This window comes from Pseudomonas baetica (genome assembly GCF_051216495.1).
Classification (GTDB): Bacteria; Pseudomonadota; Gammaproteobacteria; order Pseudomonadales; family Pseudomonadaceae; genus Aquipseudomonas; species Aquipseudomonas baetica_B.
In genome coordinates this window covers 1-44,611 of the sequence record NZ_JBPKAM010000053.1, presented here as the reverse complement: position 1 = coordinate 44,611, position 44,611 = coordinate 1, and the positions used below count along the sequence as shown (strand labels likewise).

Annotated in this window: 52 protein-coding genes, 4 tRNA genes and 1 rRNA gene; 55 read left to right on the top strand and 2 right to left on the bottom strand. The window is 56.1% G+C overall.

Going from position 1 to position 44,611, the window contains the following annotated elements; all coding sequences use genetic code 11:
• The 50 genes from rrf to bfr all read left to right on the top strand — a co-directional run.
• Nucleotides 1–73 (top strand): 5S ribosomal RNA (gene rrf / locus ACSFE6_RS19060); the annotation flags it as partial.
• Nucleotides 74–207: 134 nt separating this feature from the next.
• Nucleotides 208–1,167: a bifunctional biotin--[acetyl-CoA-carboxylase] ligase/biotin operon repressor BirA gene (birA, locus tag ACSFE6_RS19055; protein ID WP_435429044.1), complete on the top strand. Its 960-nt coding sequence runs from the start codon at nucleotides 208–210 to the stop codon at nucleotides 1,165–1,167.
• Nucleotides 1,157–1,906, top strand: coding sequence for a pantothenate kinase (locus ACSFE6_RS19050; RefSeq protein ID WP_435429043.1), 750 nt, complete (start codon nucleotides 1,157–1,159; stop codon nucleotides 1,904–1,906). Before birA ends, ACSFE6_RS19050 begins: the two co-directional genes overlap by 11 nt.
• A 7-nt stretch (nucleotides 1,907–1,913) precedes the next feature.
• Nucleotides 1,914–2,354, top strand: coding sequence for a hypothetical protein (locus ACSFE6_RS19045; RefSeq protein WP_435429042.1), 441 nt, complete (start codon nucleotides 1,914–1,916; stop codon nucleotides 2,352–2,354).
• A 143-nt stretch (nucleotides 2,355–2,497) separates the two neighbouring features.
• Nucleotides 2,498–2,582, top strand: a tRNA-Tyr gene (locus ACSFE6_RS19040).
• A 23-nt stretch (nucleotides 2,583–2,605) separates the two neighbouring features.
• Nucleotides 2,606–2,679: transfer RNA gene (locus ACSFE6_RS19035), tRNA-Gly, on the top strand.
• Between the two features lie 26 nt (nucleotides 2,680–2,705).
• A tRNA-Thr gene (locus ACSFE6_RS19030) sits at nucleotides 2,706–2,781 on the top strand.
• Nucleotides 2,782–2,951: 170 nt separating this feature from the next.
• Nucleotides 2,952–3,027 (top strand) — tRNA-Trp (locus ACSFE6_RS19025).
• A 45-nt stretch (nucleotides 3,028–3,072) separates the two neighbouring features.
• On the top strand, nucleotides 3,073–3,441 hold the full coding sequence (secE, locus tag ACSFE6_RS19020) for a preprotein translocase subunit SecE (RefSeq protein WP_435429041.1): 369 nt from the start codon (nucleotides 3,073–3,075) through the stop codon (nucleotides 3,439–3,441).
• A 9-nt stretch (nucleotides 3,442–3,450) separates the two neighbouring features.
• Nucleotides 3,451–3,984 carry a transcription termination/antitermination protein NusG gene (nusG, locus tag ACSFE6_RS19015; RefSeq protein ID WP_007984405.1) on the top strand — a complete coding sequence of 178 codons (534 nt, stop codon included), beginning with the start codon at nucleotides 3,451–3,453 and terminating at the stop codon, nucleotides 3,982–3,984.
• Between the two features lie 117 nt (nucleotides 3,985–4,101).
• A complete protein-coding gene (gene rplK, locus ACSFE6_RS19010) occupies nucleotides 4,102–4,533 on the top strand; it encodes a 50S ribosomal protein L11 (protein ID WP_007933726.1) in 432 nt (143 codons plus the stop codon).
• Nucleotides 4,533–5,228 carry a 50S ribosomal protein L1 gene (gene rplA, locus ACSFE6_RS19005; RefSeq protein WP_435429040.1) on the top strand — a complete coding sequence of 232 codons (696 nt, stop codon included), beginning with the start codon at nucleotides 4,533–4,535 and terminating at the stop codon, nucleotides 5,226–5,228. The genes rplK and rplA overlap by 1 nt, the downstream gene beginning before the upstream one ends.
• Nucleotides 5,229–5,428: 200 nt before the next feature.
• Nucleotides 5,429–5,929, top strand: coding sequence for a 50S ribosomal protein L10 (gene rplJ / locus ACSFE6_RS19000; RefSeq protein WP_028944939.1), 501 nt, complete (start codon nucleotides 5,429–5,431; stop codon nucleotides 5,927–5,929).
• Nucleotides 5,930–6,007: 78 nt separating this feature from the next.
• A complete protein-coding gene (gene rplL, locus ACSFE6_RS18995) occupies nucleotides 6,008–6,373 on the top strand; it encodes a 50S ribosomal protein L7/L12 (RefSeq protein WP_007957596.1) in 366 nt (121 codons plus the stop codon).
• A gap of 219 nt (nucleotides 6,374–6,592) precedes the next feature.
• Complete coding sequence (gene rpoB / locus ACSFE6_RS18990; RefSeq protein ID WP_433737379.1) at nucleotides 6,593–10,666, top strand: DNA-directed RNA polymerase subunit beta; 4,074 nt, start codon at nucleotides 6,593–6,595, stop codon at nucleotides 10,664–10,666.
• Between the two features lie 64 nt (nucleotides 10,667–10,730).
• Nucleotides 10,731–14,930 (top strand): DNA-directed RNA polymerase subunit beta', encoded by a 4,200-nt coding sequence (gene rpoC, locus ACSFE6_RS18985; protein WP_435429039.1) that lies wholly within the window; start codon nucleotides 10,731–10,733, stop codon nucleotides 14,928–14,930.
• Between the two features lie 216 nt (nucleotides 14,931–15,146).
• Nucleotides 15,147–15,518, top strand: a complete 372-nt coding sequence (rpsL, locus tag ACSFE6_RS18980; RefSeq protein ID WP_003186084.1) for a 30S ribosomal protein S12 — start codon at nucleotides 15,147–15,149, stop codon at nucleotides 15,516–15,518.
• Nucleotides 15,519–15,626: 108 nt separating this feature from the next.
• On the top strand, nucleotides 15,627–16,100 hold the full coding sequence (rpsG, locus tag ACSFE6_RS18975; protein ID WP_007957592.1) for a 30S ribosomal protein S7: 474 nt from the start codon (nucleotides 15,627–15,629) through the stop codon (nucleotides 16,098–16,100).
• A 30-nt stretch (nucleotides 16,101–16,130) separates the two neighbouring features.
• Complete coding sequence (gene fusA, locus ACSFE6_RS18970; protein WP_435429038.1) at nucleotides 16,131–18,236, top strand: elongation factor G; 2,106 nt, start codon at nucleotides 16,131–16,133, stop codon at nucleotides 18,234–18,236.
• 30 nt (nucleotides 18,237–18,266) lie between these two features.
• Entirely contained in the window at nucleotides 18,267–19,460 is a 1,194-nt protein-coding gene (gene tuf / locus ACSFE6_RS18965; protein ID WP_010220303.1) for an elongation factor Tu, read from the top strand.
• A 157-nt stretch (nucleotides 19,461–19,617) separates the two neighbouring features.
• Nucleotides 19,618–19,929 carry a 30S ribosomal protein S10 gene (gene rpsJ / locus ACSFE6_RS18960; RefSeq protein ID WP_003186070.1) on the top strand — a complete coding sequence of 104 codons (312 nt, stop codon included), beginning with the start codon at nucleotides 19,618–19,620 and terminating at the stop codon, nucleotides 19,927–19,929.
• Between the two features lie 80 nt (nucleotides 19,930–20,009).
• A complete protein-coding gene (gene rplC / locus ACSFE6_RS18955) occupies nucleotides 20,010–20,645 on the top strand; it encodes a 50S ribosomal protein L3 (RefSeq protein ID WP_435429037.1) in 636 nt (211 codons plus the stop codon).
• Between the two features lie 12 nt (nucleotides 20,646–20,657).
• Nucleotides 20,658–21,260 (top strand): 50S ribosomal protein L4, encoded by a 603-nt coding sequence (gene rplD / locus ACSFE6_RS18950; RefSeq protein ID WP_007924200.1) that lies wholly within the window; start codon nucleotides 20,658–20,660, stop codon nucleotides 21,258–21,260.
• On the top strand, nucleotides 21,257–21,556 hold the full coding sequence (gene rplW / locus ACSFE6_RS18945) for a 50S ribosomal protein L23 (RefSeq protein WP_002555488.1): 300 nt from the start codon (nucleotides 21,257–21,259) through the stop codon (nucleotides 21,554–21,556). Before rplD ends, rplW begins: the two co-directional genes overlap by 4 nt.
• 14 nt (nucleotides 21,557–21,570) lie before the next feature.
• A complete protein-coding gene (gene rplB / locus ACSFE6_RS18940) occupies nucleotides 21,571–22,395 on the top strand; it encodes a 50S ribosomal protein L2 (RefSeq protein WP_007924198.1) in 825 nt (274 codons plus the stop codon).
• A gap of 16 nt (nucleotides 22,396–22,411) precedes the next feature.
• Nucleotides 22,412–22,687: a 30S ribosomal protein S19 gene (gene rpsS, locus ACSFE6_RS18935; RefSeq protein ID WP_002555486.1), complete on the top strand. Its 276-nt coding sequence runs from the start codon at nucleotides 22,412–22,414 to the stop codon at nucleotides 22,685–22,687.
• Nucleotides 22,688–22,698: 11 nt separating this feature from the next.
• Nucleotides 22,699–23,031: a 50S ribosomal protein L22 gene (gene rplV / locus ACSFE6_RS18930; protein WP_003103908.1), complete on the top strand. Its 333-nt coding sequence runs from the start codon at nucleotides 22,699–22,701 to the stop codon at nucleotides 23,029–23,031.
• 13 nt (nucleotides 23,032–23,044) lie between these two features.
• Nucleotides 23,045–23,731, top strand: a complete 687-nt coding sequence (gene rpsC / locus ACSFE6_RS18925; RefSeq protein WP_007924192.1) for a 30S ribosomal protein S3 — start codon at nucleotides 23,045–23,047, stop codon at nucleotides 23,729–23,731.
• Nucleotides 23,732–23,743: 12 nt separating this feature from the next.
• Complete coding sequence (gene rplP, locus ACSFE6_RS18920; RefSeq protein WP_003228729.1) at nucleotides 23,744–24,157, top strand: 50S ribosomal protein L16; 414 nt, start codon at nucleotides 23,744–23,746, stop codon at nucleotides 24,155–24,157.
• Entirely contained in the window at nucleotides 24,157–24,348 is a 192-nt protein-coding gene (rpmC, locus tag ACSFE6_RS18915; RefSeq protein WP_002555481.1) for a 50S ribosomal protein L29, read from the top strand. The genes rplP and rpmC overlap by 1 nt, the downstream gene beginning before the upstream one ends.
• A 2-nt stretch (nucleotides 24,349–24,350) precedes the next feature.
• A complete protein-coding gene (gene rpsQ, locus ACSFE6_RS18910) occupies nucleotides 24,351–24,617 on the top strand; it encodes a 30S ribosomal protein S17 (RefSeq protein WP_003176419.1) in 267 nt (88 codons plus the stop codon).
• Nucleotides 24,618–24,640: 23 nt separating this feature from the next.
• Nucleotides 24,641–25,009 (top strand): 50S ribosomal protein L14, encoded by a 369-nt coding sequence (gene rplN, locus ACSFE6_RS18905; RefSeq protein ID WP_002555479.1) that lies wholly within the window; start codon nucleotides 24,641–24,643, stop codon nucleotides 25,007–25,009.
• A gap of 11 nt (nucleotides 25,010–25,020) precedes the next feature.
• A complete protein-coding gene (gene rplX / locus ACSFE6_RS18900; protein WP_003186046.1) occupies nucleotides 25,021–25,335 on the top strand; it encodes a 50S ribosomal protein L24 in 315 nt (104 codons plus the stop codon).
• 22 nt (nucleotides 25,336–25,357) lie between these two features.
• The gene (gene rplE / locus ACSFE6_RS18895) at nucleotides 25,358–25,897 is read left to right on the top strand and encodes a 50S ribosomal protein L5 (RefSeq protein WP_003194642.1); all 540 of its coding nucleotides are present in this window, start codon (nucleotides 25,358–25,360) and stop codon (nucleotides 25,895–25,897) included.
• 13 nt (nucleotides 25,898–25,910) lie between these two features.
• Complete coding sequence (gene rpsN, locus ACSFE6_RS18890; RefSeq protein WP_027617689.1) at nucleotides 25,911–26,216, top strand: 30S ribosomal protein S14; 306 nt, start codon at nucleotides 25,911–25,913, stop codon at nucleotides 26,214–26,216.
• A 209-nt stretch (nucleotides 26,217–26,425) separates the two neighbouring features.
• A complete protein-coding gene (gene rpsH, locus ACSFE6_RS18885; RefSeq protein WP_003228724.1) occupies nucleotides 26,426–26,818 on the top strand; it encodes a 30S ribosomal protein S8 in 393 nt (130 codons plus the stop codon).
• 12 nt (nucleotides 26,819–26,830) lie between these two features.
• The gene (gene rplF, locus ACSFE6_RS18880) at nucleotides 26,831–27,364 is read left to right on the top strand and encodes a 50S ribosomal protein L6 (RefSeq protein ID WP_011336170.1); all 534 of its coding nucleotides are present in this window, start codon (nucleotides 26,831–26,833) and stop codon (nucleotides 27,362–27,364) included.
• A gap of 10 nt (nucleotides 27,365–27,374) precedes the next feature.
• Nucleotides 27,375–27,725, top strand: coding sequence for a 50S ribosomal protein L18 (gene rplR / locus ACSFE6_RS18875; RefSeq protein WP_003186037.1), 351 nt, complete (start codon nucleotides 27,375–27,377; stop codon nucleotides 27,723–27,725).
• 3 nt (nucleotides 27,726–27,728) lie between these two features.
• The gene (rpsE, locus tag ACSFE6_RS18870; RefSeq protein WP_248800143.1) at nucleotides 27,729–28,229 is read left to right on the top strand and encodes a 30S ribosomal protein S5; all 501 of its coding nucleotides are present in this window, start codon (nucleotides 27,729–27,731) and stop codon (nucleotides 28,227–28,229) included.
• A gap of 2 nt (nucleotides 28,230–28,231) precedes the next feature.
• On the top strand, nucleotides 28,232–28,408 hold the full coding sequence (gene rpmD, locus ACSFE6_RS18865) for a 50S ribosomal protein L30 (RefSeq protein WP_003176408.1): 177 nt from the start codon (nucleotides 28,232–28,234) through the stop codon (nucleotides 28,406–28,408).
• A 3-nt stretch (nucleotides 28,409–28,411) separates the two neighbouring features.
• Nucleotides 28,412–28,849 (top strand): 50S ribosomal protein L15, encoded by a 438-nt coding sequence (gene rplO / locus ACSFE6_RS18860; RefSeq protein WP_011336169.1) that lies wholly within the window; start codon nucleotides 28,412–28,414, stop codon nucleotides 28,847–28,849.
• Nucleotides 28,850–30,178 carry a preprotein translocase subunit SecY gene (gene secY / locus ACSFE6_RS18855; protein WP_003228718.1) on the top strand — a complete coding sequence of 443 codons (1,329 nt, stop codon included), beginning with the start codon at nucleotides 28,850–28,852 and terminating at the stop codon, nucleotides 30,176–30,178.
• A 27-nt stretch (nucleotides 30,179–30,205) separates the two neighbouring features.
• Nucleotides 30,206–30,322, top strand: a complete 117-nt coding sequence (gene rpmJ, locus ACSFE6_RS18850) for a 50S ribosomal protein L36 (RefSeq protein ID WP_002555468.1) — start codon at nucleotides 30,206–30,208, stop codon at nucleotides 30,320–30,322.
• Between the two features lie 130 nt (nucleotides 30,323–30,452).
• The gene (rpsM, locus tag ACSFE6_RS18845; RefSeq protein WP_009045849.1) at nucleotides 30,453–30,809 is read left to right on the top strand and encodes a 30S ribosomal protein S13; all 357 of its coding nucleotides are present in this window, start codon (nucleotides 30,453–30,455) and stop codon (nucleotides 30,807–30,809) included.
• A 30-nt stretch (nucleotides 30,810–30,839) separates the two neighbouring features.
• Complete coding sequence (gene rpsK / locus ACSFE6_RS18840; protein ID WP_002555466.1) at nucleotides 30,840–31,229, top strand: 30S ribosomal protein S11; 390 nt, start codon at nucleotides 30,840–30,842, stop codon at nucleotides 31,227–31,229.
• Nucleotides 31,230–31,247: 18 nt separating this feature from the next.
• Nucleotides 31,248–31,868 carry a 30S ribosomal protein S4 gene (rpsD, locus tag ACSFE6_RS18835; protein ID WP_085718224.1) on the top strand — a complete coding sequence of 207 codons (621 nt, stop codon included), beginning with the start codon at nucleotides 31,248–31,250 and terminating at the stop codon, nucleotides 31,866–31,868.
• Between the two features lie 22 nt (nucleotides 31,869–31,890).
• Nucleotides 31,891–32,892, top strand: a complete 1,002-nt coding sequence (locus ACSFE6_RS18830; RefSeq protein WP_007924176.1) for a DNA-directed RNA polymerase subunit alpha — start codon at nucleotides 31,891–31,893, stop codon at nucleotides 32,890–32,892.
• A gap of 42 nt (nucleotides 32,893–32,934) precedes the next feature.
• Nucleotides 32,935–33,321: a 50S ribosomal protein L17 gene (gene rplQ / locus ACSFE6_RS18825; protein ID WP_024778333.1), complete on the top strand. Its 387-nt coding sequence runs from the start codon at nucleotides 32,935–32,937 to the stop codon at nucleotides 33,319–33,321.
• 204 nt (nucleotides 33,322–33,525) lie between these two features.
• On the top strand, nucleotides 33,526–34,980 hold the full coding sequence (locus ACSFE6_RS18820) for a catalase (RefSeq protein ID WP_435429036.1): 1,455 nt from the start codon (nucleotides 33,526–33,528) through the stop codon (nucleotides 34,978–34,980).
• A 148-nt stretch (nucleotides 34,981–35,128) separates the two neighbouring features.
• Nucleotides 35,129–35,596 (top strand): bacterioferritin, encoded by a 468-nt coding sequence (gene bfr / locus ACSFE6_RS18815; RefSeq protein WP_435429035.1) that lies wholly within the window; start codon nucleotides 35,129–35,131, stop codon nucleotides 35,594–35,596.
• A gap of 65 nt (nucleotides 35,597–35,661) precedes the next feature.
• On the opposite strand, the gene uvrA is transcribed toward bfr, so the two are convergent.
• The gene (uvrA, locus tag ACSFE6_RS18810; protein WP_435429034.1) at nucleotides 35,662–38,496 is read right to left on the bottom strand and encodes an excinuclease ABC subunit UvrA; all 2,835 of its coding nucleotides are present in this window, start codon (nucleotides 38,494–38,496) and stop codon (nucleotides 35,662–35,664) included.
• Between the two features lie 191 nt (nucleotides 38,497–38,687).
• Between uvrA and ACSFE6_RS18805 the strand changes: the two genes are divergently transcribed.
• Nucleotides 38,688–40,085 (top strand): MFS transporter, encoded by a 1,398-nt coding sequence (locus ACSFE6_RS18805; RefSeq protein WP_435429033.1) that lies wholly within the window; start codon nucleotides 38,688–38,690, stop codon nucleotides 40,083–40,085.
• Nucleotides 40,086–40,094: 9 nt separating this feature from the next.
• Nucleotides 40,095–40,610 (top strand): single-stranded DNA-binding protein, encoded by a 516-nt coding sequence (locus ACSFE6_RS18800; RefSeq protein ID WP_095197174.1) that lies wholly within the window; start codon nucleotides 40,095–40,097, stop codon nucleotides 40,608–40,610.
• A gap of 101 nt (nucleotides 40,611–40,711) precedes the next feature.
• On the opposite strand, the gene ACSFE6_RS18795 is transcribed toward ACSFE6_RS18800, so the two are convergent.
• The gene (locus tag ACSFE6_RS18795; RefSeq protein WP_435429032.1) at nucleotides 40,712–41,263 is read right to left on the bottom strand and encodes a cysteine hydrolase family protein; all 552 of its coding nucleotides are present in this window, start codon (nucleotides 41,261–41,263) and stop codon (nucleotides 40,712–40,714) included.
• Nucleotides 41,264–41,365: 102 nt separating this feature from the next.
• On the opposite strand from ACSFE6_RS18795, the gene ACSFE6_RS18790 reads away from it, so the two are divergent.
• The 3 genes from ACSFE6_RS18790 to ACSFE6_RS18780 all read left to right on the top strand — a co-directional run bounded on the left by ACSFE6_RS18790 (nucleotide 41,366) and on the right by ACSFE6_RS18780 (nucleotide 44,500).
• Complete coding sequence (locus tag ACSFE6_RS18790; protein ID WP_435429031.1) at nucleotides 41,366–42,358, top strand: GlxA family transcriptional regulator; 993 nt, start codon at nucleotides 41,366–41,368, stop codon at nucleotides 42,356–42,358.
• A gap of 284 nt (nucleotides 42,359–42,642) precedes the next feature.
• The gene (locus ACSFE6_RS18785; RefSeq protein ID WP_435429030.1) at nucleotides 42,643–43,752 is read left to right on the top strand and encodes a DUF3182 family protein; all 1,110 of its coding nucleotides are present in this window, start codon (nucleotides 42,643–42,645) and stop codon (nucleotides 43,750–43,752) included.
• A complete protein-coding gene (locus ACSFE6_RS18780; RefSeq protein ID WP_435429029.1) occupies nucleotides 43,742–44,500 on the top strand; it encodes an alpha/beta hydrolase family protein in 759 nt (252 codons plus the stop codon). Before ACSFE6_RS18785 ends, ACSFE6_RS18780 begins: the two co-directional genes overlap by 11 nt.
• Nucleotides 44,501–44,611: the final 111 nt, after the last annotated feature.

Here is a 44,611-nt window from a genome sequence, read left to right as displayed (position 1 = left end):
ACTCAGAAGTGAAACGATGCATCGCCGATGGTAGTGTGGGGTTTCCCCATGTGAGAGTAGGTCATCGTCAAGATTAAATTCCGAAACCCCAATTGCGAAAGCAGTTGGGGTTTTGTTTTGCCCGCAGAAAAGCCACGGCTACTGGATTTCTATGCAATAGCTCGGCGCGTGGCTATCATGCGGGCCTCATTGTGAGGCGAGACCTGCATGCTGACGTTGTTAAAGCTTCTTAAAGATGGCCGATTCCATTCGGGTCAGGCATTGGGCGCAGCCCTGGGTGTCAGTCGTAGCGCCGTATGGAAGCAGCTTCAGCATTTAGAGGCTGAGTTGGGCCTGTCTATTCATAAGGTTCGTGGGCGCGGCTATCAATTATCCGCACCAATCTCGTTGCTTGATCCTCGTGAAATCAGTGCCCAAGCACTTTCCTGTGATTGGCCAGTCCAGGTTTTTGATTCAATTGACTCCACGAACGCCGAGGCACTGCGGGCAATTGAGCGGGGGCAGGTTGCGCCATTTCTTGTGCTTGCGGAGCGGCAGACGGCGGGCCGCGGGCGGCGTGGTCGCAAGTGGGTTAGTCCATTCGCGGAAAACGTCTATTACAGCCTGGTGCTTCGCATTGATGGTGGGATGCGCCAACTGGAGGGTTTGAGTCTCGTCGTTGGGCTTGCTGTGTTGCAGGCGCTGCGTGAGCTCGGTATCGCATCCGCTGGATTGAAGTGGCCAAACGATGTCCTTGTGGGGCAGAAAAAAATTGCGGGAATATTGCTGGAGTTGGTCGGCGATCCTGCTGACGTGTGTCACGTGGTTCTAGGGGTGGGAATCAATGTGAACATGCAGTCCGCTGACGAGGTGGATCAGCAATGGACTTCCATGCGGCTCGAGTCTGGCAAGTTGTTTGATCGCAACCACTTGGTCGCCAGGTTAGGGGAGATGCTGCAGCGATACCTGACTCGTCATCAGGCGGGCGGTTTTTTGGCCATCCAGTCCGAGTGGGAGCAAAATCACCTCTGGCAGGGGCGAAGCGTGTCGTTGATTGCCGGTGTCAATCAAATTGATGGTGAGGTGCTTGGCATTGATGGCCAGGGCGCCTTGCGCCTGAAGGTGGATGGTGTGGAGAAAGTCTTCAGTGGTGGTGAGTTGAGCCTGAGGTTGCGTGATGATTCTTGAGCTCGATTGTGGGAATAGTTTCATTAAATGGCGTGTGCTTGCCGTAAATGCCGGGCGGCTGCTTGGTGAGGGGGTCGTCGATTCCAATCTCGCATTGCTTGAGGGGTTGGGGCAGCTCAAAGGGCTTTCCCTCACGTTTTGCCGGTTGGTGAGTGTAAGGACCGTGGATGAGACCGGTGCGCTGACGTCTTTGCTGAGGGACACCTTCGGCATACCGGTTGTGTGCGCAACGCCTGCACGCGAAATGTCAGGCGTGCGCAATGGGTATGAGGAGTTTGAGCGGCTGGGTCTGGATCGGTGGCTTGCAATGCTTGGAGGCTTTCATCTGGCTTCAGGTGCGTGCCTGGTGCTCGACTTCGGTACGGCCGTGACCGCTGATTTTATCGCGGCGGATGGGGAGCACCTGGGTGGGTTCATCTGTCCGGGTATGCCGTTGATGCGCAACCAACTGCGCACCCACACTCGCAAGATTCGTTATGGGGACCTCGCGGCTGAGCAGGCTCTGGAAAGTCTTGTTCCAGGTCGTGCGACTGTTGAGGCTGTAGAGCGCGGTTGTTTATTGATGTTGCGCGGCTTCGTGCTGACTCAGCTCGAGTTGGCGCGCAGTTACTGGGGTGAGGACTTTGTCGTATTCCTCACTGGGGGGGATGCAAACCTGGTTTCTGAGGTCGTGCCTCAGGCTAGAGTGGTTCCGGACTTGGTGTTTGTCGGATTGGCCATGGCCTGTCCCTTGTCCTGAGGTTTTTATGCGTTGGTTGTTTCTGCTGCTGCTTGTCCTCAATGGTTTCTACTACATCTGGCATCAACAAGAGGCCCCGCTGCGCGCGAAGGATGTCACGCCCTTGAGCTTGTATCGCGGGTCTCAGCAAGATATCCGTCTGTTGAGCGAAGCAAATGACGTACCCAAAGACAAGGGCAAAGTCACCTCGACAGACAATGGCTGCCTTTATCTGGGGGGATATACACGCCAGGAGTCCGCGCAGGCGGTTGAGCGGCGGTTGAGCGGAATGGAGGTCAAATTCCAGTCTCTGCCAAGAGCGGGGTCGGAAAGTGCCGGGTATTGGTTGCGTATTGCCCCGGAAAGCCGGCGTTGGCTGGACGATCTTCAGCTGATAAACCTTTCTAAAGAATTCAATGAGTTAAAACATAAAATAATGCCGTGCGAGGGGGTTGCACCCATCGAATAGTTTGCATAGAATGGCGCCCGCTCCACAGCGAACACCGGAAACGGTTAGCGATGTGAGGCGAGGTCAACGCAGCTAAGCTCAGGTTTTTAATGAGAAAAATGCTTGACAGAAGGCTGGCATGATGTAGAATGCCGGCTCGCTTAGGAGGGGTTCCCGAGCGGCCAAAGGGATCAGACTGTAAATCTGACGTCTACGACTTCGAAGGTTCGAATCCTTCCCCCTCCACCATTTTAGCGAGAGCTGCAAGCCTCGCGGGTATAGTTTAGTGGTAGAACCTCAGCCTTCCAAGCTGATGATGCGGGTTCGATTCCCGCTACCCGCTCCAAGTTTGCAGGTTTTGCACAGTGTTTCGCTCTTGTAGCTCAGTTGGTAGAGCACACCCTTGGTAAGGGTGAGGTCAGCGGTTCAAATCCGCTCAAGAGCTCCATATAACAAGGCAGATATGAAAATATCTGCCTTTGTTTTAAGTGGTTGGGGTTGTCTTTGGTTGTTCGTGTCGGTGATTTTTGATCGTGCGAGTGTCGTAATCAGGGCTGCCGAGTAAGTTGTTGTAAAGTCTCCTTCGGGCCGGCATAATGGTCGGCCTGATTTTGTTTTAGGTCAGTAGCTCAATTGGCAGAGCGACGGTCTCCAAAACCGTAGGTTGGGGGTTCGATTCCCTCCTGACCTGCCAGATTCACTCGGTGTATCTGGCTTTCTTTTCACAGGATCTTCATAGATGACTCCTAAGGCTGAAGTTCAAGGCTCTCGCTTCGATCTCCTCAAGTGGCTGGTAGTGGTCGCTTTGGTGGTTGTTGGCGTTGTTGGAAATCAGTATTTCTCTGCCTCGCCGATCCTGTACCGTGTACTCGCTTTGCTTGCTATCGCTGCTGTTGCTGCCTTTGTAGGCCTGCAGACCGCGAAGGGCAAGTCTTTCTTTGTACTGGTTAAGGAAGCTCGCACCGAGATTCGTAAAGTCGTTTGGCCAACTCGCCAAGAAACTACGCAGACCACGCTGATTGTTGTGGCTGTAGTTCTTGTTATGGCGTTGCTGTTGTGGGGGCTAGATTCCCTGCTCGGCTGGCTTGTTTCCTTGATCGTCGGCTAAGGGTGTCCCGTGGCTAAGCGTTGGTATGTTGTGCATGCTTACTCCGGTTACGAGAAGCATGTAATGCGCTCGCTGATCGAGCGCGTAAAGCTGGCTGGCATGGAAGATGGCTTCGGCGAAATTCTGGTTCCCACTGAAGAAGTGGTTGAGATGCGCAACGGCCAGAAGCGCAAAAGCGAGCGTAAATTCTTCCCTGGTTACGTGCTGGTTCAGATGGATATGAATGAGGGTACTTGGCACTTGGTCAAGGACACTCCTCGGGTGATGGGTTTTATCGGTGGTACTGCCGATAAGCCTGCGCCAATCACTGATAAAGAGGCAGAGGCGATTCTGCGTCGCGTTGCCGACGGTAGCGACAAGCCGAAGCCGAAGACGTTGTTCGAGCCGGGCGAATCGGTGCGAGTCAATGACGGTCCGTTTGCGGACTTTACCGGTGTTGTTGAAGAAGTTAACTACGAAAAGAGCCGGATTCAGGTCGCGGTGCTCATTTTCGGTCGCTCTACTCCGGTAGAGCTGGAGTTCAGTCAGGTCGAAAAGGTCTAACTGAGCAAGCATCCCAACCCCGCAGCCTTAGGCTGTGGGGTTTTGTCGTCACTGGGATAAACGCGCAAGTAACCGGGGAGCCTTTCGAGGCGTTTGAACCCGTAATTGGAGTGCCTCATGGCCAAGAAGATTACCGCTTACATCAAGCTGCAAGTGAAGGCCGCTCAGGCTAACCCAAGCCCACCTGTTGGTCCTGCTCTGGGTCAGCACGGCGTGAACATCATGGAATTCTGCAAGGCATTCAACGCCCGTACTCAGGGTCTTGAGCCAGGTCTGCCGACTCCAGTGATCATCACTGTCTACAGCGACCGTAGCTTCACTTTCGAAACCAAATCCACCCCTGCTTCGGTTCTGCTGAAGAAGGCGGCCGGTCTGACCAGCGGTTCCGCTCGTCCGAACACCGTTAAGGTTGGCACTGTTACTCGTGCTCAGCTGGAAGAAATCGCGAAAACCAAAAACGCGGATCTGACTGCAGCTGATATGGAAGCAGCCGTGCGTACTATCGCCGGTTCTGCTCGTAGCATGGGCCTTAACGTGGAGGGTGTGTAATGGCTAAGCTGACCAAGCGTCAAAAGGCTATCGCCGAGAAAATCGAAGCAGGCAAGGCCTACAACTTCGAAGAGGCCGCAAATCTGCTGGCTTCGCTGCCAGCTGCCAAGTTCGTCGAGTCGTTTGACGTCGCCGTGAACCTGGGTGTTGACCCGCGTAAATCCGACCAGGTCGTTCGTAGCGCTACTGTGCTGCCGCACGGTACTGGCAAGACCGTTCGCGTTGCTGTCTTCACTCAGGGTCCAGCTGCTGAAGCCGCTCTGGCTGCCGGCGCTGACCGCGTAGGCATGGATGAGCTGGCTGCCGAAATGAAAGGCGGCGACCTGAACTATGACGTAGTAATTGCATCCCCGGATGCCATGCGCGTTGTGGGTCAGTTGGGTCAGATCCTCGGTCCACGTGGCCTGATGCCTAACCCTAAAGTCGGCACCGTAACCCCAGACGTAGCTACCGCGGTTAAAAACGCCAAGGCTGGTCAGGTTCGTTATCGCACCGACAAAAACGGCATCATCCACACTTCCGTTGGCAAGATCGGCTTCGACGCCGTCAAGCTGAAGGAAAACGTTGAAGCCCTGATCGCTGATCTGAAGCGTATCAAGCCAGCTTCCTCGAAAGGTATTTACGTCAAGCGCGTTACCCTGAGCACCACCATGGGCCCAGGTCTGGTCATCGACCAGAGCTCGCTGGACGCGTAAGACAAAAATTGGTGCAAGCGATTGCGCCAGTTTGAAAAAATTGGGGTCCCTGCCTGGCGGGGGCTATCCAAGACCGTAGGCGACGCAAGTCTTAAACCATAAGCCTACGCAGATGGTGCTCCCGATTCCTTACCGAATCAGACACCAAAACGACATCCGGTTCCGACTGGATGAAACGGTAACAAGCAGGAGTTTTACCCGTGGCAATTAAACTCGAAGACAAGAAGGCCATCGTCGCTGAAGTCAACGAGGCTGCCAAAGTCGCTCTGTCTGCTGTCGTGGCTGATGCCCGTGGCGTGACTGTAGGCGCAATGACCGGACTCCGTAAAGAGGCTCGTGAAGCTGGTGTATACGTGCGTGTCGTACGTAATACCCTGCTCAAGCGCGCTGTTGCTGACACTGAATTCAGTGTTCTCAACGACGCCTTCACCGGCCCGACCCTGATCGCATTCTCCAACGAACACCCGGGCGCTGCTGCTCGTCTGTTCAAAGAGTTCGCCAAGGGTCAGGACAAGTTCGAGATCAAGGCAGCTGCGTTCGACGGCAAGTTCCTTGCCGCTAACGAAATCGACGTGTTGGCTACCCTGCCGACTCGCGACGAAGCTATTGCGAAGCTGATGAGCGTGATCCAAGGCGCTACCAGCAAGCTGGCTCGTACTTTGGCAGCTATTCGCGACCAGAAAGAAGCTACTGCTGCCTAAGGCACAGAAAGCACTTTCGAAATCATACGTTTAATTTGATAGCTGCGTAGGCTGTCACCCCAATACAGGATTTAAGTCATGTCTCTGACTAACGAGCAAATCATCGAAGCAATCGGCCAGAAAACCGTTCTGGAAGTTGTTGAGCTGATCAAAGCAATGGAAGAAACCTTCGGCGTGACCGCTGCTGTTGCTGCTGCTGGTCCAGCTGCTGCTGCCGCTGTTGTTGAAGAGCAAACCGAATTCAACGTTGTTCTGGTTGAAGCCGGCGAGAAGAAAGTAAACGTGATCAAGGCAGTTCGTGAACTGACCGGTCTGGGCCTGAAAGAAGCCAAAGAGAAAGTAGACGGCGCTCCTCAGGTTGTAGCTGAAGGCGTTTCGAAAGAAGCTGCTGAAGACGCTAAGAAGAAGCTGGAAGAAGCAGGCGCTAAAGTCGAGCTGAAGTAAGCATCGACTTTGCGTTTCCAGCCCGAGCGTTAAGCGAAAGGCTGATGGCTGGTGGCTCTTGCCACCGGCCTTTTTCCGTTATTGGCAGTCGACTGGGTCGTTGCTGATAACGAGCTGTAACCACCCGATGCGGTGGCGCAAACCATGGGGTTTGCACGATTTTCTGGCTGCTCCCGTCGGGAGGGCCAAACAAGCAGGTGACCAAGCTGGGGAACGCTGATGGCTTACTCATATACTGAGAAAAAACGTATCCGCAAGGACTTTAGCAAGTTGCCGGACGTCATGGATGTGCCTTACCTCCTGGCCATCCAGCTGGATTCGTATCGTGAATTCTTGCAAGCGGGAGCGACTAAAGATCAGTTCCGCGACGTGGGCCTGCATGCGGCCTTCAAATCCGTTTTCCCGATCATCAGCTACTCCGGCAATGCTGCGCTGGAGTACGTCGGTTATCGCCTGGGCGAACCGGCATTTGATGTCAAAGAATGCGTATTGCGCGGTGTAACTTACGCCGTACCTTTGCGGGTGAAAGTGCGCCTGATCATTTTCGACAAAGAATCGTCGAACAAAGCGATCAAGGACATCAAAGAGCAAGAAGTCTACATGGGTGAAATCCCACTGATGACTGAGAACGGTACCTTCGTTATCAACGGTACCGAGCGTGTAATCGTTTCCCAGCTGCACCGTTCCCCGGGCGTGTTCTTCGACCACGACCGTGGCAAGACGCATAGCTCCGGTAAACTGCTTTACTCCGCGCGCATCATTCCTTACCGCGGTTCGTGGCTGGACTTCGAGTTCGACCCGAAGGACTGCGTATTCGTGCGTATCGACCGTCGTCGCAAGCTGCCTGCATCGGTACTGCTGCGCGCGCTGGGCTATACCACTGAAGAAGTGCTGGACGCGTTCTACACCACCAACGTATTCCATGTGAAAGGCGAGAGCCTGAGCCTGGAGCTGGTGCCTCAGCGCCTGCGCGGTGAAATTGCGGTTCTGGACATCCAGGACGACAAAGGCAAGGTTATTGTCGAGCAAGGTCGTCGTATTACCGCTCGCCACATCAACCAGCTGGAAAAAGCCGGGATCAAAGAGCTGGATGTGCCTCTGGACTACGTCCTGGGTCGCACTACAGCCAAGGTCATCGTGCATCCGGCAACCGGCGAAATCCTGGCAGAGTGCAATACCGAGCTGAGCACCGAGATCCTGGCGAAAGTCGCCAAGGCCGGCGTTGTTCGCATCGAGACTCTGTACACCAACGATATCGACTGTGGTCCATTCGTCTCTGATACGCTGAAGATCGACTCCACCAGCAACCAACTGGAAGCACTGGTCGAGATCTATCGCATGATGCGTCCTGGCGAGCCGCCAACCAAAGACGCCGCCGAGACACTGTTCAACAACCTGTTCTTCAGTCCTGAGCGCTATGACCTGTCTGCGGTCGGCCGGATGAAGTTCAACCGTCGTATCGGTCGTACCGAGATCGAAGGTTCGGGCGTGCTGTGCAAGGAAGACATCGTTGCGGTACTGAAGACTCTGGTCGACATTCGTAACGGTAAAGGCATCGTCGATGACATCGACCACCTGGGTAACCGTCGTGTTCGCTGCGTAGGCGAAATGGCCGAGAACCAGTTCCGTGTTGGTCTTGTACGTGTAGAGCGTGCGGTCAAAGAACGTCTGTCGATGGCTGAAAGCGAAGGCCTGATGCCGCAAGACCTGATCAACGCCAAGCCAGTGGCTGCAGCGGTGAAGGAGTTCTTCGGTTCCAGCCAGTTGTCCCAGTTCATGGACCAGAACAACCCGCTGTCCGAGATCACCCACAAGCGTCGTGTTTCTGCACTCGGCCCTGGCGGTCTGACTCGTGAGCGTGCGGGCTTCGAAGTTCGTGACGTACACCCGACTCACTACGGTCGTGTATGCCCGATTGAAACGCCGGAAGGTCCGAACATCGGCCTGATCAACTCCCTGGCTGCTTATGCGCGCACCAACCAGTACGGCTTCCTCGAAAGCCCGTACCGCGTGGTGAAAGAGGGTGTGGTTACCGACGACATCGTGTTCCTGTCTGCCATTGAAGAAGCCGATCACGTGATCGCGCAGGCTTCGGCGACCATGAACGAGAACAAGGTTCTGATCGACGAGCTGGTAGCTGTTCGTCACCTGAACGAATTCACCGTGAAGGCGCCGGAAGACGTCACCTTGATGGACGTATCGCCGAAGCAGGTAGTTTCGGTTGCTGCGTCGCTGATTCCGTTCCTCGAGCACGACGACGCCAACCGTGCGTTGATGGGTTCGAACATGCAGCGTCAAGCTGTACCGACCCTGCGTGCTGACAAGCCGCTGGTAGGTACCGGCATGGAGCGTAACGTAGCCCGTGACTCCGGCGTTTGTGTCGTGGCTCGTCGTGGCGGCGTGATCGACTCCGTCGACGCCAGCCGTATCGTGGTTCGTGTTGCCGATGACGAAGTTGAAACCGGTGAAGCCGGTGTCGACATCTACAACCTGACCAAGTACACCCGCTCCAACCAGAACACCTGCATCAACCAGCGTCCGCTGGTGCGTAAAGGTGATCGGGTTCAGCGCAGTGACATCATGGCCGACGGCCCGTCCACCGACATGGGTGAACTGGCTCTGGGTCAGAACATGCGCATCGCGTTCATGGCATGGAACGGCTTCAACTTCGAAGACTCCATCTGCCTGTCCGAGCGTGTGGTTCAGGAAGACCGCTTCACCACGATCCACATCCAGGAACTGACCTGTGTGGCCCGTGACACCAAGCTTGGCCCAGAGGAAATCACTGCCGACATCCCGAACGTGGGTGAGGCGGCACTGAACAAACTGGACGAAGCCGGTATCGTTTACGTAGGTGCTGAAGTTGGCGCAGGCGATATTCTGGTCGGTAAGGTCACTCCGAAAGGCGAGACCCAACTGACTCCGGAAGAAAAACTGCTGCGTGCGATCTTCGGTGAAAAGGCCAGCGACGTTAAAGACACCTCCCTGCGCGTACCTACCGGTACCAAGGGTACTGTCATTGACGTACAGGTCTTCACCCGCGATGGCGTTGAGCGTGATGCTCGTGCCCTGTCGATCGAGAAGTCCCAGTTGGACGAGATCCGCAAGGACCTGAACGAAGAGTTCCGTATCGTTGAAGGAGCTACTTTCGAACGTCTGCGCTCCGCTCTGGTCGGCCACAAAGCCGAAGGCGGCGCCGGTCTGAAGAAAGGCCAGGACATCACCGACGAAGTCCTCGACGGTCTTGAGCACGGCCAGTGGTTCAAACTGCGCATGGCTGAGGACGCGCTGAACGAGCAGCTCGAGAAGGCCCAGGCCTACATCGTTGATCGTCGCCGTCTGCTGGACGATAAGTTCGAAGACAAGAAGCGCAAACTGCAGCAGGGCGATGACCTGGCTCCGGGCGTACTGAAAATCGTCAAGGTTTACCTGGCAATCCGTCGTCGCATCCAGCCGGGCGACAAGATGGCCGGTCGTCACGGTAACAAGGGTGTGGTCTCCGTGATCATGCCGGTTGAAGACATGCCGCACGATGCCAATGGCACCCCGGTCGACGTCGTCCTCAACCCGCTGGGCGTACCTTCGCGTATGAACGTCGGTCAGATCCTTGAAACCCACCTGGGCCTCGCGGCCAAAGGTCTGGGCGAGAAGATCAATCGCATGGTTGAAGAGCAGCGTAAAGTTGCTGAGCTGCGCACCTTCCTGGATGAAATCTACAACCAGATCGGTGGTCGCAACGAAGCGCTGGATACGTTCTCCGACCAGGAGATCCTGGATCTGGCTCAAAACCTGCGCGGCGGCGTACCGATGGCCACTCCGGTGTTCGACGGTGCCAAGGAAAGCGAAATCAAGGCCATGCTGAAACTGGCAGACCTGCCAGAAAGCGGCCAGATGCAGCTGACCGATGGCCGTACCGGCAACAAGTTCGAGCGCCCGGTCACCGTTGGCTACATGTACATGCTGAAGCTGAACCACTTGGTAGACGATAAGATGCACGCTCGTTCTACCGGTTCGTACAGCCTGGTTACCCAGCAGCCGCTGGGTGGTAAGGCGCAGTTCGGTGGTCAGCGTTTCGGGGAGATGGAGGTCTGGGCACTGGAAGCATACGGTGCCGCATACACTCTGCAAGAAATGCTCACAGTGAAGTCGGACGATGTGAACGGTCGGACCAAGATGTACAAAAACATCGTGGACGGCGATCACCGTATGGAGCCGGGCATGCCCGAGTCCTTCAACGTGTTGATCAAGGAAATTCGTTCCCTCGGCATCGATATCGATCTGGAAACCGAATAACACGTGACGCGAATCGAGAGCGGGGCAGGATTGCCCGCTCTCTGCTCCGCCAGGAGGAAAGGCCTTGAAAGACCTACTGAATTTGCTGAAAAACCAGGGTCAAGTCGAAGAGTTCGACGCCATCCGCATCGGATTGGCATCGCCTGAGATGATCCGCTCGTGGTCGTTCGGTGAAGTTAAAAAGCCGGAAACCATCAACTACCGTACGTTCAAGCCTGAGCGTGACGGTTTGTTCTGCGCCAAAATCTTTGGCCCGGTAAAGGATTACGAGTGCCTGTGCGGTAAGTACAAGCGCTTGAAGCACCGCGGTGTGATCTGCGAGAAGTGCGGCGTTGAAGTTGCGCTGGCAAAAGTTCGTCGTGAGCGCATGGCGCACATCGAACTGGCTTCGCCGGTCGCCCACATCTGGTTCCTGAAGTCGCTGCCGTCCCGTATCGGCCTGCTGATGGACATGACCCTGCGTGATATCGAACGCGTTCTCTACTTCGAGAGCTACGTCGTTATCGATCCAGGCATGACTACCCTTGAAAAAGGTCAGCTGCTGAACGACGAGCAGTACTTCGAAGCACTGGAAGAGTTCGGCGACGACTTCGATGCCCGTATGGGGGCCGAGGCTGTCCGTGAACTTTTGCACGCTATCGATCTGGAGCACGAGATTGGTCGCCTGCGTGAAGAGATTCCGCAAACCAACTCTGAAACCAAAATCAAGAAGCTGTCCAAGCGTCTGAAGTTGATGGAGGCCTTCCAGGGTTCCGGCAACCTGCCAGAGTGGATGGTGCTGACCGTTCTGCCGGTTCTGCCGCCAGATCTGCGTCCACTGGTCCCGCTGGATGGCGGTCGCTTCGCGACTTCCGACCTCAACGATCTGTATCGTCGAGTGATCAACCGTAACAACCGCTTGAAGCGTCTGCTTGATCTGTCCGCTCCGGACATCATCGTACGCAACGAAAAGCGTATGTTGCAGGAAGCCGTCGACGCACTGCTCGACAACGGTCGTCGTGGTCGCGCTATCACCGGTTCCAACAAGCGTCCTCTGAAATCCCTGGCCGACATGATCAAGGGTAAGCAAGGTCGTTTCCGTCAGAACTTGCTCGGTAAGCGTGTTGACTACTCCGGTCGTTCGGTAATTACCGTAGGTCCGACCCTGCGTCTGCACCAGTGCGGCCTGCCGAAGAAAATGGCTCTCGAGCTGTTCAAACCGTTCATTTTCGGCAAGCTGGAAATGCGTGGTCTGGCGACCACCATCAAAGCGGCCAAGAAAATGGTCGAGCGCGAGCTGCCGGAAGTGTGGGACGTTCTCGCTGAAGTGATTCGCGAACACCCGGTTCTCCTCAACCGTGCACCAACCCTTCACCGTCTGGGTATCCAGGCGTTTGAACCGGTACTGATCGAAGGTAAGGCTATCCAGCTGCACCCTCTGGTCTGTGCCGCGTACAACGCCGACTTCGACGGTGACCAAATGGCCGTGCACGTACCGCTGACACTGGAAGCCCAGTTGGAAGCGCGTGCGTTGATGATGTCGACCAACAACATTCTGTCGCCAGCCAACGGTGAGCCAATCATCGTTCCGTCGCAGGACGTTGTATTGGGTCTGTACTACATGACTCGTGAAGCGATCAACGCCAAGGGCGAAGGTCGTGTGTTCGCGGATCTGCAAGAAGTTGACCGTGTGTTCCGTGCTGGCGAAGCCGCGCTGCATGCGAAAGTCAAAGTGCGGATCAACGAAACCGTCAACGATCGTGATGGCGGCAGCGTGACCAATACCCGCATCGTCGACACCACTGTCGGCCGTGCGTTGTTGTTCCAGGTTGTGCCAAAAGGTCTGTCCTTCGACGTCGTCAACTTGCCGATGAAGAAAAAGGCGATCTCCAAGCTGATCAACCAGTGCTATCGCGTGGTTGGTCTGAAAGAGACCGTGATCTTCGCTGACCAATTGATGTACACCGGTTTTGCCTACTCGACCATTTCCGGCGTTTCCATCGGTGTTAACGACTTCGTTATTCCGGATGAAAAGGCACGCATCATCGGTACTGCTACCGACGAAGTGAAAGAGATCGAAAGTCAGTACGCCTCCGGCCTGGTAACCCAGGGCGAGAAGTACAACAAAGTGATCGACCTTTGGTCCAAGGCGAACGACGAAGTTTCCAAGGCGATGATGGCCAACCTCTCGAAAGAGAAAGTCATCGACCGTCATGGCGTCGAAGTCGACCAGGAATCCTTCAACTCGATGTACATGATGGCCGACTCGGGTGCGCGGGGTTCCGCAGCACAGATTCGTCAGCTGGCCGGCATGCGTGGCCTGATGGCCAAGCCGGACGGTTCCATCATCGAAACGCCGATTACTGCGAACTTCCGTGAAGGTTTGAGCGTACTTCAGTACTTCATCTCCACTCACGGTGCTCGTAAGGGTCTGGCGGATACCGCGTTGAAAACCGCGAACTCCGGTTACCTGACTCGTCGTCTGGTAGACGTGGCGCAAGATCTGGTTGTAACCGAGATCGATTGCGGCACTGAACACGGCCTGCTGATGACTCCGCACATTGAAGGCGGTGACGTTGTAGAGCCACTGGGTGAGCGCGTATTGGGTCGTGTTATCGCCCGTGACGTATTCAAGCCAGGTACCGAGGACGTCATCGTTCCTGCCGGCACTCTGGTAGACGAGAAGTGGGTTGAATTCATCGAGCTGAACAGCATCGACGAAGTGATCGTGCGTTCGCCGATCAGCTGTGAAACCCGCTACGGCATTTGCGCCAAGTGCTACGGCCGTGATCTGGCTCGTGGTCACCAGGTGAACATCGGTGAATCGGTCGGCGTTATCGCTGCCCAGTCTATCGGTGAGCCGGGTACCCAGCTGACGATGCGTACGTTCCACATCGGTGGTGCGGCAAGCCGAACCTCCGCAGCCGACAGCGTTCAGGTGAAGAATGGCGGTACTGTCCGTCTGCACAACCTGAAACACGTTGAGCGAGTGGATGGTCACCTGGTTGCAGTGTCCCGTTCCGGTGAGCTGGCCATCGCTGATGACTTCGGTCGTGAGCGTGAGCGTTACAAGCTGCCGTACGGTGCGGTGATTTCGGTGAAAGAAGGTGACAAGGTCGACGCTGGCGCAATCGTGGCCAAGTGGGACCCGCACACTCACCCGATCGTTACCGAAATGAAAGGTACCGTGACCTACGTGGGCATGGAAGAAGGCATCACGATCAAGCGTCAGACTGACGAATTGACCGGTATGACCAACATTGAAGTACTCGATCCTAAAGATCGTCCAGCTGCCGGCAAGGACATCCGTCCAGCCGTGAAGATGGTCGACGACAACGGCAAGGATCTGTTGCTGCCAGGCACTGACGTTATCGCTCAGTACTTCCTGCCAGCCAACGCCCTGGTCGGTGTGGCGGACGGTGCGAAAATTGCGATCGGTGATGTTATCGCTCGTATTCCGCAAGAGACTTCCAAGACTCGCGACATCACCGGTGGTCTGCCGCGTGTTGCCGACTTGTTCGAAGCTCGTCGTCCGAAAGAGGCTTCGATTCTGGCTGAAGTCAGCGGCACCATCGCGTTCGGTAAAGAGACCAAGGGCAAGCGCCGTCTGGTTATCACCCCGAATGACGGTAGCGATCCGTACGAAGAGCTGATTCCGAAGTGGCGCCACCTGAACGTCTTCGAAGGCGAACAAGTGAACCGCGGCGAAGTTATCTCCGACGGGCCGAGCGATCCACACGACATCCTGCGTCTGCTGGGTGTGAGTGCGCTGGCCAAGTACATCGTTAACGAGATCCAGGACGTTTACCGTCTGCAAGGCGTGAAGATCAACGACAAGCACATCGAGACCATCCTGCGTCAGATGCTGCGTAAAGTTGAGATCTCCGAGTCTGGCGATTCCAGCTTCATCAAGGGCGACCAGATGGAACTGACTCACGTACTGGTAGAGAACGAGCGTCTGAACGCGGAAGACAAGTTTGTCGCCAAGTTCACCCGCGTTCTGCTGGGTATCACCAAGGCGTCGTTGTCCACCGAATCGTTCATCTCGGCGGCTTCCTTCCAGGAAACCACTCGCGTACTGACCGAAGCAGCGGTAACCGGCAAGCGTGACTACCTGCGCGGCCTGAAAGAAAACGTGGTCGTGGGTCGTCTGATCCCGGCCGGTACCGGTCTGGCTTATCACAGCGAGCGTAAGCGTCGCCGTGATGCAGACAAACCGTTGCGCGTAAGCGCCAGTGAAGTGGAAGCTGCACTGACCGAAGCGCTGAACTCGAGCGGTAACTGAGTTCTGCGGTAAATGAGCGTAAGGCCCTGGTCGCTCCGTTCATCGAATCGAGACTGTTTGTCGAGATTGGATGAGCGGGGAGGGCGGGGCCTTGCCTTGACTGGGGGCAAGATCCTCTTTAGACTCTTGTACCCCTAAATTTGGCGGGGATTCGTTCCTGCCATTTTGCTTTTCTTGCAAGACAATAGCGTCGCAAGACAACAGTGGAGCTAGTAGATGGCAACTATCAACCAGCTGGTACGTCAGCCGCGCAAGCGTATCGTCGAGAAATCCGACGTTCCTGCGCTGCAGAACTGCCCGCAACGTCGTGGCGTGTGCACCCGTGTGTACACCACCACGCCGAAAAAACCTAACTCGGCACTGCGTAAAGTATGCCGTGTGCGTCTGACCAACGGTTTCGAGGTTTCCTCGTACATCGGCGGTGAAGGCCACAACCTGCAAGAGCACAGCGTGGTACTGATCCGCGGCGGTCGTGTAAAAGACTTGCCAGGTGTTCGTTACCACACCGTTCGCGGTTCTTTGGATACTTCCGGCGTTAAAGGGCGTAACCAGGGTCGTTCGAAGTACGGTACCAAGCGTCCGAAGTAATCGGCCGCTCTGCAGTTATCTATTTTATTGAGTCGATAAGAGTAAGGTCGGGCACGCATCCTAAGGATCTGTCCCGAGCTAACCTGAAGACCGCTTGAGGGCTTATCAATGCCAAGACGTCGCGTAGCAGCAAAGCGTGAGATTCTGGACGATCCGAAATACGGAAGCCAAATCCTCGCCAAATTCATGAACCACGTTATGGAAAGCGGCAAGAAAGCCGTTGCCGAGCGTATCGTTTATGGTGCCCTGGAAACCGTTGCGGCTCGCAAGACCGGCACCGATCCCCTGGAACTCTTCGAAAAAGCACTCGACGCCATCGCTCCGCTGGTCGAAGTGAAGTCGCGCCGCGTTGGTGGTGCTACTTACCAGGTTCCGGTCGAGGTTCGTCCTTCCCGTCGTAACGCGCTGGCAATGCGCTGGCTGGTAGACTTCGCCCGCAAGCGCGGCGAGAAGTCCATGGCTCTGCGCTTGGCTGGCGAGTTGCTGGATGCTGCTGAAGGTAAGGGTGCTGCTGTTAAGAAGCGTGAAGACGTGCACCGTATGGCCGAAGCTAACAAAGCTTTCTCGCACTACCGCTTCTAATTTTAGCTTCACTAATTTTGCGAGGGCTTTATGGCTCGTACTACTCCGATTAGCCGCTACCGTAACATCGGTATCGTCGCTCACGTGGATGCTGGTAAAACCACCACCACCGAGCGCGTCCTTTTTTACACCGGCAAAAGTCACAAAATGGGCGAGGTGCATGACGGCGCCGCGACCACAGACTGGATGGTGCAGGAGCAGGAGCGTGGTATTACCATTACTTCTGCTGCTATCACCGCCTTCTGGAAGGGTTCCGAGAAGCAGTACCCACACGAGCATCGTTTCAACGTAATCGATACCCCGGGCCACGTAGACTTCACCATTGAAGTAGAGCGTTCCCTGCGCGTACTCGACGGCGCTGTCGTTGTGTTCTGCGGTACTTCGGGTGTTGAGCCTCAGTCGGAAACCGTATGGCGTCAAGCCAACAAGTACGGCGTTCCACGTCTTGTTTACGTAAACAAGATGGACCGTGCTGGTGCCAACTTCCTGCGCGTGATCGGTCAGATCAAACAGCGCCTGGGTCACACTCCGGTGCCGATCCAGCTGGCTATCGGTTCGGAAGACAACTTCCAGGGTCAGATCGATCTGATCAACATGCAAGCTGTCTACTGGAACGACTCTGACAAGGGCATGGTTCCAGTTCGCAAGGAAATCCCTGCTGAGCTGCTGGAGCTGGCTGAAGAGTGGCGCAGCAACATGGTTGAGGCTGCGGCCGAAGCCAGCGAAGAGCTGATGAACAAGTACCTGGAAGGTGAAGAGCTGTCGATCGCAGAGATCAAGGCCGCTTTGCGTCAGCGTACTATCGCCGGTGAAATCGTTCTGGCTGTTTGCGGTTCTTCCTTCAAGAACAAGGGTGTTCCCCTGGTTCTCGACGCCGTTATCGACTTCCTGCCTGCTCCTACCGACATTCCTGCTATCAAGGGTTCCAACCCGGATAACGAGGAAGAGGAAATGGAGCGTCACGCGAGCGACGACGAGCCGTTTGCGGCCTTGGCGTTCAAGATCGCTACCGACCCATTCGTGGGTACTTTGACCTTCGTCCGTGTTTACTCGGGCGTGTTGAACTCCGGCGACGGCGTGATCAACTCGGTTAAAGGCAAGAAAGAGCGCGTGGGTCGTATGGTGCAAATGCACGCAAACGCCCGTGAAGAGATCAAGGAAGTGCGCGCTGGCGACATCGCGGCCCTGATCGGCATGAAGGACGTCACCACTGGTGAGACTTTGTGCAACGCTGACAAGCCAATCATCCTGGTTCGCATGGATTTCCCGGAGCCGGTTATCTCGGTTGCCGTAGAGCCTAAGACCAAGGATGACCAGGAAAAAATGGGTATCGCTCTGGGCAAGCTTGCTCAGGAAGACCCGTCTTTCCGCGTCAAGACTGATGAAGAGACTGGTCAAACGATCATCTCCGGCATGGGCGAGCTGCACCTGGACATCCTGGTTGACCGGATGCGCCGTGAGTTCAACGTCGAAGCCAACATCGGTAAGCCTCAGGTTTCCTATCGTGAGCGCATCACGAAGAGCTGCGAAATCGAAGGCAAGTTCGTTCGTCAATCCGGTGGTCGTGGCCAGTTCGGTCATTGCTGGATCCGTTTTGCACCTGCTGACGAAGGTCAGGAAGGTCTGCAATTCCTGAACGAGGTAGTGGGCGGTGTGGTTCCTAAGGAATACATCCCGGCGATCCAGAAGGGTATCGAAGAGCAGATGAAAAACGGCGTTGTTGCCGGTTATCCGCTGATCGGCCTGAAGGCTACCGTGTTTGATGGTTCTTACCACGACGTCGACTCCAACGAGATGGCGTTTAAGGTGGCTGCTTCCATGGCGACCAAGCAACTGGCCCAGAAGGGCGGTGGTGAGTTGCTCGAGCCGATCATGGCGGTAGAGGTTGTTACGCCTGAAGACTATATGGGTGATGTGATGGGCGACCTTAATCGTCGTCGTGGCATGATCCAGGGTATGGAAGACACAGTGTCCGGCAAGGTAATTCGTGCCGAAGTTCCGCTGGGTGAGATGTTCGGTTATGCAACCGACGTTCGTTCCATGTCCCAGGGTCGCGCAAGCTACTCTATGGAATTCAAAAAATACGAAACAGCTCCGTCGCACATCGTCGAAACTGTAACCAAAAAACAAGGCTGATTCAGTCCTTTAGGCAAGGAGTTAATTGTCGTGGCTAAAGAAAAATTTGATCGTTCCCTACCGCACGTCAACGTTGGCACCATCGGTCACGTTGACCACGGTAAAACCACTCTGACCGCTGCTCTGACTCGCGTCTGCTCCGAAGTTTTCGGTTCGGCCGTAGTTGAGTTCGACAAGATCGACAGCGCTCCAGAAGAAAAAGCTCGCGGTATCACCATCAACACCGCGCACGTCGAGTACAACTCGAACATTCGTCACTACGCTCACGTTGACTGCCCAGGTCACGCTGACTACGTGAAGAACATGATCACCGGTGCTGCCCAGATGGACGGCGCGATCCTGGTTTGCTCGGCCGCTGATGGTCCGATGCCACAAACCCGTGAGCACATCCTGCTGTCCCGTCAGGTAGGCGTTCCGTACATCGTGGTTTTCCTGAACAAGGCTGACCTGGTAGACGACGCAGAGCTGCTGGAACTGGTTGAGATGGAAGTTCGCGACCTGCTGTCCACCTACGACTTCCCAGGCGACGACACCCCGATCATCATCGGTTCGGCTCGTATGGCGCTGGAAGGCAAAGACGACAACGAAATGGGCACTACCGCTGTTAAGAAGCTGGTAGAAACTCTGGACAGCTACATCCCAGAGCCAGAGCGTGCTATCGACAAGCCGTTCCTGATGCCAATCGAAGACGTGTTCTCGATCTCCGGTCGCGGTACTGTTGTAACTGGTCGTATCGAGCGCGGTATCGTTCGCGTACAAGACGCACTGGAAATCGTTGGTCTGCGTGACACCACCACCACCACCTGCACCGGTGTTGAGATGTTCCGCAAGCTGCTGGACGAAGGTCGTGCTGGCGAGAACTGCGGCGTTCTGCTGCGTGGTACCAAGCGTGATGACGTTGAGCGTGGTCAGGTTCTGGTTAAGCCGGGTTCGGTTAAGCCGCACACCAAGTTCACCGCAGAAGTTTACGTTCTGAGCAAGGAAGAAGGCGGTCGTCACACTCCGTTCTTCAAAGGCTACCGTCCACAGTTCTACTTCCGTACTACTGACGTGACCGGTAACTGCGAGCTGCCAGAAGGCGTTGAAATGGTAATGCCAGGTGACAACATTCAGATGACTGTTACCCTGATCAAAACCATCGCAATGGAAGACGGTCTGCGCTTCGCTATCCGTGAAGGCGGCCGTACCGTTGGTGCTGGTGTTGTAGCCAAAATCATCGAGTAATCTCTTTATTGAGATAGCTTCGATGCTTTGAAAAAGCCCCCGCTCAGCGGGGGCTTTTTTATTGGGTTGACACCTATCTGGGGCGTCTATAGAATTGCGCCTCCTTTTAACGGGCGTATTGCGCCCGGTGGGAATAGCAGCCGGAGTCTGAAATCCAATGCAAAATCAGCAAATCCGTATCAGGTTGAAGGCTTTCGACCATCGCCTGATCGACCAATCAACCCAGGAAATCGTGGAAACCGCGAAACGTACTGGTGCTCAAGTGCGTGGTCCAATTCCACTGCCTACCCGTAAAGAGCGGTTCACCGTTCTGGTCTCCCCGCACGTCAATAAAGACGCGCGTGACCAGTACGAGATCCGTACTCATAAGCGCGTTCTGGACATCGTTCAGCCAACGGATAAAACCGTTGATGCTCTTATGAAGCTCGATCTTGCGGCCGGTGTGGAAGTGCAGATCAGCCTCGGCTAAGACTCGGTCTTAGTCGTGTAACGCTCTGAAATGGGCGGCCATAGCGGGTGAAAGCCCCGTACACTCATGAGGTTTACAACATGACTATTGGTGTAGTCGGTCGAAAAGCGGGTATGACCCGTATTTTCACCGAAGAAGGTGTCTCCATTCCGGTCACGGTCATTGAGATCGAGCCGAATCGCGTCACCCAGTTCAAAACTGAAGAGACCGATGGCTATCGTGCAGTGCAAGTCACTGTCGGCGAGCGTCGCGCTTCGCGTGTAACAGCAGCTCAAGCTGGCCACTTCGCCAAGGCGAACGTTGCCGCTGGTCGTACCGTAATGGAATTCCGCCTTGAAGAAGGCGAGTACCAGGCCGGCGATCTGATCAACGCTGAAATCTTCGCCGCTGGTCAACTGGTTGATGTGACCGGTCAGTCCAAAGGTAAAGGCTTCCAGGGTACGATCAAGCGTTGGAACTTCCGCGGGCAAGATAACACCCACGGTAACTCCGTATCCCACCGCGTTCCAGGCTCTATCGGCCAGTGCCAGACTCCTGGTCGTGTATTCAAGGGCAAAAAAATGTCCGGTCATATGGGCGCTGAGCGCGTGACCGTGCAGTCCCTCGAAGTAGTGCGCGTGGACGCTGAACGCAATCTGTTGTTGGTCAAGGGCGCTGTTCCTGGCGCTACTGGCGGCAACGTGGTTGTACGTCCAGCAGCCAAGGCTCGCGGTTAAGGGGAAGCTGACATGCAATTAAATGTAAATGACGCTCAAGCGATCGAAGTTTCCGAACTGACATTTGGCGGCGAATTCAACGAGACGCTGGTTCACCAAGCAGTCGTGGCCTACATGGCCGGCGGCCGTCAGGGTAGCAAGCAGCAGAAGACCCGTTCCGACGTTTCCGGTGGCGGCAAGCGCCCGTGGCGTCAGAAAGGTACTGGCCGTGCTCGTGCCGGTACTATCCGTAGCCCAATCTGGCGTGGCGGCGGTACCACTTTCGCAGCTCGTCCTCAGGATCACTCCCAGAAGCTGAACAAGAAGATGTATCGCGCAGCAATGCGTTCCATCCTTGCTGAGCTGGTGCGTACTGATCGTTTGGTCGTGGTTCAGGATTTCGCTGTTGAAACCCCGAAAACCAAAGACCTGCTGGGCAAGCTGAACAACATGAGCCTGACCGATGTTTTGATCGTGTCGGACGCTGTTGATCAGAACCTGTACCTGGCTGCTCGCAACCTGCCGCACGTTGATGTACGTGATGTGCAAGGTTCCGATCCAGTTAGTCTGATCGCATACGACAAGGTGTTGATCACCGTGTCGGCCGTGAAGAAATTCGAGGAGCTGCTGGGATGAACCAGGAACGCGTATTTAAAGTTCTGCTTGGCCCGCACGTTTCCGAGAAGGCTACGGTTCTGGCAGACAAGAAAGGCCAGTTCGTTTTCAAGGTTGCGACTGATGCAACCAAGCTGGAAATCAAGAAGGCCGTCGAAAGCCTGTTCAGCGTGAAAGTGGAGCGCGTTACTACCCTGAATGTTCTGGGTAAGAGCAAGCGCACCGCTCGCGGTCTGGGCAAGCGTAATGACTGGAAGAAGGCAGTTATCTCCCTTCAGCCAGGCCAAGATCTCGATTTCAGCAGCAGTGCTGAGTAAGGAAGGGGTGCATCATGGCAATCGTTAAATGCAAACCGACTTCCCCTGGCCGCCGTTTTGTGGTCAAGGTGGTCAACCAGGAGCTGCATAAAGGCGCTCCTCACGCACCGCTGCTCGAGAAGAAGTCGAAGTCTGGTGGTCGTAACAACAATGGCCGCATTACCACTCGTCACGTTGGTGGTGGTCATAAGCAGCATTATCGTCTGGTCGACTTCCGTCGTAACGACAAAGATGGCATCGCTGCCACTGTCGAGCGTATTGAATACGATCCAAACCGTACTGCTCACATCGCTCTGCTGCTGTACGCAGATGGCGAGCGTCGCTACATCATCGCCCCTAAAGGCGTGAGCGCTGGTGACCAGCTGATCGCAGGTGCTCTGGCACCGATCAAGCCGGGTAACGCTCTGCAACTGCGTAACATTCCAGTTGGTAGCACCGTACACGGCATCGAATTGAAGCCAGGTAAAGGCGCTCAGATCGCTCGTTCCGCTGGTGCTTCGGCTCAGCTGATCGCTCGTGAAGGTGTCTACGTGACCCTGCGTCTGCGTTCTGGTGAGATGCGTAAAGTGCTGGCTGAATGCCGTGCGACCCTGGGTGAAGTCTCGAACTCCGAGCACAGCCTGCGTTCGCTGGGTAAAGCTGGTGCCAAACGCTGGCGTGGCGTTCGCCCAACCGTTCGTGGTGTTGCCATGAACCCGGTTGACCACCCACATGGTGGTGGTGAAGGTCGTACCTCTGGTGGTCGTCATCCGGTATCGCCATGGGGCTTCCCGACTAAGGGCGCGAAGACTCGTGGTAATAAGCGTACCGACAAAATGATCGTCCGTCGTCGCAAGTAAATAGAGGGATACGACAGTGCCACGTTCTCTGAAAAAAGGTCCTTTTATCGATCTTCACCTACTGAAGAAGATCGAAGTGGCGGCGGAAAAGAACGATCGCAAACCAGTGAAAACCTGGTCGCGCCGTTCGATGATCCTGCCACAAATGGTCGGTCTGACCATTGCAGTACACAACGGTCGTCAGCACGTCCCAGTTCTCGTGAACGAAGACATGGTCGGCCACAAACTGGGCGAGTTCGCCGGTACCCGCACTTATCGCGGGCACGTGGCAGACAAGAAAGCCAAGCGTTAAGGGGTTAGGAAATGGAAGTAGCCGCTAAGTTGTCGGGCGCTCGAATCTCCGCCCAGAAAGCCCGCTTGGTCGCCGACCAGATCCGCGGGAAGAAGGTGGGCGAAGCGCTCAACCTGTTGGCTTTCAGCAGTAAGAAAGCCGCCGAGATCATGAAGAAAGTGCTGGAGTCGGCCGTAGCCAACGCCGAGCATAACGAAGGCGCAGACGTTGATGACCTGAAGGTCAGCACCGTTTTCGTTAACGAAGGGCGTTCGCTGAAGCGCATCATGCCGCGTGCCAAAGGCCGTGCTGATCGCATCGTCAAGCGGTCTTGCCATATCACTGTCAAGGTTGCTGACAAGTAACGGAGTCGAAGAGATGGGTCAGAAAGTACATCCCATTGGCATTCGCCTGGGAATCGTCAAGGAGCACACCTCCGTCTGGTACGCAGACGGTCGGACTTATGCGGACTATTTGCTCGCAGATCTGAATGTGCGTGAGTATCTCCAAGACAAACTAAAAAGCGCGTCCGTAAGCCGTATCGATATCCATCGTCCGGCCCAAACTGCACGCATCACCATCCACACCGCTCGTCCAGGTATCGTTATCGGGAAGAAAGGTGAAGATGTTGAGAAGCTGCGTCAGGACCTGACCAAGCAAATGGGTGTGCCTGTGCACATCAATATCGAAGAGATCCGCAAGCCGGAGCTCGACGGTATGCTGGTTGCGCAGAGCGTAGCTCAGCAGCTGGAGCGTCGCGTAATGTTCCGTCGCGCCATGAAGCGCGCTGTACAGAACGCCATGCGCATTGGTGCCAAAGGCATCAAAATCCAAGTGAGCGGTCGTCTCGGCGGTGCTGAAATCGCACGTACTGAATGGTATCGCGAAGGTCGTGTGCCACTGCACACCCTGCGTGCCGATATCGACTATGCCACCTACGAAGCTCACACCACTTACGGTGTGATCGGTGTGAAGGTTTGGATCTTCAAGGGCGAAGTAATTGGTGGTCGCCAAGAAGAACTGAAACCACAAGCACCAGCGCCTCGTAAAAAAGCTGCTAAGTAAGGGGTACGCAAAATGTTGCAACCAAAGCGTACGAAGTTCCGCAAGCAGATGACCGGCCACAACCGTGGTCTGGCACTGCGCGGTAGCAAGGTCAGCTTCGGCGAGTTCGCGCTGAAGTCTGTTGCCCGCGGTCGTCTCACCGCTCGTCAGATCGAGTCAGCGCGTCGTGCTCTGACCCGTCACGTAAAGCGTGGCGGCAAGATCTGGATCCGTGTATTCCCGGACAAGCCGATCTCCAAGAAGCCTCTCGAAGTGCGGATGGGTAAAGGTAAGGGTAACGTGGAATACTGGGTTGCCCAGATTCAGCCAGGCAAAGTCCTGTATGAAATCGAGGGTGTTTCTGAAGAGCTGGCGCGTGAGGCTTTCGCCCTGGCTGCTGCAAAGCTGCCGCTCGCCACCTCCTTTGTTAAACGGACGGTGATGTGATGAAAGCGAATGAACTTCGTGAAAAATCCGCACAGCAGCTGAACGAGCAACTGCTCGGCTTGCTGCGCGACCAGTTCAATCTGCGCATGCAGAAAGCAACTGGCCAGTTGGGGCAGTCTCATCTGCTCTCGCAAGTTAAGCGTGACATCGCTCGCGTGAAGACTGTGCTCAACCAGCAGGCAGGTAAGTAATCATGGCTGAAGCCGAAAAGACTGTCCGTACGCTGACTGGCCGTGTTGTCAGCGACAAGATGGACAAAACCATCACCGTTCTGATCGAGCGTCGCGTTAAGCACCCGATCTACGGTAAATACGTTAAGCGTTCGACTAAGCTGCACGCGCACGACGAAACCAATCAGTGCCACATCGGCGACAAAGTCACTATTCGTGAAACTCGTCCTTTGGCCAAGACCAAGTCTTGGGCGCTGGTTGATGTTCTCGAACGCGCTGTGGAAGTCTAAGGACTAGGGGTCGGAGAAATTATATGATTCAGACTCAATCCATGCTCGATGTGGCCGATAACAGCGGCGCTCGCCGCGTTATGTGCATCAAGGTGCTGGGTGGCTCCCATCGTCGTTACGCTGGTATCGGTGACATCATCAAGGTTACCGTCAAGGAAGCAATTCCTCGCGGTAAAGTGAAAAAAGGCCAAGTGATGACTGCTGTTGTAGTCCGCACTCGTCACGGCGTACGTCGTGCTGATGGCTCCATTATCCGCTTTGATGGCAACGCTGCTGTTCTTCTGAACAACAAGCAAGAGCCGATCGGCACCCGTATCTTTGGGCCAGTGACCCGTGAACTTCGTACTGAGAAGTTCATGAAGATCGTCTCGCTCGCCCCAGAAGTGCTGTAAGGAGATCCGACATGCAAAAGATTCGTCGTGACGACGAGATCATCGTGATCGCCGGCAAAGACAAAGGTAAGCGCGGTAAGGTGCTGAAGGTTCTTGCTGACAACCGTCTGGTTGTTGGTGGTCTGAACCTGGTCAAGCGTCATACCAAGCCTAACCCGATGTCGGGCGTACAGGGCGGTATCGTCGAGAAAGAAGCGCCTCTGCACGCTTCCAACGTCGCCATCTTCAACGGCGAAACCAACAAGGCTGACCGCGTTGGTTTCAAAGTAGAAGACGGTAAGAAAATTCGTGTCTTCAAGTCGACCCAAAAAGCGGTTGATGCTTGAACACTGCTAGGTAGATAAGACCATGGCACGACTGCAAGAGATTTACCGGAAGGAAATCGCCCCCAAGCTTAAGGAAGAACTTAAGCTCGGGAACGTGATGGAAGTTCCGCGCGTCACCAAAATTACCCTGAACATGGGTCTGGGCGAAGCGATCGGCGACAAGAAAGTCATCGAGCACGCTGTTGCTGACCTGGAAAAGATCACCGGCCAGAAAGTCGTTGTGACCTACGCTCGCAAATCCATCGCAGGCTTTAAAGTCCGTGAAGGTTGGCCGATCGGCGTCAAAGTGACCCTGCGCCGTGAGCGTATGTACGAGTTCCTGGATCGTCTGCTGTCGATCTCCCTGCCTCGGGTTCGCGACTTCCGCGGCCTGAATGCCAAGTCCTTCGATGGTCGTGGTAACTACAGCATGGGCGTGAAAGAGCAGATCATCTTCCCGGAAATCGACTACGACAAGATCGATGCTCTCCGCGGTCTGGACATTACCCTGACCACCACTGCCAAGAACGATGACGAAGGCCGCGCTCTGCTGCGTGCTTTCAAATTCCCGTTCCGCAACTGATTGGAGTAGGAAAATGGCCAAGAAGAGCATGAAAAACCGTGAGCTGAAGCGTCAGCTCACCGTTGCCAAGTACGCCAAGAAGCGTGCAGCACTGAAAGCAATCATCGTTGATCTGAACGCAAGTCCAGAAGCGCGTTGGGAAGCTACAGTTGCTCTGCAGAAGCAGCCACGTGACGCCAGCGCTTCGCGCATGCGTAACCGCTGCCGCCTGACTGGTCGTCCGCACGGCGTTTACCGCAAGTTCGGCCTCGGCCGTAACAAACTGCGTGAAGCGGCAATGCGTGGTGACGTACCAGGTCTGGTTAAAGCCAGCTGGTAAGTACTGTCAAAGTCTCGGTGTTCAGGTTTGCAAGATCCTGACCACCGGTGGCCTTGAATCTGAATCAAGCCCCTTTTGGGGCTTGATTCATTTCTGGGGTGTGTCTAGAATACCCGGCTCGCCTGAGCCCGTGTTTTTTATGCCCGGAGATTCTCGGCGACACGTAGTAGCCGCAAGGCTAATTTTTCTGTATTAGGAGCGTCTAGCCCATGAGTATGCAGGACCCGTTAGCGGACATGCTAACTCGAATCCGTAATGCCCAGATGGCTGAAAAGTCCGTCGTAAGCATGCCATCTTCCACGTTGAAGGTAGCTGTTGCCAAAGTCCTGAAGGACGAAGGTTACATCGCGGGTTATCAGATCAGCAGCGAAACCAAGCCACTGCTGTCTATCGAGCTGAAATACTTCGAAGGCCGTCCGGTAATCGAAGAAGTGAAGCGCGTTAGCCGTCCAGGCCTGCGTCAGTACAAGTCCGTCGAAGATCTGCCGAAAGTTCGTGGCGGTCTCGGTGTGTCTATCGTCTCCACCAACAAGGGTGTGATGACTGATCGTGCTGCGCGCGCTGCCGGTGTCGGCGGCGAAGTTCTTTGCACTGTGTTCTAAGGGGGGATAAGCATGTCTCGCGTCGCTAAGAACCCCGTTAAGCTGCCAGCCGGTGTCGAAGTCAAATTCGCAGGCCAACAGCTTTCGGTGAAGGGTGCCAAGGGCACTCTCGAACTGAACGTCCATTCGTCCGTTGAAGTCGTTGAAGAAGCTGGTGAGCTGCGTTTCGCTGCTCGCAATGGCGATCAACAGACTCGCGCGATGGCTGGTACCACTCGTGCGTTGGTAAACAACATGGTCCAGGGCGTAAGCCAAGGCTTCGAGCGCAAGCTCCAGCTGGTCGGTGTTGGTTACAAAGCGCAAGCAAAAGGTCAGGTGCTGAACCTGGCTCTTGGCTTCTCGCACCCAGTGGATTACGAACTGCCGGAAGGCATCACCGCTGAGACTCCTAGCCAGACCGATATCCTGATCAAGGGCATCGACAAGCAGCTGGTAGGTCAAGTGGCCGCCGAGATCCGCGACTTCCGTCCACCAGAGCCGTACAAAGGCAAAGGTGTGCGCTACGCGGACGAAGTCGTCCGTCGTAAAGAAGCCAAGAAGAAGTAGGGCATAGCAAATGACCGACAAAAAAGTTACTCGACTGCGTCGCGCTCGCAAAGCACGCCTGAAAATGCACGAACTCGAAGTCGTGCGTCTCTGCGTGTTCCGCTCTTCGCAGCACATCTACGCCCAGGTCATTTCGGCCGACGGCAACAAAGTCCTGGCAAGCGCCTCGACTTTGGATAAAGAACTGCGTGATGGCGCCACTGGCAACATCGACGCGGCCACTAAGGTTGGCCAGCTGGTCGCTACGCGTGCTAAGGCCGCTGGCGTCTCGCAGGTGGCTTTCGACCGCTCTGGCTTCAAGTACCATGGCCGCGTTAAAGCGCTGGCTGATGCTGCTCGTGAAGCTGGGCTGGAGTTCTAAGTTATGTCAAATAACGACCAAAAGCGCGACGAAGGCTACATCGAGAAGCTGGTTCAAGTTAACCGCGTAGCCAAAACCGTTAAAGGCGGCCGTATCTTCACTTTCACCGCGTTGACCGTGGTTGGTGATGGTAAAGGGCGTGTTGGCTTCGGCCGTGGCAAGTCGCGTGAAGTGCCTGCTGCGATCCAGAAGGCAATGGAAGCTGCTCGCCGCAACATGATCCAGGTTGATCTGAACGGCACCACCCTGCAGTACGCAATGAAGTCCGCTCACGGCGCTTCGAAGGTGTACATGCAGCCTGCTTCTGAAGGTACCGGTATCATCGCTGGCGGCGCAATGCGTGCCGTTCTCGAAGTTGCTGGCGTTCAGAACGTTCTGGCCAAGTGCTATGGCTCGACTAACCCGGTAAACGTGGTTCACGCCACTTTCAAAGGTTTGAAGGCTATGCAATCCCCTGAGTCCATTGCTGCCAAGCGCGGCAAAACTGCAGCGGAGATCATGTAATCATGGCTACCGTAAAAGTTACGCTGATCAAAAGCATGACCGGCCGTATCCCTAACCACAAACTGTGCGTTAAGGGTCTGGGTCTGCGTCGCATCGGTCACACTGTAGAAGTTCAGGATACTCCCGAGAATCGCGGGATGATCAACAAGGCTTACTACATGCTGCGTGTCGAGGGTTAATCGATGAAACTCAATGATCTGAGTCCAGCGCCGGGTTCCCGTCGCGAAAAGCATCGTCCGGGCCGTGGTATCGGTAGTGGTTTGGGTAAGACTGGTGGCCGTGGTCACAAAGGTCAGACTTCCCGCTCCGGTGGCACCATTGCTCCAGGCTTTGAAGGCGGTCAACAGCCGCTGCATCGTCGCCTGCCGAAGTTCGGTTTCGTTTCCCTGAAGGCTATGGATCGCGCAGAAGTGCGTCTGTCCGAGCTGGCTAAAGTGGAAGGCGACATCGTCACTGTGCAGTCTCTGAAAGATGCCAACGTGATCAACGTCAACGTTCAGCGTGTAAAAATCATGCTGTCCGGTGAAGTGGCTCGCGCTGTAACCATCGGGAAGGGAATCGGCGCCACCAAAGGTGCGCGTGCGGCTATCGAAGCAGCTGGCGGCAAGTTCGAGGAATAAATGGCTAAGCAAGGTGCTCTCTCTGCGCTCGGCAAAGGCGGTATGTCTGAACTCTGGGCTCGTCTGCGTTTTCTGTTCCTGGCGATTATCGTCTACCGAATAGGCGCACACATCCCGGTTCCAGGTATCAACCCGGACCGACTCGCGGACCTGTTTCGACAGAATGAGGGGACCATTCTTAGCTTGTTCAACATGTTTTCCGGCGGCGCGCTGGAGCGGATGAGCATCTTTGCACTGGGGATCATGCCGTACATCTCGGCATCGATCATCATGCAGCTGATGACCGCCGTCAGCCCGCAGCTGGAGCAGTTGAAGAAGGAAGGTGAAGCTGGCCGTCGCAAGATCAGCCAGTACACCCGCTACGGCACTGTCGTCCTCGCTCTCGTTCAGGCCATTGGCATGTCCATTGGTCTGGCGGGGCAGGGCGTAGCGTTCACTGGTGACTTTGGCTTCCATTTCGTCGCGGTATCCACTTTTGTGGCTGGTGCGATGTTCATGATGTGGCTGGGTGAGCAGATTACTGAGCGTGGTGTTGGCAACGGTATCTCGATGTTGATTTTTTCGGGTATCGTCGCCGGTCTTCCGAGAGCGATCGGGCAGTCTTTCGAGTCTGCGCGTCAGGGCGATATCAACATCTTCGCCTTGGTTGCCATCGGTTTGCTGGCAGTAGCGATTATCGGTTTCGTGGTGTTCATTGAGCGTGGTCAGCGTCGTATTGCTGTTCACTACGCCAAGCGTCAGCAGGGCCGTAAGGTCTTCGCTGCGCAGACCAGCCACTTGCCGCTGAAGGTGAACATGGCCGGTGTTATTCCGGCTATTTTCGCGAGCAGCATCTTGCTGTTCCCGGCTTCGTTGGGTGCCTGGTTCGGCCAGTCTGAAGGTATGGGCTGGTTGCAAGACATCTCGCAGTCGATCGCTCCTGGTCAGCCGTTGAATATTCTGCTGTTTAGTGCAGGGATTATTTTCTTCTGCTTCTTCTATACGGCGTTGATGTTCAATCCGAAAGACGTAGCGGAAAACCTGAAGAAGTCCGGTGCCTTTATTCCGGGCATCCGTCCAGGTGAGCAGTCTGCGCGCTACATTGATGGCGTTTTGACTCGCTTGACCATGTTCGGTGCTCTTTACATGACGGCCGTCTGCCTGTTGCCCCAGTTCCTGGTGGTTGCAGCCAACGTACCGTTCTACCTTGGCGGGACCTCGTTGCTGATCGTGGTCGTGGTTGTGATGGACTTCATGTCCCAAGTACAATCGCACCTCGTTTCGCACCAGTACGAATCCCTGATGAAGAAAGCCAACCTGAAGGGTTACGGCAGCGGCATGTTGCGCTGAGTACCCATAAGGTTCGAGGAGTTGGTGATGAAAGTTCGTGCATCGGTGAAAAAGCTGTGCCGTAACTGCAAGATTATTCGCCGCGAAGGTGTTGTTCGAGTAATTTGCAGCGCGGAACCGCGTCACAAACAGCGCCAAGGCTGAGTGTGATTGTGCTTCAAACCCGGCAGCTAGTGCGCTGCCGGGTTGATTATTTGTTATTACAGCGATATTATCTCGCGCCCTATTTCTTGGCTTCCGGGGCGTAGGTAGCTGTCAATTGGAGTCCCACTGAATGGCCCGTATTGCAGGCGTTAACATTCCAGATAACAAGCATACTGTTATCTCGCTGACCTACATCTATGGTGTCGGTCGCACTACTGCACAGAAAATTTGTGCAGAGACTGGGGTAAACCCAGCAGCAAAGATCAAGGATCTGAGCGACGAGCAAATTGAACAGCTGCGTGGCGAAGTGGCGAAGTTCACCACTGAAGGTGACCTGCGTCGCGAAATCAACATGAAAATCAAGCGCTTGATGGACCTCGGTTGCTATCGCGGTCTGCGTCATCGTCGTGGTCTGCCAGTACGCGGTCAGCGTACCAAGACCAACGCGCGTACCCGTAAAGGTCCGCGTAAGCCGATCCGCAAGTAATCGCCCCAGCGAATCGACAGGAATTTAATCATGGCAAAACCTGCTGCTCGTCCTCGTAAAAAAGTTAAAAAGACAGTGGTTGATGGCATCGCCCACATCCATGCCTCTTTTAACAACACCATCGTGACCATCACCGACCGTCAAGGTAACGCTCTTTCCTGGGCTACCTCCGGTGGTTCGGGTTTCCGCGGTTCCCGCAAGTCCACCCCGTTTGCTGCTCAAGTAGCTGCTGAACGTGCTGGTCAAGCTGCGCTGGAATACGGCCTGAAAAACCTTGACGTTAACGTCAAGGGCCCAGGTCCAGGTCGTGAATCCGCAGTCCGCGCTTTGAACGGCTGTGGCTACAAGATCGCCAGCATCACCGACGTGACGCCAATCCCGCACAACGGGTGCCGTCCGCCGAAGAAGCGCCGCGTGTAATCCAGGAGATTGTAAAGAATGGCTCGTTACATTGGTCCAAAATGCAAACTCGCTCGTCGCGAAGGCACCGATCTCTTCCTGAAGAGCGGCGTGCGCGCGATCGAATCGAAGTGCAACATTGAAGCAGCACCTGGTATCCACGGCCAACGCCGCGGTCGCCAGTCCGATTACGGTACCCAACTGCGTGAAAAGCAGAAGGTACGTCGTATCTACGGCGTTCTCGAGCGTCAGTTCAGCGGCTACTACAAAGAAGCTGCTGGCAAGAAAGGCGCAACCGGCGAAAACCTGTTGCAACTGCTCGAATGCCGTCTGGACAACGTCGTATACCGTATGGGCTTTGGTTCGACTCGTGCCGAATCCCGTCAGCTGGTATCGCACAAGTCGATCAGCGTAAACGGTCAAACCGTTAACGTCCCGTCCTACCAGGTTCGTGCTGGTGACGTGGTTGCTGTTCGCGAGAAAGCAAAAAATCAACTTCGCATTGTCCAAGCTCTCGATCTGTGTGCTCAACGTGGCCGCGTAGAGTGGGTAGAAGTAGACGCTGAGAAGAAGTCGGGCGTTTTCAAGAACGTTCCTGCTCGCAGTGATCTGTCCGCCGACATCAACGAAAGCCTGATTGTCGAGCTCTACTCCAAGTAAGGGCTAGAAAATAGGTGCATCCATGCAGATTTCGGTAAATGAGTTCCTGACACCCCGCCACATTGATGTGCAGGTTGTCAGTCCAACCCGCGCCAAGATCACTCTCGAGCCTCTCGAGCGTGGTTTTGGCCACACCCTGGGCAACGCGCTGCGCCGCATCCTGTTGTCCTCAATGCCCGGCTGCGCAGTAGTCGAGGCCGAGATTGACGGTGTGCTCCACGAGTACAGCGCCATCGAAGGTGTACAGGAAGACGTAATTGAAATCCTGTTGAACCTTAAAGGTCTGGCTATCAAGCTGCATGGCCGTGACGAAGTTACGCTGACCTTGTCGAAGAAGGGTTCGGGGGTGGTTACCGCTGCCGATATTCAGCTGGATCATGATGTCGAGATCGTTAACCCCGATCACGTAATCGCTAACCTGGCGTCTAACGGCGCCCTGAACATGAAGCTCGTAGTAGCTCGTGGTCGTGGTTATGAACCGGCCGACTCGCGTCAGAGCGATGAAGACGAAAGCCGCAGCATTGGTCGCTTGCAGCTTGACTCTTCGTTCAGCCCGGTTCGCCGTATCGCATACGTGGTGGAAAACGCCCGTGTCGAACAGCGTACTAACCTGGACAAGCTGGTTATTGATCTGGAAACCAACGGTACTCTGGATCCTGAAGAGGCTATCCGCCGTGCTGCAACCATCCTGCAACAGCAGTTGGCTGCGTTCGTCGACCTCAAGGGTGACAGCGAACCAGTGGTAATCGAGCAGGAAGACGAGATCGATCCGATCCTGCTTCGCCCGGTTGACGATCTGGAACTGACTGTACGTTCGGCTAACTGCCTTAAGGCGGAAAACATCTACTACATCGGCGACCTGATTCAGCGTACCGAAGTAGAGCTGTTGAAGACTCCGAACCTGGGCAAGAAATCCTTGACCGAAATCAAGGACGTTCTGGCCTCCCGCGGTCTGTCCCTCGGCATGCGCCTCGACAACTGGCCGCCTGCAAGTCTTAAGAAGGACGACAAGGCGACTGCCTGATCGTCGTAATCACCGAACGTAGTGTTTGGTAAGGAATGAACCATGCGTCATCGTAAAAGTGGTCGTCACCTCAGCCGCACCAGCTCGCACCGCAAGGCCATGTTCCAGAACATGGCGGTGTCGCTGTTCGAGCACGAGCTGATCAAAACTACTCTGCCAAAAGCTAAAGAACTGCGCCGCGTTGCTGAGCCGCTGATCACTTTGGCCAAGACAGACAGCCTGGCTAACCGCCGTCTGGCTTTCGACCGTACTCGTTCGAAAGCTATCGTTGGCAAGCTCTTCAACGACCTGGGCAAGCGTTACGCTACCCGTGAGGGTGGCTACCTGCGCATCCTCAAGTGCGGTTTCCGCGCTGGCGACAACGCGCCTATGGCGTATGTCGAGTTGGTTGATCGTGCTACTGGCGGTGAAGCTGTATCCGCTGAGTAAGACGTCAGTCTGAAACGAAGAACCGGGCCTAGTGCCCGGTTTTTTGTGTGCGCGTGAAAAGTGCGGCAAGCTCAGTTCAGGGTTCTATTAGGTATTTTCTATCGATTTGCATGATTCAATGAATTAGAAGGTGTCATGTGGATCATCAATACTTCCTTACAGCCGATTAGCCGGCAGTTCGAGACCGATAAAGGAAGAGATCGCATGAACCAGAATAAAACGCTAACCACCGCCAGTGGCGCGCCTGTCGCTGATAACCAGAATTCCCGATCCGCCGGTCCCCGAGGCCCGCTGCTGCTCGACGACTTTCACCTGATCGAGAAGCTCGCTCACTTCAACCGTGAAAATATCCCCGAGCGTCGTGTACATGCCAAGGGTTCGGGTGCTTACGGTACGTTTACCGTGACTCGCGATATCACCCAATACACCAGCGCCAAGTTGTTCGAATCCGTTGGAAAGCAAACACCAACATTTCTTCGCTTCTCTACCGTGGGCGGCGAGCGTGGCTCGGCGGACACCGAGCGCGATCCACGTGGCTTCGCATTGAAGTTCTACACCGAAGAAGGCAATTGGGACATCGTGGGCAACAACACGCCGGTGTTCTTTATCCGCGACCCGCTGAAGTTCCCGGACTTTATCCACACCCAAAAACGTCTGCCACAAAGCAATCTTAAAAGTGCCCAAGCGATGTGGGATTTCTGGTCGCACTCTCCCGAGGCGCTGCACCAGGTCACTATTCTGTTTTCGGATCGCGGCATCCCTGATGGTTACCGCCACATGCACGGCTTCGGTAGCCACACCTATAGCGTGATCAACGCCAACGGCGAGCGTCACTGGGTAAAGTGGCACTACAAAACCAAGCAGGGGATCAAGAACCTGGCGCCTGCGGAAGCTGCCCGATTGGCCGGTACTGACCCTGATTACGCCCAGCGCGACCTGTTCGAGGCTATTGAACGCGGTGATTTCCCGAAATGGCGTGTGTGCATCCAGGTCATGACCGAGGCCCAGGCCGAAGCTCATTATGAGAATCCGTTCGATGTCACAAAGACCTGGTCTCAGAAGGAGTTCCCGTTGATCGAGGTCGGTGAGCTGGAACTGAACCGTAACCCGCTCAACTACTTCGCTGAAGTCGAACAAGCGGCTTTTGGTCCAAGCAATATGGTGCCGGGTGTCGGTCTGTCGCCAGACCGCATGCTGCAAGGCCGGGTGTTCGCCTACGCTGATGCACATCGCTACCGTGTAGGTACCAACCACCAGCAGCTGCCAGTGAACGCCCCGCGCAGTCCGGTAAACAGCTACCAGCGCGATGGATCGATGGCGTTTGGCAGCAATGGCGGCGCAGCGCCGAATTACGAGCCGAACAGCTACGTCGATTCGCCGAAGCAGGCCCCTCGTTACGCCGAACCGGGGTTGGCTTTGAATGGAGCGGCTGATCGTTACGATCATCGCGAAGATACAGACTACTACAGCCACGCTGGAGCGTTGTTCCGCCTGATGAGTGATGAGCAGAAAGCCTTGCTGGTTAGCAACATCGCTGGAGCCATGGCGGGTGTTTCGAGCGATGTCGTTGACCGTCAACTTCAGCATTTCTTCAAGGCCGATCCGGCGTACGGAGAAGCAATCGCAAAGCTGCTCAACGTACAGCTTAACGAAGTCTAAATGAGAAGCAGAACCGCCCTTATTTGGGCGGTTTTTGCGTTATTTAAGCTGCTTTTCTCAGAATATCTTCGCTTTTATTGCGTCCGTTGAGTGACGTTATGGCCGGGTTGGTTCAAACTATAACTTTCAAGCAGGGAGATGTAGGGCGATGCAAGGCCACCCAGACGTAATCGATTACCTCAACACGTTGCTGACCGGCGAATTGGCCGCGCGTGACCAGTATTTTGTTCACTCGCGGATGTATGAGGACTGGGGATTCACCAAGCTCTACGAACGAATCAACCACGAGATGGAAGAAGAAGCCGGGCACGCCGATGCGCTGATGCGCCGGATTCTGATGTTGGAAGGCACTCCGCGCATGCGTCCTGACGATCTCGATGTCGGCACCACGGTGCCGGAGATGCTCGAGGCGGATCTGCGTTTGGAGTACAAAGTTCGTGCTGCCCTCTGCAAGGGCATTGAGCTCTGTGAAAAGCACCAGGACTACATCAGCCGCGAAATCCTAGAAGTTCAGCTCAACGACACCGAAGAAGATCACACTTACTGGCTGGAGAAGCAGTTGGGTCTGATCAAGTTGATCGGTATTCAGAACTACCTGCAATCTCACGCCTCCTGATTGCAATCGATACAAAAAAGCCCCTGTCGCTGATGGAGTGACAGGGGCTTTTTCTTGGTCCGGATTCAGGCCCGGTCGCGTACCAGTAGAGGTTTGAGGTAGTAGCCGGTATGGGATTGCTTCATCTCGGCGACTTCTTCCGGCGTACCGACCGCGATGATCTGCCCACCCTTGGAACCGCCTTCCGGCCCCAGGTCCACCAGCCAATCAGCAGTCTTGATCACATCCAGGTTGTGTTCGATCACCACCACCGTATTGCCGTGGTCGCGCAGTCGGTGCAGGACGTCGAGCAATTGCTGGATATCCGCGAAATGAAGTCCGGTGGTCGGTTCGTCGAGTATATACAGGGTCTTGCCGGTATCACGCTTGGACAGTTCGCGGGACAGCTTGACGCGCTGAGCCTCGCCTCCGGACAAGGTGGTCGCGGACTGCCCCAGCTTGATGTAGGACAGGCCCACGTCCATCAATGTTTGCAGCTTGCGCGCAAGTGCCGGTACCGCATCAAAGAATTCCCGGGCTTCCTCGATGGTCATCTCGAGGGTTTCGTGAATGCTCTTGCCCTTGTATTTGATTTCCAGCGTCTCGCGGTTATAGCGCTTGCTCTTGCACACGTCGCACGGCACATAGATGTCCGGCAGGAAGTGCATTTCCACCTTGATCAAGCCATCACCCTGGCAGGCCTCGCAACGTCCCCCCTTCACGTTGAAGGAAAAACGCCCCGGGCCATAGCCGCGAGAGCGGGATTCCGGCACGCCGGCGAACAGCTCGCGAATTGGCGTGAACAGGCCGGTGTAAGTCGCCGGGTTGGAGCGCGGCGTGCGTCCGATCGGGCTTTGGTCAATGTCTACGACCTTATCCAGATGCTCCAGGCCCTTGATGCTGTCGTGAGCTGCGGCTTCTAGCGTGGTTGCGCCATTAAGTGTCGTGGCACTCAATGGAAAGAGTGTGTTGTTGATCAGCGTCGATTTGCCCGAGCCGGACACACCCGTTACACAGGTCAGCAGGCCAATCGGAATCTCCAGATCGACATTGCGCAAGTTGTTGCCGCGGGCGCCCTTGAGTGACAACGACAGCTTTTTGTTGCGTGGTGTGCGTTTGGCCGGGACTTCGATTTTTACCCGGCCCGACAGGTACTTGCCGGTCAGGGATTCCGGATGTGACATCACCTCGGCTGGCGAGCCTTCGGCAACGATATGCCCGCCATGGACGCCGGCACCCGGGCCGATATCCACGACGTAGTCAGCCAAGCGAATCGCATCTTCGTCGTGCTCGACCACGATCACCGTGTTGCCGATGTCGCGCAGGTGTTTCAGGGTACCGAGCAGTCGGTCGTTATCGCGTTGGTGCAGGCCAATCGATGGTTCGTCGAGGATATACAGAACACCGACCAGGCCGGCGCCGATCTGGCTGGCTAGACGAATACGCTGTGCTTCACCACCGGACAGCGTATCCGCGCTGCGATCCAGAGACAGATAGTCGAGACCGACGTTGACCAAGAACTGCAATCGTTCGCGAATTTCCTTGAGGATCTTGTCGGCAATCTCGCCGCGGCGACCGGTCATCTTCAGCTCGCCGAAGTATTCGCAGGCATCGCCGATGGGCAGATTGGTCACCGCCGGCAGGGTTTTCTCGCCGACCCACACGTGCCGCGCTTCCCGCCGCAGTCGGGTGCCACGGCAGTCTGGGCACGATTGGGTGCTGAGGAACTTGGCCAGCTCTTCGCGTACCGACGCCGACTCGGTTTCGCGATAGCGGCGTTCAAGGTTCGGCACGATTCCTTCGAAAGGATGCGAGCGCTTGACGATGTCGCCGCGATCGTTCAGGTATTTGAAGTCGACGTTTTGCGAGCCACTGCCGTGCAGGATGTTTTTCTGCTGATCGGCTGGCAGTTCATTGAACGGTACTTCCAGGCTGAACTTGTAATGGGTGGCCAGCGAGCCGAGCATCTGGAAGTAGTAGACGTTTCGTCGGTCCCAGCCGCGAATCGCGCCTTCGGCCAGGGTCAGCTCACCGTTGACCAATCGCTTGATGTCGAAGAATTGCTTCACCCCCAGGCCATCGCAAGTCGGGCAGGCACCGGCCGGGTTGTTGAAGGAAAACAGTTTGGGCTCGAGTTCGCTGATGGCATGGCCACAAATCGGGCAGGCGAAGCGCGCTGAGAAAATCATCTCCTCGCCCGGCTCATCGTCCATCGGTGCCACAAGGGCGATGCCGTCCGCCAGCTTCAGTGCGGTCTCGAAGGATTCGGCCAGTCGCTGTTGCAGATCGGCGCGCACCTTGAATCGATCGACTACTACATCAATGGAATGCTTTTTCTGTTTGTCGAGCTTGGGTGCTTCGTCCAACTCATAGAGCTTGCCATTGATACGGGCACGGACGAAGCCCTGCGCTCGAAGCTCTTCAAAGACCGACAAGTGTTCGCCTTTGCGCTCGCGGATCACCGGGGCCAGCAGCATCAACTTGCTGCCCTCGGGTTGGGCGAGAACCAGGTCGACCATCTGGCTGACGGTTTGCGCTTCCAGCGGAATGTCGTGATCCGGGCAGCGTGGGGTGCCCACGCGTGCATACAGCAAGCGCAGGTAGTCGTAGATTTCGGTGATGGTGCCGACGGTCGAGCGCGGGTTGTGCGAGGTCGACTTCTGCTCGATGGAGATCGCCGGTGACAGGCCTTCAATGGTGTCGACGTCCGGTTTTTCCATCATCGACAGAAACTGTCGGGCATAGGCCGACAGCGATTCGACATAGCGGCGCTGGCCTTCGGCGTAGAGAGTGTCGAAGGCCAGGGAGGACTTTCCAGAGCCGGACAGGCCGGTGATGACGATCAGCTTGTCCCGTGGCAGGGTCAGGTCAATGTTCTTCAGGTTGTGGGTTCGAGCCCCACGAATCAGGATCTTGTCCAAGGTGGCCTCGCTCGGCGGGCGTCGAAAACATAGGAGTATACGGCCAAATACTGGATGGATGCACACTATCGAATGCTGTCATTTCAGCCTTACATGAAAGGTCTGTCATCTACACGCGGCAAAGCGTCGCGATATACCCAGTCAATCGATGGGACTGGTAGAATCGCCGCCGGTTCACATGAGGTTTTTCCATGCACGATCCCCACAGCGAACGCATGAGTGGCAGCGAGACCCGCGCGGCGAGCGGTCTGGCCCTGGTGTTCGCCTTCCGTATGCTTGGCATGTTCATGGTGTTGCCGGTCCTGGCGACCTACGGCATGGACCTGGCGGGAGCGACCCCGGCTCTTATCGGGCTGGCGATTGGCGCTTACGGCCTGACCCAGGCGGTTTTCCAGATTCCTTTCGGCTTCATTTCCGACCGTATCGGTCGCCGCCCGGTGATTTACCTGGGCTTGATCGTTTTTGCCCTTGGCAGCGTGCTGGCGGCCAACGCCGATTCGATCTGGGGTGTGATCGCCGGACGCATCCTGCAAGGTGCGGGTGCGATTTCCGCTGCGGTCATGGCGCTGCTGTCGGACCTTACCCGTGAGCAGCATCGAACCAAGGCCATGGCCATGATCGGCATGACCATCGGTCTGTCGTTCGCTGTCGCGATGGTGGTGGGCCCCTTGCTGACGCGTGCTTTCGGTCTGTCTGGGTTGTTTCTTGCTACGGGCGGCATGGCGCTGCTTGGCATCGTAATCGTGATGTTCATGGTGCCGCGCTCCACAGGCCCGCTGCAGCATCGCGAGTCCGGCGTTGCGCGCCAGGCATTGATACCGACACTCAAACATCCTGACTTGTTGCGTCTGGACCTGGGCATTTTTGTGTTGCACGCGATGTTGATGTCGAGCTTCGTCGCCTTGCCGTTGGCCCTGGTGGAAAAAGCCGGGCTGCCCAAGGAGCAGCACTGGTGGGTGTACCTGACCGCGCTGCTGATTTCTTTCTTCGCCATGATCCCGTTCATTATCTACGGCGAGAAGAAACGCAAAATGAAACGAGTTTTGCTGGGCGCCGTCATGACGCTGATGCTCACTGAGCTATTCTTCTGGCAGTTCGGTGACAGCTTGCGGGCTCTGGTGATCGGTACGGTGGTGTTCTTTACCGCGTTCAATCTTCTGGAAGCTTCGCTGCCGTCGCTGATCAGCAAGGTTTCACCAGCGGGTGGAAAGGGCACGGCGATGGGGGTTTATTCCACCAGCCAATTCCTCGGATCGGCATTGGGCGGGATACTTGGCGGCTGGTTGTTCCAGCACGGCGGTTTGTCGGTTGTGTTCCTCGGATGCGCCGGTCTGGCTGCCCTCTGGCTGGCCTTTGCTGTTACCATGCGTGAACCTCCCTACGTGACAAGCCTGCGCTTGCCGTTGTCGCCTGAGGCGATCCGCGAAGCGGGTCTGGTAGAGCGCCTGAAGGCCGTCGTAGGGGTAACAGATGCGGTGATCGTCGCGGATGAAGCGGCGATTTACATCAAATTGGACACCCAACTATTGGATCGCACCACCCTGGAAGACCTGGTGAACAACCCGGCCGGGGCAGCGTGCGTAGCCTAGGAGAATGTAATGGCCCGTGGGGTTAACAAAGTCATATTGGTAGGCACTTGCGGCCAGGATCCTGAAGTTCGTTACCTGCCAAACGGCAACGCCGTGACCAACCTGAGTCTGGCGACCAGCGAACAATGGACCGACAAGCAAACCGGTCAGAAAGTCGAAAAGACCGAATGGCACCGTGTGTCGATGTTCGGCAAAGTGGCGGAAATCGCCGGCGAATACCTGCGTAAAGGTTCGCAGGTGTACATCGAAGGCAAGCTGCAGACCCGCGAGTGGGAAAAAGACGGTATCAAGCGTTACACCACCGAGATCGTGGTCGACATGCAAGGCACCATGCAACTGCTGGGCGGCCGTCCACAACAGGGCGATCAACAGGGCGGTGGCAACAACTACCAGCAGTCCGCTCCACGCCAGCAGGCTCCGCGCCCACAGCAGTCGGCACCACAACAGTCGCGCCCGGCGCCACAGCAGGCCGCTCCGCAGCCAGCTCCGGACTTCGACAGCTTCGATGACGATATTCCGTTCTAAGCCTCTGCTTTCCCGAATGGCATAAATAAAAGGCCCGTAGCGATCAGTCGCTACGGGCTTTTTGCGTTTCCGGGTTTTAGTCAGCCCTTGGCTATCTGTTATCAGCTCGCCCCGAGGAACTCGTCGGTGGACACAACCTTGGCGTAAGCAAAACCCAAGGCCGACATGAAGGCGGCGTGAACCTGGGCTGCCGGAACGGTCAGGCCATTGAACTCAAGATCACGGGAGGCACAGGCGTCATGGATCACCGTGACGCTGTAACCGAGATCGTTGGCGGCGCGGGTAATACCGTCGACGCACATGTGGCTCATGCTGCCGACGACCACCAGCTCCTTGATGCCTTGCTCGTCGAGGATCGATTGCAGTTCGGTTTCGCGGAACGAGTTGACGAAGTGCTTGAGCACCACGGGTTCGTTGCCTTGATTCTGGACTTTGGGGTGCAGCTTGGCGCCGTCGGAGCCAGGGGTGAAGAACGGTGCGGCGTCTGAGGTGAACTCGTGGCGGATGTGCACCACCGAATCACCCGCCTCGCGAAAGGCCTTGAGCAAGCGGACGGCGTTGTCGGCGGCGGCGTCGGCACCGACCAGCGGCCACTTGCCTTGTGGGAAGTAGTCCTTTTGGATATCGACTACGATGAGTGCTTGCTTGGCCATGACTGTTTCCTCGAAGTGCGGTTTGGGTGTGGAATGAAGTATTGGCTCTGGCGAATCGTCCGGGGATTGGCCGCACCGACAATAGAAGGGGGAAAACTGACAATGGATGCACAAAGGGCAATCGCTGAACTGGGCGTGTTGATCTATCCCGGCGCGCAGATGGCGGCGGTGCATGGGTTGACCGATCTGTTCGGCGTGGCCAACCGGATTGCCGCTGAGCACCAGGCAGCGCATTTACCGCTGTTGCGGGTCAGCCATTGGCGGGTCGAGGCTGAACAGCCGCCTGCCCGGGTCTTCGATAGTCATCCCAATGTGGACGGCCCACTGGTGGCCGTGTTGATTCCACCGTCGATTGCCGGGTTCACTGAAGGCCAAGCGCCACAAGCATTGATTCACTGGCTCAGGCAGCAACACGCCAAGGGCGCGACCCTCGGCGGCGTCTGTGTGGGTTCGATTCTGTTGGCCGAGAGTGGTTTGCTTGATGGTCGCAGTGCCACCACCCATTGGACCTCGGCCAAAGCCTTTGCCGAGCGTTACCCGGCGATCAAGCTCAAAGCCGATACGCCCATCGTCGATGACGGCGACCTGATTACCACTGCCGGGCTGATGGCTTGGTCCGAACTGGGTTTGCGCCTGGTGGATCGCCTGCTGGGGCCGAGCATCGCCACCGGTACTGCGCGTTTTCTGGTGGTGGAGCATAGCGACAGTGCCAGTGAGTGCGGCAGCAACTTTGCACCGATCCTCAGCCATGGCGATGCTTCGATTCTCAAGGTGCAGCACTGGCTGCAAAGCACCGGGGCTACCGATGTGTCGCTGGCGACGATGGCCGAGCGGGCAGGGCTGGAGGAGCGTACGTTCCTGCGTCGCTTCCGTGCGGCGACAGGACTCAAGCCCACGGAGTATTGCCAGCACCTGAGAGTCGGCAAGGCCCGGGAAATGCTCGAATTCACCAACGGCACCATTGATCACATTGCTTGGACCGTGGGTTATCAGGACCCGGGGGCGTTTCGCTCGACGTTCAAGAAAATTACCGGGCTGGCGCCGAGTGATTACCGAACGCGGTTTGGGATCGCACCGATTGCAGCAACACGCTAAGTCCGAACCCATGTTCCTTTGTGGGAGCGAGCCTGCTCGCGAATAGGCCCTTTCAGTCGATATTGATGTTGGATGTAAGAGCGCTTTCGCGAGCAGGCTCGCTCCCACAAGGGGTCGTGCAAAATGCCGGATTTTGGAGCGTCCTCGTGCAGAATCAAACAGGCTTCATGCCATCACGCTGTGTACAACTGTTTGATTTAAAGAGCCATTCCCGAAAGCCCCGCTTGGCCTGATCCCTGCACCCCTTCAATCACATTCATCCCGCACCGATTGAAGGGGGACGCATGACCCCGACAAACCGCAAGAATTGGGTGGTCGCCCATTCGGTAAATGCCGACGCACCTTTGCATGAAGTCGAAACCAATCGCGCGCTGGCCAAGTGGCTGGCGCACATCCTCGAGCTCAAGTTTGGTGGCAGTTACGATCCGCAGCAGCATCGCGGTCGAGACATTTACCTGTTGCCCACTCAAACGCTGGTCGGTGCCGAAGCCGCCCGGCAACTGGGCGTAAAAGGTCCGGAAGACTTGTGGGGTGGCTACGTCGACCATGACTTCATCTGCACCAAGGCCATCAGCCACGGTTTGCTGGATCATCATGCCCATGCGCCACAAGGCTGGGCGCCGTTGTTTTCCGAGCGGGTGCGCGGTGTCGTACTCGATGGTCTTAGTGTGTTCTCCTTCGAGGATGCACGGCCGGCGGCGAAACATCTGCTCCACAGCGGACCGATCCGCCTGAAGCCCATTCACGCCTGCGCCGGGCGCGGTCAGGAAGTGATCAAGAGCCTCGACCAGTTCGACGAAGTCCTTGCACGGCCAGAGGCCAAGCCCCTGTTCAACGAAGGCGTGGTGCTGGAACAGGATCTGGACCAGGTGATCACCCACAGCGTCGGACAGAGTTTCATCGGCGACAAAGTGCTGAGTTACTGCGGTGAGCAATACTTGACCCAGGATGCGCAAGGCGACGAGGTCTATGGCGGTTCTGATTTGCTGGTCGTGCAAGGTGGATACGACGATCTGCTGGCACTGGATCTGCCCGAGGACGTGCGATTGGCGATCCGGCAGGCACAGGTGTTCGACAGTGCCGCCGATGAAGCCTATCCCGCTTTCTACGCCTCGCGGCGTAACTACGACATTGCCCAGGGGGTGGCCTGCGATGGTAAACAGCGCAGTGGCGTGCTCGAACAGTCCTGGCGCATGGGCGGCGCCAGCAGCGCCGAAGTCGCGGCGTTGCAGAGCTTCGTTAACGATCCGCAGATGCGTGCGATTCGAGTGTCTTCGGTGGAAACCTATATCGATCAACCGCTGCCGGCGGATGCCATTGAGGTGTATCGCGGGCCCGCGCAGAACGGTGATTTCCTGCGCAAGTACGTAACGGTCAAATCCTATGACGGCTAGAAGCGAAAGCATTCAAATCGACATCGACGATGAACAGATGAGCGGGACGTTTCTCAGTCCCAAATCGAAAGTCCCCGGCGTGCTGTTCGTGCATGGCTGGGGCGGCAGCCAGGAGAGGGACCTGGACAGGGCCAAAGGCATCGCCGGCCTGGGTTGCGTGTGTCTGACCTTTGACTTGCGCGGGCACACCGGCGGCACCGGCATTTCGCTGGCCCGTGTGACACGCGAAGATAATCTGCGCGACCTGCTGGCGGCTTACGATCGCCTGCTTGCACACCCCGCGCTGGATACCTCGGCGATTGCCGTGGTCGGCACCAGCTACGGCGGCTACCTGGCCTCAATTCTCACGTCGTTGCGCCCAGTGCGCTGGCTGGCGCTGCGGGTGCCGGCGCTGTATCGAGACGATCAATGGCATGCGCCCAAGCGCGATCTGGACAAGCTCGACTTGCGCGATTACCGCAGCACGCTGGTACGCGCCGACAGCAACCGGGCGCTGCATGCCTGTTCGCAATTTACCGGGGATGTGTTGCTCGTGGAGTCGCAAACCGATGACTACGTGCCCCACGCGACCATCATGAGTTACCGCGCGGCGTGTCAGCAGACCCATTCGTTGACGCACCGGATTATCGACGGTGCCGATCACGCGCTGAGCGATCCGGTTTCCCAGCAGGCCTACACTTCGATCCTGGTGGACTGGATCACGGAAATGGTGGTGGGTGAGCGGTTGAGCATTATTCAGTCCCAATGATTTTGTGGTGTCTTCTCGGACGCCTTCGCGGGGGGGGGGGGTCTCCCCAGGGGGGGGGGGGTCACACGTAGGGGGGGGATGTCTTCTGAAAAGGAAAAAAACATCACACCA

Bases quoted from the DNA above. Each gene is read 5' to 3' on its own strand.
- rpsE (WP_248800143.1), top strand. From the start codon at position 27,729: ATGTCAAATAACGACCAAAAGCGCGACGAAGGCTACATCGAGAAGCTG.
- birA (WP_435429044.1), top strand. From the start codon at position 208: ATGCTGACGTTGTTAAAGCTTCTTAAAGATGGCCGATTCCATTCGGGT.
- rplA (WP_435429040.1), top strand. From the start codon at position 4,533: ATGGCTAAGCTGACCAAGCGTCAAAAGGCTATCGCCGAGAAAATCGAA.
- rplD (WP_007924200.1), top strand. From the start codon at position 20,658: ATGCAATTAAATGTAAATGACGCTCAAGCGATCGAAGTTTCCGAACTG.
- rpsD (WP_085718224.1), top strand. From the start codon at position 31,248: ATGGCTCGTTACATTGGTCCAAAATGCAAACTCGCTCGTCGCGAAGGC.
- rpsM (WP_009045849.1), top strand. From the start codon at position 30,453: ATGGCCCGTATTGCAGGCGTTAACATTCCAGATAACAAGCATACTGTT.
- ACSFE6_RS19045 (WP_435429042.1), top strand. From the start codon at position 1,914: ATGCGTTGGTTGTTTCTGCTGCTGCTTGTCCTCAATGGTTTCTACTAC.
- rplN (WP_002555479.1), top strand. From the start codon at position 24,641: ATGATTCAGACTCAATCCATGCTCGATGTGGCCGATAACAGCGGCGCT.
- secE (WP_435429041.1), top strand. From the start codon at position 3,073: ATGACTCCTAAGGCTGAAGTTCAAGGCTCTCGCTTCGATCTCCTCAAG.
- rpsQ (WP_003176419.1), top strand. From the start codon at position 24,351: ATGGCTGAAGCCGAAAAGACTGTCCGTACGCTGACTGGCCGTGTTGTC.
- rpsJ (WP_003186070.1), top strand. From the start codon at position 19,618: ATGCAAAATCAGCAAATCCGTATCAGGTTGAAGGCTTTCGACCATCGC.
- ACSFE6_RS18805 (WP_435429033.1), top strand. From the start codon at position 38,688: ATGCACGATCCCCACAGCGAACGCATGAGTGGCAGCGAGACCCGCGCG.
- ACSFE6_RS18830 (WP_007924176.1), top strand. From the start codon at position 31,891: ATGCAGATTTCGGTAAATGAGTTCCTGACACCCCGCCACATTGATGTG.
- fusA (WP_435429038.1), top strand. From the start codon at position 16,131: ATGGCTCGTACTACTCCGATTAGCCGCTACCGTAACATCGGTATCGTC.
- rplV (WP_003103908.1), top strand. From the start codon at position 22,699: ATGGAAGTAGCCGCTAAGTTGTCGGGCGCTCGAATCTCCGCCCAGAAA.
- rpmC (WP_002555481.1), top strand. From the start codon at position 24,157: ATGAAAGCGAATGAACTTCGTGAAAAATCCGCACAGCAGCTGAACGAG.
- rplO (WP_011336169.1), top strand. From the start codon at position 28,412: ATGAAACTCAATGATCTGAGTCCAGCGCCGGGTTCCCGTCGCGAAAAG.
- rpmD (WP_003176408.1), top strand. From the start codon at position 28,232: ATGGCTACCGTAAAAGTTACGCTGATCAAAAGCATGACCGGCCGTATC.
- rplK (WP_007933726.1), top strand. From the start codon at position 4,102: ATGGCCAAGAAGATTACCGCTTACATCAAGCTGCAAGTGAAGGCCGCT.
- rpmJ (WP_002555468.1), top strand. From the start codon at position 30,206: ATGAAAGTTCGTGCATCGGTGAAAAAGCTGTGCCGTAACTGCAAGATT.
- ACSFE6_RS18785 (WP_435429030.1), top strand. From the start codon at position 42,643: ATGACCCCGACAAACCGCAAGAATTGGGTGGTCGCCCATTCGGTAAAT.
- rplQ (WP_024778333.1), top strand. From the start codon at position 32,935: ATGCGTCATCGTAAAAGTGGTCGTCACCTCAGCCGCACCAGCTCGCAC.
- rpoB (WP_433737379.1), top strand. From the start codon at position 6,593: ATGGCTTACTCATATACTGAGAAAAAACGTATCCGCAAGGACTTTAGC.
- rpsH (WP_003228724.1), top strand. From the start codon at position 26,426: ATGAGTATGCAGGACCCGTTAGCGGACATGCTAACTCGAATCCGTAAT.
- rplX (WP_003186046.1), top strand. From the start codon at position 25,021: ATGCAAAAGATTCGTCGTGACGACGAGATCATCGTGATCGCCGGCAAA.
- rpsK (WP_002555466.1), top strand. From the start codon at position 30,840: ATGGCAAAACCTGCTGCTCGTCCTCGTAAAAAAGTTAAAAAGACAGTG.
- ACSFE6_RS18820 (WP_435429036.1), top strand. From the start codon at position 33,526: ATGAACCAGAATAAAACGCTAACCACCGCCAGTGGCGCGCCTGTCGCT.
- ACSFE6_RS18800 (WP_095197174.1), top strand. From the start codon at position 40,095: ATGGCCCGTGGGGTTAACAAAGTCATATTGGTAGGCACTTGCGGCCAG.
- rpsG (WP_007957592.1), top strand. From the start codon at position 15,627: ATGCCAAGACGTCGCGTAGCAGCAAAGCGTGAGATTCTGGACGATCCG.
- rplR (WP_003186037.1), top strand. From the start codon at position 27,375: ATGACCGACAAAAAAGTTACTCGACTGCGTCGCGCTCGCAAAGCACGC.
- rplW (WP_002555488.1), top strand. From the start codon at position 21,257: ATGAACCAGGAACGCGTATTTAAAGTTCTGCTTGGCCCGCACGTTTCC.
- secY (WP_003228718.1), top strand. From the start codon at position 28,850: ATGGCTAAGCAAGGTGCTCTCTCTGCGCTCGGCAAAGGCGGTATGTCT.
- rplE (WP_003194642.1), top strand. From the start codon at position 25,358: ATGGCACGACTGCAAGAGATTTACCGGAAGGAAATCGCCCCCAAGCTT.
- rpsL (WP_003186084.1), top strand. From the start codon at position 15,147: ATGGCAACTATCAACCAGCTGGTACGTCAGCCGCGCAAGCGTATCGTC.
- bfr (WP_435429035.1), top strand. From the start codon at position 35,129: ATGCAAGGCCACCCAGACGTAATCGATTACCTCAACACGTTGCTGACC.
- ACSFE6_RS19050 (WP_435429043.1), top strand. From the start codon at position 1,157: ATGATTCTTGAGCTCGATTGTGGGAATAGTTTCATTAAATGGCGTGTG.
- ACSFE6_RS18795 (WP_435429032.1), bottom strand. From the start codon at position 41,263: ATGGCCAAGCAAGCACTCATCGTAGTCGATATCCAAAAGGACTACTTC.
- rplF (WP_011336170.1), top strand. From the start codon at position 26,831: ATGTCTCGCGTCGCTAAGAACCCCGTTAAGCTGCCAGCCGGTGTCGAA.
- rpsN (WP_027617689.1), top strand. From the start codon at position 25,911: ATGGCCAAGAAGAGCATGAAAAACCGTGAGCTGAAGCGTCAGCTCACC.
- ACSFE6_RS18790 (WP_435429031.1), top strand. From the start codon at position 41,366: ATGGATGCACAAAGGGCAATCGCTGAACTGGGCGTGTTGATCTATCCC.
- rplP (WP_003228729.1), top strand. From the start codon at position 23,744: ATGTTGCAACCAAAGCGTACGAAGTTCCGCAAGCAGATGACCGGCCAC.
- rplC (WP_435429037.1), top strand. From the start codon at position 20,010: ATGACTATTGGTGTAGTCGGTCGAAAAGCGGGTATGACCCGTATTTTC.
- rplL (WP_007957596.1), top strand. From the start codon at position 6,008: ATGTCTCTGACTAACGAGCAAATCATCGAAGCAATCGGCCAGAAAACC.
- ACSFE6_RS18780 (WP_435429029.1), top strand. From the start codon at position 43,742: ATGACGGCTAGAAGCGAAAGCATTCAAATCGACATCGACGATGAACAG.
- rpsC (WP_007924192.1), top strand. From the start codon at position 23,045: ATGGGTCAGAAAGTACATCCCATTGGCATTCGCCTGGGAATCGTCAAG.
- rplB (WP_007924198.1), top strand. From the start codon at position 21,571: ATGGCAATCGTTAAATGCAAACCGACTTCCCCTGGCCGCCGTTTTGTG.